57 protein-coding genes (1 of these 57 running past the window's edge) are annotated in these 56326 nt (G+C 68.8%); 29 read left to right on the top strand and 28 right to left on the bottom strand.

Annotation, left to right across the window (positions count from 1 at the left end; translation table 11 throughout):
• A protein-coding gene (locus AC069I_RS01010) for a sigma-70 family RNA polymerase sigma factor (protein ID WP_478264601.1) crosses the window boundary here: on the bottom strand, positions 1–691 show its 5' portion. It extends 1550 nt beyond the left edge of the window; only the first 691 of its 2241 coding nucleotides appear in the window; it begins with the start codon at positions 689–691; its stop codon lies beyond the left edge, outside the window.
• Positions 692–1000: 309 nt separating this feature from the next.
• Between AC069I_RS01010 and AC069I_RS01005 the strand changes: the two genes are divergently transcribed.
• The 11 genes from AC069I_RS01005 (at position 1001) to AC069I_RS00955 (ending at position 9416) form a co-directional block, all read left to right on the top strand.
• Complete coding sequence (locus AC069I_RS01005) at positions 1001–1873, top strand: nucleotidyl cyclase domain-containing protein (RefSeq protein ID WP_007031897.1); 873 nt, start codon at positions 1001–1003, stop codon at positions 1871–1873.
• A gap of 81 nt (positions 1874–1954) precedes the next feature.
• Complete coding sequence (locus AC069I_RS01000; RefSeq protein ID WP_340684518.1) at positions 1955–3322, top strand: glycosyltransferase 87 family protein; 1368 nt, start codon at positions 1955–1957, stop codon at positions 3320–3322.
• Positions 3297–4502, top strand: coding sequence for a glycosyltransferase 87 family protein (locus tag AC069I_RS00995; protein WP_478264600.1), 1206 nt, complete (start codon positions 3297–3299; stop codon positions 4500–4502). Before AC069I_RS01000 ends, AC069I_RS00995 begins: the two co-directional genes overlap by 26 nt.
• 13 nt (positions 4503–4515) lie before the next feature.
• Positions 4516–5700 (top strand): 5-(carboxyamino)imidazole ribonucleotide synthase, encoded by a 1185-nt coding sequence (locus AC069I_RS00990; RefSeq protein WP_478225181.1) that lies wholly within the window; start codon positions 4516–4518, stop codon positions 5698–5700.
• Positions 5701–5709: 9 nt separating this feature from the next.
• Positions 5710–6207 carry a 5-(carboxyamino)imidazole ribonucleotide mutase gene (purE, locus tag AC069I_RS00985; protein WP_340684515.1) on the top strand — a complete coding sequence of 166 codons (498 nt, stop codon included), beginning with the start codon at positions 5710–5712 and terminating at the stop codon, positions 6205–6207.
• A 138-nt stretch (positions 6208–6345) separates the two neighbouring features.
• The gene (locus AC069I_RS00980) at positions 6346–6798 is read left to right on the top strand and encodes a YbaB/EbfC family nucleoid-associated protein (protein ID WP_478225182.1); all 453 of its coding nucleotides are present in this window, start codon (positions 6346–6348) and stop codon (positions 6796–6798) included.
• A complete protein-coding gene (locus tag AC069I_RS00975) occupies positions 6795–7103 on the top strand; it encodes a YbaB/EbfC family nucleoid-associated protein (RefSeq protein WP_478225183.1) in 309 nt (102 codons plus the stop codon). Before AC069I_RS00980 ends, AC069I_RS00975 begins: the two co-directional genes overlap by 4 nt.
• A complete protein-coding gene (locus AC069I_RS00970) occupies positions 7100–7456 on the top strand; it encodes a hypothetical protein (RefSeq protein WP_396560340.1) in 357 nt (118 codons plus the stop codon). Before AC069I_RS00975 ends, AC069I_RS00970 begins: the two co-directional genes overlap by 4 nt.
• Positions 7453–8160: a WXG100 family type VII secretion target gene (locus AC069I_RS00965; protein ID WP_478264599.1), complete on the top strand. Its 708-nt coding sequence runs from the start codon at positions 7453–7455 to the stop codon at positions 8158–8160. Before AC069I_RS00970 ends, AC069I_RS00965 begins: the two co-directional genes overlap by 4 nt.
• A 16-nt stretch (positions 8161–8176) precedes the next feature.
• Positions 8177–8764, top strand: a complete 588-nt coding sequence (locus tag AC069I_RS00960; protein WP_478225186.1) for a DUF3558 domain-containing protein — start codon at positions 8177–8179, stop codon at positions 8762–8764.
• Positions 8754–9416 carry a DUF3558 domain-containing protein gene (locus tag AC069I_RS00955; protein WP_478264598.1) on the top strand — a complete coding sequence of 221 codons (663 nt, stop codon included), beginning with the start codon at positions 8754–8756 and terminating at the stop codon, positions 9414–9416. The genes AC069I_RS00960 and AC069I_RS00955 overlap by 11 nt, the downstream gene beginning before the upstream one ends.
• 3 nt (positions 9417–9419) lie before the next feature.
• Here the strand turns inward: AC069I_RS00955 and AC069I_RS00950 are convergent, their stop codons facing one another.
• Positions 9420–11069, bottom strand: a complete 1650-nt coding sequence (locus tag AC069I_RS00950) for a class I adenylate-forming enzyme family protein (RefSeq protein WP_478264597.1) — start codon at positions 11067–11069, stop codon at positions 9420–9422.
• A 105-nt stretch (positions 11070–11174) separates the two neighbouring features.
• Between AC069I_RS00950 and AC069I_RS00945 the strand changes: the two genes are divergently transcribed.
• Complete coding sequence (locus AC069I_RS00945) at positions 11175–12347, top strand: acyl-CoA dehydrogenase family protein (protein WP_478225189.1); 1173 nt, start codon at positions 11175–11177, stop codon at positions 12345–12347.
• Between the two features lie 162 nt (positions 12348–12509).
• Complete coding sequence (locus AC069I_RS00940; RefSeq protein ID WP_478225190.1) at positions 12510–12938, top strand: hypothetical protein; 429 nt, start codon at positions 12510–12512, stop codon at positions 12936–12938.
• Here the strand turns inward: AC069I_RS00940 and AC069I_RS00935 are convergent.
• Positions 12886–13338, bottom strand: a complete 453-nt coding sequence (locus AC069I_RS00935; protein ID WP_478264596.1) for a hypothetical protein — start codon at positions 13336–13338, stop codon at positions 12886–12888. The two genes, AC069I_RS00940 and AC069I_RS00935, sit on opposite strands and share 53 nt — an antisense overlap.
• 148 nt (positions 13339–13486) lie before the next feature.
• On the opposite strand from AC069I_RS00935, the gene AC069I_RS00930 reads away from it, so the two are divergent.
• A complete protein-coding gene (locus tag AC069I_RS00930; protein WP_478225192.1) occupies positions 13487–13912 on the top strand; it encodes a DoxX family protein in 426 nt (141 codons plus the stop codon).
• A 64-nt stretch (positions 13913–13976) separates the two neighbouring features.
• Here AC069I_RS00930 and AC069I_RS00925 read toward each other — a convergent pair whose 3' ends face one another.
• The 3 genes from AC069I_RS00925 to AC069I_RS00915 form a co-directional block, all read right to left on the bottom strand.
• The gene (locus AC069I_RS00925; protein WP_478264595.1) at positions 13977–14684 is read right to left on the bottom strand and encodes a TIGR03089 family protein; all 708 of its coding nucleotides are present in this window, start codon (positions 14682–14684) and stop codon (positions 13977–13979) included.
• Between the two features lie 9 nt (positions 14685–14693).
• Positions 14694–16013: an LCP family protein gene (locus tag AC069I_RS00920; protein WP_478264594.1), complete on the bottom strand. Its 1320-nt coding sequence runs from the start codon at positions 16011–16013 to the stop codon at positions 14694–14696.
• An 88-nt stretch (positions 16014–16101) separates the two neighbouring features.
• On the bottom strand, positions 16102–17637 hold the full coding sequence (locus tag AC069I_RS00915) for an LCP family protein (RefSeq protein WP_478264593.1): 1536 nt from the start codon (positions 17635–17637) through the stop codon (positions 16102–16104).
• A 150-nt stretch (positions 17638–17787) separates the two neighbouring features.
• Here AC069I_RS00915 and rfbB point away from each other — a divergent pair, with 150 nt between their 5' ends.
• On the top strand, positions 17788–18771 hold the full coding sequence (rfbB, locus tag AC069I_RS00910; RefSeq protein ID WP_478264592.1) for a dTDP-glucose 4,6-dehydratase: 984 nt from the start codon (positions 17788–17790) through the stop codon (positions 18769–18771).
• A 4-nt stretch (positions 18772–18775) separates the two neighbouring features.
• A complete protein-coding gene (rfbD, locus tag AC069I_RS00905; protein WP_478225197.1) occupies positions 18776–19657 on the top strand; it encodes a dTDP-4-dehydrorhamnose reductase in 882 nt (293 codons plus the stop codon).
• 33 nt (positions 19658–19690) lie between these two features.
• Here rfbD and AC069I_RS00900 read toward each other — a convergent pair whose 3' ends face one another.
• Genes AC069I_RS00900 through AC069I_RS00890 form a run of 3 tightly spaced genes read right to left on the bottom strand, consistent with a single transcriptional unit; the run spans position 19691 to position 24229 of the window.
• The gene (locus AC069I_RS00900) at positions 19691–20779 is read right to left on the bottom strand and encodes a glycosyltransferase family 4 protein (RefSeq protein ID WP_478225198.1); all 1089 of its coding nucleotides are present in this window, start codon (positions 20777–20779) and stop codon (positions 19691–19693) included.
• Positions 20772–23285 carry a glycosyltransferase gene (locus AC069I_RS00895; protein WP_478264591.1) on the bottom strand — a complete coding sequence of 838 codons (2514 nt, stop codon included), beginning with the start codon at positions 23283–23285 and terminating at the stop codon, positions 20772–20774. The genes AC069I_RS00900 and AC069I_RS00895 overlap by 8 nt, the downstream gene beginning before the upstream one ends.
• Before the next feature lie 32 nt (positions 23286–23317).
• Entirely contained in the window at positions 23318–24229 is a 912-nt protein-coding gene (locus AC069I_RS00890; RefSeq protein ID WP_478264590.1) for a glycosyltransferase, read from the bottom strand.
• A 19-nt stretch (positions 24230–24248) separates the two neighbouring features.
• Between AC069I_RS00890 and AC069I_RS00885 the strand changes: the two genes are divergently transcribed.
• The 4 genes from AC069I_RS00885 (at position 24249) to AC069I_RS00870 (ending at position 28771) form a co-directional block, all read left to right on the top strand.
• Complete coding sequence (locus AC069I_RS00885) at positions 24249–25346, top strand: glycosyltransferase family 4 protein (RefSeq protein WP_478264589.1); 1098 nt, start codon at positions 24249–24251, stop codon at positions 25344–25346.
• Positions 25347–25383: 37 nt separating this feature from the next.
• A complete protein-coding gene (locus AC069I_RS00880) occupies positions 25384–26520 on the top strand; it encodes a glycosyltransferase family 4 protein (RefSeq protein WP_478265145.1) in 1137 nt (378 codons plus the stop codon).
• Positions 26521–26808: 288 nt separating this feature from the next.
• Positions 26809–27672, top strand: coding sequence for a glycosyltransferase family 2 protein (locus AC069I_RS00875; protein WP_478225202.1), 864 nt, complete (start codon positions 26809–26811; stop codon positions 27670–27672).
• 58 nt (positions 27673–27730) lie between these two features.
• Positions 27731–28771 carry a serine hydrolase domain-containing protein gene (locus tag AC069I_RS00870; protein ID WP_478225203.1) on the top strand — a complete coding sequence of 347 codons (1041 nt, stop codon included), beginning with the start codon at positions 27731–27733 and terminating at the stop codon, positions 28769–28771.
• An 81-nt stretch (positions 28772–28852) separates the two neighbouring features.
• Here the strand turns inward: AC069I_RS00870 and AC069I_RS00865 are convergent, their stop codons facing one another.
• Positions 28853–29353 (bottom strand): hypothetical protein, encoded by a 501-nt coding sequence (locus AC069I_RS00865; RefSeq protein ID WP_034304893.1) that lies wholly within the window; start codon positions 29351–29353, stop codon positions 28853–28855.
• Positions 29354–29478: 125 nt separating this feature from the next.
• Positions 29479–29931, bottom strand: coding sequence for an adenylyltransferase/cytidyltransferase family protein (locus AC069I_RS00860; protein ID WP_340684492.1), 453 nt, complete (start codon positions 29929–29931; stop codon positions 29479–29481).
• Between the two features lie 73 nt (positions 29932–30004).
• Here AC069I_RS00860 and AC069I_RS00855 point away from each other — a divergent pair, with 73 nt between their 5' ends.
• Complete coding sequence (locus tag AC069I_RS00855; protein WP_478264588.1) at positions 30005–30901, top strand: DNA-3-methyladenine glycosylase family protein; 897 nt, start codon at positions 30005–30007, stop codon at positions 30899–30901.
• Between the two features lie 38 nt (positions 30902–30939).
• Here AC069I_RS00855 and AC069I_RS00850 read toward each other — a convergent pair whose 3' ends face one another.
• The 7 genes from AC069I_RS00850 to AC069I_RS00820 form a co-directional block, all read right to left on the bottom strand.
• On the bottom strand, positions 30940–31155 hold the full coding sequence (locus tag AC069I_RS00850) for a hypothetical protein (RefSeq protein WP_478234457.1): 216 nt from the start codon (positions 31153–31155) through the stop codon (positions 30940–30942).
• A 51-nt stretch (positions 31156–31206) separates the two neighbouring features.
• On the bottom strand, positions 31207–31557 hold the full coding sequence (locus AC069I_RS00845) for a GntR family transcriptional regulator (protein ID WP_340684489.1): 351 nt from the start codon (positions 31555–31557) through the stop codon (positions 31207–31209).
• 84 nt (positions 31558–31641) lie between these two features.
• Positions 31642–32241, bottom strand: coding sequence for a hypothetical protein (locus AC069I_RS00840; protein WP_478264587.1), 600 nt, complete (start codon positions 32239–32241; stop codon positions 31642–31644).
• 30 nt (positions 32242–32271) lie between these two features.
• Positions 32272–32817, bottom strand: a complete 546-nt coding sequence (locus AC069I_RS00835; RefSeq protein WP_478225208.1) for an NUDIX hydrolase — start codon at positions 32815–32817, stop codon at positions 32272–32274.
• Entirely contained in the window at positions 32814–34151 is a 1338-nt protein-coding gene (locus tag AC069I_RS00830; protein ID WP_478264586.1) for a coenzyme F420-0:L-glutamate ligase, read from the bottom strand. Before AC069I_RS00830 ends, AC069I_RS00835 begins: the two co-directional genes overlap by 4 nt.
• Positions 34144–35139, bottom strand: a complete 996-nt coding sequence (gene cofD / locus AC069I_RS00825) for a 2-phospho-L-lactate transferase (protein ID WP_478225210.1) — start codon at positions 35137–35139, stop codon at positions 34144–34146. The genes AC069I_RS00830 and cofD overlap by 8 nt, the downstream gene beginning before the upstream one ends.
• Complete coding sequence (locus AC069I_RS00820; protein ID WP_478234583.1) at positions 35136–35870, bottom strand: GNAT family N-acetyltransferase; 735 nt, start codon at positions 35868–35870, stop codon at positions 35136–35138. Before AC069I_RS00820 ends, cofD begins: the two co-directional genes overlap by 4 nt.
• Positions 35871–35923: 53 nt before the next feature.
• Between AC069I_RS00820 and AC069I_RS00815 the strand changes: the two genes are divergently transcribed.
• The 3 genes from AC069I_RS00815 (at position 35924) to dapC (ending at position 37634) form a co-directional block, all read left to right on the top strand.
• The gene (locus AC069I_RS00815; RefSeq protein ID WP_478225211.1) at positions 35924–36115 is read left to right on the top strand and encodes a hypothetical protein; all 192 of its coding nucleotides are present in this window, start codon (positions 35924–35926) and stop codon (positions 36113–36115) included.
• A 110-nt stretch (positions 36116–36225) separates the two neighbouring features.
• Positions 36226–36546: a ferredoxin gene (gene fdxA / locus AC069I_RS00810; RefSeq protein WP_016331413.1), complete on the top strand. Its 321-nt coding sequence runs from the start codon at positions 36226–36228 to the stop codon at positions 36544–36546.
• Complete coding sequence (gene dapC / locus AC069I_RS00805; RefSeq protein ID WP_478234461.1) at positions 36543–37634, top strand: succinyldiaminopimelate transaminase; 1092 nt, start codon at positions 36543–36545, stop codon at positions 37632–37634. Before fdxA ends, dapC begins: the two co-directional genes overlap by 4 nt.
• Here dapC and AC069I_RS00800 read toward each other — a convergent pair whose 3' ends face one another.
• Positions 37635–38243: a TetR/AcrR family transcriptional regulator gene (locus AC069I_RS00800; RefSeq protein ID WP_478225213.1), complete on the bottom strand. Its 609-nt coding sequence runs from the start codon at positions 38241–38243 to the stop codon at positions 37635–37637.
• Positions 38244–38323: 80 nt separating this feature from the next.
• Between AC069I_RS00800 and AC069I_RS00795 the strand changes: the two genes are divergently transcribed.
• Positions 38324–39727, top strand: a complete 1404-nt coding sequence (locus tag AC069I_RS00795) for an FAD-dependent monooxygenase (RefSeq protein ID WP_478264585.1) — start codon at positions 38324–38326, stop codon at positions 39725–39727.
• On the opposite strand, the gene AC069I_RS00790 is transcribed toward AC069I_RS00795, so the two are convergent.
• The 3 genes from AC069I_RS00790 to AC069I_RS00780 all read right to left on the bottom strand — a co-directional run bounded on the left by AC069I_RS00790 (position 39703) and on the right by AC069I_RS00780 (position 42470).
• Positions 39703–40674 carry a CHAD domain-containing protein gene (locus tag AC069I_RS00790; protein ID WP_478225215.1) on the bottom strand — a complete coding sequence of 324 codons (972 nt, stop codon included), beginning with the start codon at positions 40672–40674 and terminating at the stop codon, positions 39703–39705. The genes AC069I_RS00795 and AC069I_RS00790 overlap by 25 nt on opposite strands.
• A 391-nt stretch (positions 40675–41065) precedes the next feature.
• Positions 41066–42052 carry a 2,3,4,5-tetrahydropyridine-2,6-dicarboxylate N-succinyltransferase gene (gene dapD, locus AC069I_RS00785; RefSeq protein WP_478234465.1) on the bottom strand — a complete coding sequence of 329 codons (987 nt, stop codon included), beginning with the start codon at positions 42050–42052 and terminating at the stop codon, positions 41066–41068.
• Positions 42053–42080: 28 nt separating this feature from the next.
• On the bottom strand, positions 42081–42470 hold the full coding sequence (locus tag AC069I_RS00780; RefSeq protein ID WP_478225216.1) for a hypothetical protein: 390 nt from the start codon (positions 42468–42470) through the stop codon (positions 42081–42083).
• Positions 42471–42518: 48 nt separating this feature from the next.
• Here AC069I_RS00780 and dapE point away from each other — a divergent pair, with 48 nt between their 5' ends.
• Entirely contained in the window at positions 42519–43592 is a 1074-nt protein-coding gene (gene dapE, locus AC069I_RS00775) for a succinyl-diaminopimelate desuccinylase (RefSeq protein WP_340684477.1), read from the top strand.
• Here dapE and AC069I_RS00770 read toward each other — a convergent pair.
• From AC069I_RS00770 to AC069I_RS00745, 6 genes are all read right to left on the bottom strand, one after another.
• Positions 43585–44472, bottom strand: coding sequence for an aminoglycoside phosphotransferase family protein (locus tag AC069I_RS00770; RefSeq protein WP_478264584.1), 888 nt, complete (start codon positions 44470–44472; stop codon positions 43585–43587). The two genes, dapE and AC069I_RS00770, sit on opposite strands and share 8 nt — an antisense overlap.
• On the bottom strand, positions 44469–45722 hold the full coding sequence (locus tag AC069I_RS00765; RefSeq protein WP_478225218.1) for a helix-turn-helix domain-containing protein: 1254 nt from the start codon (positions 45720–45722) through the stop codon (positions 44469–44471). The genes AC069I_RS00770 and AC069I_RS00765 overlap by 4 nt, the downstream gene beginning before the upstream one ends.
• Positions 45723–45868: 146 nt before the next feature.
• Positions 45869–46924 carry a chitinase gene (locus tag AC069I_RS00760; RefSeq protein ID WP_192746609.1) on the bottom strand — a complete coding sequence of 352 codons (1056 nt, stop codon included), beginning with the start codon at positions 46922–46924 and terminating at the stop codon, positions 45869–45871.
• 203 nt (positions 46925–47127) lie between these two features.
• Positions 47128–48714 carry a M28 family peptidase gene (locus tag AC069I_RS00755; RefSeq protein WP_478264583.1) on the bottom strand — a complete coding sequence of 529 codons (1587 nt, stop codon included), beginning with the start codon at positions 48712–48714 and terminating at the stop codon, positions 47128–47130.
• A gap of 86 nt (positions 48715–48800) precedes the next feature.
• The gene (locus AC069I_RS00750; RefSeq protein WP_478225220.1) at positions 48801–51068 is read right to left on the bottom strand and encodes a M4 family metallopeptidase; all 2268 of its coding nucleotides are present in this window, start codon (positions 51066–51068) and stop codon (positions 48801–48803) included.
• 276 nt (positions 51069–51344) lie between these two features.
• Positions 51345–52658: a helix-turn-helix domain-containing protein gene (locus AC069I_RS00745; RefSeq protein WP_478225221.1), complete on the bottom strand. Its 1314-nt coding sequence runs from the start codon at positions 52656–52658 to the stop codon at positions 51345–51347.
• Between the two features lie 183 nt (positions 52659–52841).
• On the opposite strand from AC069I_RS00745, the gene AC069I_RS00740 reads away from it, so the two are divergent.
• From AC069I_RS00740 to AC069I_RS00730, 3 genes are all read left to right on the top strand, one after another.
• On the top strand, positions 52842–54704 hold the full coding sequence (locus AC069I_RS00740; RefSeq protein ID WP_478225241.1) for a glycoside hydrolase family 9 protein: 1863 nt from the start codon (positions 52842–52844) through the stop codon (positions 54702–54704).
• A gap of 112 nt (positions 54705–54816) precedes the next feature.
• A complete protein-coding gene (locus AC069I_RS00735; RefSeq protein WP_478264582.1) occupies positions 54817–55602 on the top strand; it encodes an LOG family protein in 786 nt (261 codons plus the stop codon).
• Complete coding sequence (locus AC069I_RS00730; protein WP_125680437.1) at positions 55602–56180, top strand: LOG family protein; 579 nt, start codon at positions 55602–55604, stop codon at positions 56178–56180. The genes AC069I_RS00735 and AC069I_RS00730 overlap by 1 nt, the downstream gene beginning before the upstream one ends.
• The last annotated feature ends 146 nt before the right edge of the window (positions 56181–56326 follow it).

Below are 56326 nucleotides of genomic sequence, written 5' to 3'. Positions count from 1 at the left end.
ATTCGTCCAGGTGGTTCTCCACCTGGGTCCGTTCGCGTTTGGACAACCCGTCCCGGGTCCACGCGCCGAGCTTGTCCGCGCTCGCGCGGCAGCGTTCGGCGGAGTTCTCGGCCAGGTGGACCTGCAGATACGCCTGCCGCAGTCCTTCACGGGCGCGGTAGGCGAGCGCGGAGACACCGTTCGCGGTCAGGCCCAGCAGCGGCGCGACCTCGGCGGGCGTCTGCCCCTCGATCTCGGTGTGCCACAGCACCGCCTGCCACCGCTCGGGTAGCCGGGCGAACGCCTTCGCGGCGAGCGTGCGCTCGAGCCCGGCGACGGCGGTGTCGGAGAAAGGGACAGTCAGCGCTTCGCCGATGGCGCCGCCGACGTCGGACATGTCCTCGTTCAGGTCGACGCGCTTGTCCTTGCGCGTCTTGTCATAGGCGGTGTGCCGGAGCGCGGTCAGCAGGTACGCGCGGAACGCGGCGTCGGGGCCTTTGCCGCCGCGCAGCGTGTCCAGCACCTTCGCGAAGGCTTCCGAAACGAGGTCGTCGGCCTCGGAACTCGAGCGGGCGAGCTGGCGGGCGAGGTTGTGCGCCGCGCCGGCGTGGCGCTCGTAAAGGGTTCCGTAAGACGCGATCTTCCCGTCACGCACCTCGGCGATCAGCTCGGCGTCACTCTTACCGGAGAGATCGGCGGGAACGGTGGACACGGGGCTCCTTCATCTGCTGGTTCGGCGGGTCTACTGTCTTAAACGCCCGAACCCGCTCAGTGTGACGGACTGGGCGACGCACGTCACCTCGCGGCCCCGTCGATGACCCGGAGAGCGCAACACCTTCACCCGCCCCGGGTTGATTTCGAGCCGCGCGCGCAGCGCGTCCGTTGAGGGCGGTGGCGGGGGCATGGATGGAGAGTTCGGAAAGATCCTTGAAAAACGCCGTCACGCGCGGCGTGGACGGGCGTCCCCACCGTGAAGCGATCGCAAGATCGAAAAGATCGGAACGGAAAGGGGCGGTGGGCAGTGGACGTACCGGCCACCGGTGCGCCGTCCGGGGGATCCGACGGGCAAGCCGCCTGGAACCGGTTCGAACGAGATCGCACGCTCCGCGCACTGCGGGCCCGCTGGCGGACGGCCAGCCTGGCCGCGGGCTGGCGTTTCCCCAGCGACTGGGGCCTGCCCGAGGTCGACGCCGTCTGCGCGGCGGTGATCAAGAACGGCCGGGTCGCTCCCGCGGAAGTGGCGGAGACCGCACTCGCGGGGCTGGGCCGGGCACGGGCCGCAGCGGGCGCGGGACTGGCCGAGACGCTCGCGGACCTCGCGGCGTTGCACGCCGTGCTCGCCGACCCGGACGCGGTGGACGGTTTCCTCGCGCCGGACGTCGACTCCACACCGTCCCGGTTGCTCCGGGTGACGGCGCTCGCCTGGGCGGACGTCGCGACCGACCAGCTGGTGAACACCGAGGTCACCGAACCCCTCACCGGCCTGCCCACCGCCGCGTACCTGAGGACCCGGTTGAGTGAGCTGTACCGCCAGGCCCGCCGTGACGAGCGGCCGGTCGCGGAGGCGCACACGCTGCTCGTGGTCTCGATGGACTTCAGCTCGGTCGCGGGCTGGCCCCGGCTGACCGGGATGATCCTGGTCGCGGACGCGTTGAAGCAGGTTTTCGACGGCGGGGAGAGCGTCGCCTCGATCGGGCCGTCCGTCGCGGGCGCTCTCGTACCGAAGGACGTGCGGCTCGCTTCGTCCGGCGTCGCGCTGCGAAGGGCGCTCAACGAGCGGCTTTCCGTGGACGCCCAGTTGCGTGACACCGGCCGCCCGCAGATTTCGGCGGTCCGCCTCCCGGCGACCTACGACCTCGCGTGCGATCTCCTCGGCACCCTCGCGCGTTCCTGACGTGGGGTAGCGTAAGACGTTCTCCAGGTCACGGCCGACCCTGTCGACCAGGGACGACCCGGTTCATGATTTCCTGTTCGCGTGACCCGGACTGTTCCCGCCGACGCCAACGGCGACGTTTCGGCGAGCCGCCCGCAGCATCGACTGTCGCTGCGGAAGTCGCTCGCCCGCTTGTCCGTCCGGCCGAGATCGATCCTGATCCTGTCCGTGATCCCGCTGGTCGCGATCGGTTTCGGTATCTGGGGCTGGCAGCACGAATGGGTGCTGGGCGTGGACAGCGCGGTCTACCGCGCCGGTGCCGAGACGCTGTTGAACGGCGACCCGCTGTACGACGCGAACACCCTTCCGGTGGAACCGTGGTGGGCGCTGCTGCCGTTCACCTACCCGCCGACCGCCGCGCTGCTGTTCATCCCGCTCGCGATCGTCCCGACGCAGGTCGCCTGGGGGCTCCTGACCGCGGTCTCGCTGCTCGCGCTGGCGCTGTGCGTCCGGATCGCCATCGGCGCGCTGCCGAAGCCCTCGACCGACGGCCCCCGCTGGTGGGCCTCGCCCGCCCGGTCGACGATCGCGTTCTTCCTGGTCTTCCTCGGCCTCGAGCCGGTGTGGCGCACGATCTTCCTCGGCCAGATCAACATCATCCTGATGGCGCTGGTGATGCTCGACATCCTGGTCATCGGGGCAAGGGGCAGCCGCTGGGGCGGCGTGCTCGTCGGCGTCGCGGCCGCGGTCAAGCTCACCCCGATCGTGTTCCTGGGGCATCTGTTCATCACCGGCCGCCGGATGGACGCCGTCCGCGGGCTCGTCACCTTCGTCGTGATGCAGGGCCTGATGTTCCTGATCATCCCGCACGACGCGGCGCGGTACTGGACCTACACCCTGCCCGACACCGGCCGCATCGGCCCGGTGCACTGGGCCGGCAACCAGTCGCTGAACGCGCTGATGAACCGCTTCACCGAGCTCGCGCCCTGGGCGTCGAAAGCGGCGATGGGGATCGGCGCGCTGCTCGCGATCCCGGCGATCTGGCTGGTGCTGCGCTTCCATCGCAAGGGCCAGGCGCTCGCGGCGATGCTGGTGACGGCGTTCTGGATCCTGCTGATCTCGCCGATCTCCTGGACCCATCACTGGGTGTGGGTGGCGCCGCTGGTCGTCCTCCTGGTCTCGCGGCTGCCGAAGACCACGCCCGCCACCGCGTGGAAACGCTGGCTCGGCACCTTCGCGGTGTTCTTCGTCTTCATCAGCTGTGTCCTGCTGATCCTGCCGAACGGCCGTAACGTCGAGCTCCACTGGCAGGTGTGGCAGAACATCCTCGGCAGCGCGTACATCTTCATGCCGCTGGTGCTGGCGCTCGCACTCGCCGGACGCTGGTGGTACCTGCGCCGGAAGCAGGGCACGGGGCACACCGCTGTGGGGATTAACGACGAGCATGCTGAAGTCACGTCCGGCGGCTGAGGCCAGGCTTGTCGGGATCACGCTGGCGGGTGCGCTCGCACTGGCGATGCTCGCGCTGGGCGTGGTCGCGTGGCTCGGCGAATGGCACCTCGGCGCGGACAGCGCCGTCTACCGGGCCGGCGCTCTCACGCTGCTGAAGGGCGAACCGCTCTACACCCGGGAGGCGCTGACGACGCTGCCTCCGTGGGTGCTGCTGCCGTTCACCTACACCCCGGCCGCGGCGCCGCTGTTCCTGCCGCTCGCGATCGTCCCGGACGGGCTGACCTGGGGCGTCATCGGCGCGCTTTCCCTGGTCTGCCTGAGCGTCGTGATCTCCGTGGTCGCCCGCGCCTGCGGCGCCCCCATCACCCGGTGGTGGGTGTTGCCGCTGGCCACGGCCGGCGCGCTGGCACTGGAGCCGGTCTGGAAGACGATCTTCCTCGGCCAGATCAACCTCATCCTGATGGCACTGATCGTCGTCGACATCCTCGTGCTTTCGGCGCGCGGTTCGCGCTGGGCCGGGGTGCTGATCGGGATCTCGGCCGCGATCAAGCTGACGCCGTTGATCTTCGTGCCGCATCTGCTGTTCACCGGCCGCTGGAAGGACGCGCTGCGGGCGCTCGGCACGTTCGTCGCGCTCGAAGCCGTGATGTTCGCGGTGATCCCCGGTGACGCCGTCCGGTTCTGGACCGAATCGGCGACCGACCCCAGCCGGGTCGGCTCCGTGCACTGGATCTTCAACCAGTCGCTCAACGGCCTGGTGAACCGGGCTTCGGAACTCGCGCCGTGGTCGTTGACGGTGGCCATCGCGATCGCCGCCGTCTTGGCCGGACCCGCCGTCTGGCTGGTCGTGCGCCTGCACCGCCGCGGCGACCCGGTCGGCGCGCTGCTGGTGACCGCGTTCTACGGGCTGTTGCTTTCGCCGGTGTCCTGGTCACACCACTGGGTGTGGACGGTGCCGTTGCTCGTCCTGCTCGTGCTCCGCCGATCGTGGGTGCCGGCCGCGGGTGTCGCGGTGCTGTTCGCGAGCGGCTTGATCATGTTCGTGCCCAATGGCGGGGAGACCGAGTTCGGCTGGGGCCTCGGCTGGTCGCTGCTCGGGAACGTCTACGTCCTCACGGCTGCGATCGCCATCACAGGCCTGGCGGTGCGGGAGCTGCGACGCGGGTCCGCCCAGGTCGTGGCGGTGGCGGCCAAGTAATCTCTCCGTCGTTATGGACAAACGAACCGGTCTTCCGATCGTGGGCATGGTGGGCGGCGGACAGCTGGCCAGGATGACCCACCAGGCGGCGATCTCCCTCGGCCAGTCCCTGCGCGTGCTGGCCGCCGGGGAGAACGAATCCGCCGGCCTCGTCGCGGGTGAGGTCGTGCACGGGCACCACACCGACCTCGAAGCGCTGCGCTCGTTCGCCGCCGGGGTCGACGTGCTCACCTTCGACCACGAGCACGTCCCCGGCGAGCACCTGCTGACGCTCGCGATGGAAGGCGTCACCATCCGGCCCGACCCGGCCGCGTTGTCGATGGCGCAGAACAAGCTCGTCATGCGCGAGATGATGGCCGGGCTCGAGATCCCCGGACCCGCCTTCGCCGAAGTGTCCTCTGTGGACGATGTGATCACCTTCGGTGACAAGCACTCGTGGCCGGTGGTGCTCAAGGCGGCGCAAGGCGGCTACGACGGTCGCGGCGTCTGGATGCTCGACACCGCGCAGCACGCCCGCGAGACCGTCCCCGAACTGCTCGACGCCGGAACCCCCTTGCTGGTCGAGGAAAAGGTCGTCATGCGGCGCGAACTGTCCGCGCTCGTGGCCCGGTCGCCGTTCGGACAGGGGGCGGCGTGGCCGGTGGTGGAGACCGTGCAGTCCGGCGGGATCAACACCGAGGTGCTCGCGCCGGCGCCGGGGCTGAGCGTCGAGCGCACGCAGGAAGCGCAGGACCTGGCGCTGCGGATCGCCGCGACGCTGAACGTGACCGGCCTGCTCGCCGTCGAGCTGTTCGAGACCGGCGAAGGCCTGCTGGTCAACGAACTCGCCATGCGCCCGCACAACTCGGGACACTGGACCCAGGACGGTTCGAAGACCTCACAGTTCGAGCAGCACCTGCGTGCCGTGCTCGACTACCCGCTCGGCGTGACCGACCTGATCGCCCCCGCCTGTGTGATGGCGAACGTCCTCGGCGCCCCCGAGGCTCCGGAGATGGGCCCGGACGAACGGCTGCACCACCTGTTCGCGCGGTACCCGGACATCCGCGTGCACCTGTACGGCAAGGGCGAGCGTCCCGGCCGCAAACTCGGCCACGTCAACCTCGTCGGCGACCGCATGGAGGAGCTGCGCGACCGCGCGCTGCTCGCCGCGCACTGGCTTTCCCACGCCGTCTGGCTCGACGGCTACGAAATTCACTAGGAGTAGGAAATGGCGCCGCAGGTTGGCCTGATCATGGGCAGCGATTCGGACTGGCCGACGATGGAAGCGGCCGGGCAGGCGCTGGCCGAGTTCGGCGTCGAATACGAGGTCGGGGTCTACTCGGCGCACCGCACTCCGCAGCGGATGCTCGACTACGCGGCTTCGGCCGCTTCGCGCGGTGTGCGCGTGATCATCGCGGGCGCCGGCGGTGCCGCGCATCTGCCGGGCATGGTCGCGTCGGCGACGGTGCTGCCGGTGATCGGCGTGCCGGTCCCGCTGAAGTACCTCGACGGCATGGATTCGCTGCTCTCGATCGTGCAGATGCCCGCGGGCGTCCCGGTCGCGACGGTCTCCGTCGGCGGGGCGCGCAATGCGGGCCTGCTCGCGGTGCGCATCCTCGCCGCGTCCGACGAGGAGCTTCAGGCGAAGATGGCGCGGTTCCAGGCGGATCTGGAACAGCTGGTGCTCGACAAGGACGCCGCACTGCGTAAACGCGTCGAAGGCTGAATCTGCTCCATTTCCTCCGGTTCTTTGGAACCTGCTTGCGGGCACCCGTCGTCACAGTAAGGTGTCAGGCGGGCACTGCCGGTCAGAACGGTCCGGTGGTGGAGGAGGGAGCACGATGCTTTGCTTTGTGATGCCGTCATGACGGCGCCGCAGGATCCGCGAGTGTTTCGCGATCGGGTGCGGGCCATGGAAGCCCGACTCACGGGGACCGTGCACATCGGACGGTCCGCGGATCAGGCGGTGGCCGCGACGGTGACCGGACGCGGCGAACTCGTCGATCTGCGGATCTCGGACCACGCACTGGACCGCGCACACCCTCAGCTGCTCGGAAACAGCATCGTGCAGGCCGTCCAGGCCGCGCGTGGCGTCGCGCACTCGGCTGCGGCACCAGAGCTGGCGGCCCTGCTCGGAAACAAGCCGGCGTCGGCATACCTGCCTGCTGACCGGGCGATACCGGGTTCAGCCCAGCCGGCGCCCGCTGGACCTCGGCGTTCTCGGAGCGTGCGAGACGAAGCGCCTTACGAAGAGAGTTTCGATCAGGTCGACTTTCTCTCCGATGACGATCCCGACGATCAGGGCGGACACCGGTGAACACTCACGACAGGTTGTATCACCTGGCCAAGGAGATCGATGCCAGAGTAATCGCGATCGAGGAGGCCGCGGAAACAGGCCGGACGGCGATGCTGACTTGGCGTATCGCAGCGGGACTCGGAACGGTCACGGTGGACGGAAAGGGGACGTTGACCTCAGTCGACTTGGACCCCGATGCCGTCGAGACGCAGACAGAGGCAAGCCTGGCCCGGCACGTCCTTCGGGCGATCAATGACGCGGAGAGTGAAGTGCGCACGAGGCGTGACTCGGTGATCGAGGAAGCGGCAAGGGGGCGGCTTCGATGAGTGGTCCGTTCGATCCACTCGACTCCGGAGGCTCGGGGTATGAGGTCTACCCGGAAGCCCTTCGGAGGGCGACCGAGGATGTTTTTCATGCCGCGGGTCGCCTTCGTGATTTCGCCGATGTCGATATCGACGGACTGCGGCTTGGCGTTCACGACGTCGGCCTGCTCGGTGAGCAATCAGGCATCATCGAAGCCTTCAACGGGATGATCGCCGAATTGCAGGAGAAGAGCACTCGCGGCTTTGAACGTTTGTTCAAAGTGGGCGATGCCATGGACAAGGCCGCCGACTATTACGACGCACAGGACGAGGAATACTACAAGCGCCTCCGTGACCTCGAGAAGGATGGGGGATGATCGTGGGTGAATTGCCGCCGTACCCGGTCGCCGCAGATCAGAAGATCCGTGATTTCGCCGGACTTCCGGTTGTCGGTCGTTCTGATGTATTCTTGATGCTCGACGACATTCGGACAAGGCTTCTCGGAAACGCCGTAGGTGTCCAGGAGATCGCTTCCCGGTTCGCGAGAAACACCACCATTCAGGATGCACACGACGACATCGGTGCCGCTGTCCAGTCCTTGGCCGGAACCTGGACCGGCCGGGCCGCCGATCAGTTCGTCGCGCACGCCGCCAACGTCACCAATGCGCTCAAGGCGGAGCAAGAGGCGGTGGCCAGTGTTTCCGGAGTGATGACTGATATCGCGAACAAGGTGATAGAAACCTATGCGGCGGCCATCGGATTCTTGGGTGAGTGTGCAGGAGAGCTGGCAAAGATTGATTTGAAGGCGCTTGTCGCCGCTCTTGCCTCTGTCATTCCAGTGGTGAATCTGATCGGCTTCGCCGATGTCATCGATTCGGTCATCGAGGCACTCGGGAATCTCGTGACGAGAATCGTCGCCTTGTTCACCGAAGCGGTCAAGGTGATCAATGGTTTCAAGGGGAGCGCCGTCGGTCTCGAGCAGATCAAAGCGAATTTCGTCGAGGTTCCGGACCTGCGTGCGGGTTCCGGAGTTGACGAGCAGAAGCAATGGAAGGTTGAGCCGGATGCGTTCCCGGAATAGCATGAGGCCGGCGTTCATGGTCTTGTTCGCGGTGGCCGTGCTGGTCGCCGGTTGCGATCTGGGCCAGCCGGACCCACTCCTCGATGGTCCGCCCGTACCGGCTCGGGTGGGAGGTGCGATCCCGCTCGCTCCTGTGAAGGATCCTGTGGATCTTACGTCTTTTCGAGCGGATCCTTGTGGCTCGTTGAAGCGTGAGGATGTCGCGGCTCTGATCATTGATCCGCCGGATCAGGTCAATCCCAGTCGAGCCGATTCGGCTCCGACAGGATGTTCGTGGTACGTCTGGCGTGGGCCATTGCTGAGCGTGCGCCTTCCCGCTGGGAAAGAAAAGACCCTCGTTGAGCTGGCGGCGCTCAGTGAGCGAGACCCTGGCCTCTACCCCGGGTGGCAAGAATTGTCGATCGGCGGCCTGCCCGCAGCCCAGTACCGCTTATCCGGCGACATGAAGTCTTGTGATCTGGTGGTCGGTATGGCGGATGACGCAGCGCTCACGTTCGGCTACCGAGTCGGCGGTGAAGACAGTTCTCAGTATTGGGGTGCTGATCGGTGTGCGGCCGTGTTCAAGGCGGCAGAGCTCGTGATCGGCAATCTGCGTGGCCGTTGACCTGCGGCGAGTGACGGAAGGGCGGCGTTTGCGACCTTTGTGCTTGGGCGGCTGCATCCTGTTGACCTTGCTGGTTGCCGGTTGTGGCAGCGGGAGAATTCTCGAGAACGGACCTTCGCCTGCCCTGACGGGGCCTGCGATTCCGGTCGTGCCGGTACAAGATCCGTTGCCGCTGGATTCCTTCACCGTGGACCCTTGCGGCGTTCTCGGTCGTGCTGAAGTCGCCGCGCTGATCGCTGATCCGCCGGACAAGGTGAAAGCGGAGCGGTACTCCGTCGGATATGACCGCGCCTGCAAGTGGGACCAGTTCCGCGCGGGCTCGTTGACAGTGGGGATCCCCCGGGCGGCCACGGGCGGTCTTGACGAGCGGGTGGACCAGCACAAGCGAGATCCATCGAAGTTCTCACGGTGGCGCGAGTTGTCGATCCACGGTCTTCCCGCGGTCGAACAGGTCGGGAACCCGTCGGTCTTCGAGTACAACGGCTCCACCCTCAGTGCCTGCACCGTCGAGGTCGGAGCAACGGACACCGAGCTGCTGGGGTTCAGCTACTCCCAGGTCAACGACGGCAAGTCCGAGTACTGGGGCGATGATCGGTGCGCGGCGGCGCTCAAGGCCGCGGAGCTGGTGATCGGCAACCTCCGCGGCCGCTGAGCGTCAGTCGGCGAGTTGCTTCCGCAGTTCCCGTTTGAGCACCTTCCCGGCGGCCGACACCGGGATCTGGTCGACGAAGTGGATCGCCCGCAGCCGCTTGTACGGCAGGACGCGGGCGCCGACGGCCTCCAGGAGTTGCTCGGCGGTGACGTTCTCGTCGCTGCGCACCACGAACGCGACCGGTAGCTCGCCGACTTCGGTGTCCGGTTTGCCGACGACGGCCGCCGCGGCGACGCCGGGCAGGGTGATCAGCAGCTCTTCGAGTTCGCGTGGGAAGACGTTGTATCCCTTGTACAGCAGCATGTCCTTCTTGCGGTCCACAATGGACAAATAGCCGTCCTCGTCGAGGATGCCGATGTCGCCGGTGTGCAGCCAGCCGTCGACGAGCGCGGCCGCGGTCTCCTCGGGGCGGTTGCGATAGCCGGTCATCACCTGCGGGCCGCGCAGGCACACCTCACCGCTTTCCCCGGCGGGCAACGGATCTTCGCCGCCTTCGGCCGGGACGATCTTGATCTCGGTGTCGGGCAGCGGAAGGCCGACCGAGCCCACCTTCCGGGTGGCGGAGCGATACGACGGCGCGATGACGGCGCCCATGGTGACCTCGGTGAGGCCGTAGCCCTCGGTGATGATCACTCCGGGGAAGCGTTTCTGCAGGGCGCGGATCATCTCGTGGTTCATCGGCGCCGCGCCGGAACCGATGGTCAGTACCGAAGACAGGTCGGCTGTGTGAAACTCGGGGCAGGCGAGCAAGGCGGCGAACAGCGCCGGTGCTCCGCCGATCGTGGTGACCCGCAGCAGTTCGGCGTCGGCCACATACGCCGCCGGGTCGAAGCGGTCTTGCAGGACGACGGTGCCGCCGTCGAGCAGCGGGACGTTGAGCGCGGCGATGGTGCCCATGGCGTGGAACCACGGCGTCAGGTTGAGGGCGACGCCGGTGCCGATCCGGGACGGCCATTGGTCCGGACCGCCGAGCTGCTCGACGATCACCTCTCCTGACGCGTCGAGGGCCGGGACCGCGCCCAGCCGCCAGCAAGAGCTCTGAAGGCTGTTGACCACGACGTTCCGGTGCGGCAGGCACACGCCCTTCGAGCGTCCGGTGGTGCCGCCGGTGTACGCCAGATGGGCGAGATCGCGGTAGATGTCGATCTCGACGTCCGGCCGCTCGTCGGAGTGAGCGGAGGAGAACTCGGTGAACTCCACCTCTCCCTGCCCCAATGCCTCGGGCGGGTGAACGACGATGCTCAGCCGGACCGATGTCCGGTCACGGAGCGAAGCGAGTACCCGCGCGACGGGGCCGACGGTGACGGCGGCGACCGCCCCGGCGTCGGCCAGCTGGAAGGCGAGGTCGTCCGGCGGGAGCAGCGGGTTCGCCGGGCTGAAGGTGGCCCCGGCGAGCAGTATCCCGTAGTACGCGACCGGGTACGCCAGGCAGTTCGGCAGGTGGAGCGCGACGACGTCGCCTCGCCCGACGCCCTCGGCGCGCAGGGCGTTCGCGAAGCGGCAGGCCGCGCTGTACGTCTCGGCGAAGGTGAGGCTCTGGCCTCTGTGGGCGAAGGCCGTGCGGGTGCCCCAGCGGGCAGCGGCGCCGGCGAGCACCGAGCCGACCGGGACCTCGGGATAGTCGAGCGACCGGGGGAACGGGGTGAGCTCCATCACTCGAACGTACGGACTTTGCGGTCAAAGACACAAGCGCTCGCGATGTCGCACAATGTGAACGAGCGCTAACATCGGTCAAACTCCCAAACGCGGTTAGAAGAGGTGACGAAGGTGTCTGACGGCCCGGGTCTGTACCAGCTTGCCGAAGAGCACGAGGAGCTGCGGGCCGCGGTGCGTGCCCTCGCGGAGAAGGAGATCGAGCCGTACGCGGCCGAGGTCGACGAGGACGAGCGCTACCCGATCGAGGCGTACAACGCGCTGGTCAAGTCGGGTTTCAACGCCGTCCACATCGGTGAGGCCTACGACGGTCAGGGCGCGGACGCCATCGCCGCCTGCATCGTGATCGAGGAGGTCGCGCGTGTCGACGCGTCGGCGTCGTTGATCCCGGCGGTGAACAAGCTGGGCACGGTGCCGATCATTCTTTCGGCGTCGGAAGACCTCAAGAAGCTGGTGCTGCCGTCGATCGCCTCCGGTGAAGCGTCGGCGTCGTACGCGCTTTCGGAGCGCGAAGCCGGCTCGGACACCGCGTCGATGCGCACCCGCGCGAAGCTCGACGGCGACCACTGGGTGCTGAACGGCACCAAGTGCTGGATCACCAACGCGGGTGAATCGTCCTGGTACACCGTGATGGCGGTGACCGACCCGAACGCCGAAAAGAAGGCCAACGGCATCTCCGCGTTCGTCGTGCACAAGGACGACCCCGGCTTCACCGTCGGCTCGAAGGAGCGGAAGCTCGGCATCAAGGGCTCGCCGACCCGCGAAATCCACTTCGAGAACTGCACCATCCCGGCCGACCGCATCATCGGCGAGCCCGGCACCGGCCTGAAGACCGCGCTGCGCACCCTCGACCACACCCGCCCGACCATCGGCGCGCAGGCGCTGGGCATCGCGCAGGGCGCGCTCGACGCGTCGATCGCGTACGTCAAGGAGCGCAAGCAGTTCGGCAAGTCGATCTCGGAGTTCCAGGGCGTCCAGTTCATGCTGGCCGACATGGGCATCAAGATCGAAGCCGCCCGGAACCTCGTCTACGCCTCCGCCGCGGCGACCGAGCGTGGCGACAAGCGCGGCGGCTACATGGCCGCGGCCGCGAAGGCGTACGCGTCGGACATCGCGATGTCGGTGACGACGGACGCCGTGCAGCTCTTCGGTGGCGCGGGCTACACGCGTGACTTCCCGGTGGAGCGCATGATGCGCGACGCGAAGATCACCCAGATCTACGAAGGCACCAACCAGATCCAGCGCATGGTCATGGCCCGCGCCCTGCTCAAGGGCTGATTCGTTCCCGCGTGAAGGCCCCCTTCCTCGGCTCAGCCGAGGGGGCCTTCACGCGCTTCGGGGCTCGCATTCAGGTGACGAAATGCGCAGGTGAGATCGCCCCTCGGTGAGATGCTTCACGGAAGTACGGCGATCATGGACCGCCGATGTCACTCTCGAAAGATGTTCTGGTTCGCACCGGTGTCGTGGACACCGCACGACGAGGCCGAGCTGATCGCCGGCTGGCGGTTGTGGCTCGAACTCGGGGATCGCATGTGGCCGTCGGCCGCGTGGGACGGGACGGCGGCCGACGTCGTCAGGCCGTTGCGTGAGCTGGTCGCGGCCTGCGACGAGATCGAGACGGGCTACCGCGAGGCTGTCGACGAGCCGTCGGAGGGGTTCATCCGGATCATCCAGTTCCTCGTGTGGACCGTCAGCACGGTGATCGAACTGTGGGCCGACGACGAGGTTCCGCTCGACGCCGAGCGGATAGCGTTGCTGCACGCCGATCTGGCCGGATTCGCGGAGCAGGCCGAGCGGGTGCTCGAGGTGCTGGCCGTCAGTGGGGGCTGGACGGGTCTGGCCGCGGAGCATCGGCGGACGGGTCGCTGAGCGACCGCGGTTTCTCGACCCACGCGAACTGCGAACCCGCCAGGTGCTCGATCAGCGGACGGTCCAGTGAGAGCAGGGTCACGGGGGTGCCGAACGGGTCTTGGCCAGGCGCGATTTCGTACCCCAGCTCGATGACGGACTCCTCCTTCTCGTCGGACTCGACGTCGTGACGGGTGACACCGTTGTCGATCGACCACGTGCCCTCGAGGGTGCGATGGAACTTCAAGACCAGGTCGCCCGCGCTCGCCCAGGTGAAGCGGGACACCGCGAACTCGGTGCTCCAGCTCGACCAGTAGAGCCATCCGGAGCCGTCGCGGCGGAACACCAGGTCCACGGACTCGACGCTGCCGGGATGCAGGATTTCATCCGACCACAGGCCGGCCAGCCGTTCGTCCGTCACGGACGAGAGTCTGCCGTACCGGAAACGACCGGGTCCGCTTCCTGTCGGGTACCTGTCGATCACGCTCCGGAGGTGCCATCGGAGCCGCCCGGTGCCTTACCGTGATCCGAGTAAGTTGAATATTCACCGACCAGAAAGCTGATACCCGATGTTCGCTCGTTTCAAGGATGTCGCCCTCCTGCTCGGCCGGATCGGGGTCGGTGTGGTCTTCCTCGCACACGGCCTGCAGAAGTGGGAAAACGGGATCGACGGCACCGCGAAGTTCTTCGAGCAGACCGGAATCCCGCTGCCGACGCTCGCGGCGATCTTCGCGATCGCGGTGGAGATCGTGGGCGGGATCTTGTTCATCGTCGGTTTCCTGACGCCGCTGGTGGGCCTCGGCTTCGTCGTGGTCTCCGTCGGTGCTCTGCTCTCGGTGCACCTCGACAACGGCCTCACCGGTCAGGGCGGTTACGAACTTGTCCTCGTCCTGGCGGTCGCCGGGCTCGCGCTCGGTTTCAACGCCGGCAAGCTGTCGCTCGACCACGCGCTTTTCGGGCGCAAGCGTGAGGCGAAGCAGCTCCAGGACGCCTGACTCCGGATGCTATGAAGGGACCTTTCCTTGCAAATTTCGCAAGGAAAGGTCCCTTCATGGCATTTCAGGAGGGTAGATCCGCCGTCGTCCGCTCGGCTTCGCGCCGGGAAGCGAGTTTGGCCGGATCCGCGTCGGTGACCTGGACCAGATGCGCACCCGCGGCCAACGGCGTGAGAAAGCCCGCGAGAATCCCTTCCTCGCCTTCCCACTCCACAGTGGACAGAACGCGATCCTCGGCGGACAGGCCCGCAGCGGAAGCGCGAGAGCGGGCTTCGGCGAGCACTTCGTCCACAGTGGACGAACCCAGTGCCGGAGTGTCGCCGGGCACGGGGAACAGCGGGCTGAACTGGTCACCCGAAAGCCGGGCTTCGGTCAGGTAGTCCAGCGCGCCGTCCGGTACGGAACCGGCGGGCAGCCCGAGACCCATCGGGTGCAGCGAGACGACGGCCGTGGCGGCCGCGTCGGACGCCCCGCCCGGCGCGACGAACGCCACCCGTGCGCCCGCGGTCTCCGTCACCACCCTGGCGCCGCACCACCACGCGCCCAGCAGGACACCGGCGGTCTGCCAATGCGACGGCAGTACCACGGCGACCTCGTCCCCGGGTTCGACGTCGAACTCGTCGACCAGCCAGTTCGCCGTCTTGGCCGCCCAGTTCACCGTGGTCGCCACGGACAGTTCGACCCGGCTGCCCTGCTTGTCGTCGTAGTGCGTGATCAGCGGTTTCGCGGGCGACCCGAGTACGGGCCGCAGCAGCAATTCGGTGAGGCTCACGCCACGACGTTAGTTCACGCAGGGAACGCTCGACGCGGCGAGCACCGGAGCCGCGCCGGGAGCGCCGCCACCGCCGCCCCTGCCCGCCAGACCGGAGACGAAGCTCCGCACGGCGGCTGGGTCGATCTCGACGATGCTCTGGCCGTCCGCACTGCGGCCGTTGATGTTCACCACCGGGATGGTCGTGAACGTCAGGTCGCCCGACGCGATCCCCTTCGCCTGCTGCGCGAACTCCAGCAGGTCCAGTCCTTCGTCCAGGACGATCGAGCGGCGCACGACGTCCATCAGTCCCGCCATCGTCGAAGGGCTGGTCAGCGTCCCCGCCGAAAGCACCTGATTCAGCGCCGAGGACAGGAACGTCTGCTGCCGCACGATGCGGTCGAGGTCGCCGCGCGGCAGGTTCTTCCGCTGCCGCACGAAGGAAAGCGCCTCGCCGCCCGACACGGTCTGTTCGCCGCGCCGGAAGTTCGCGCCGGAGTCCTTGTCCTCGGTCGCGTGATTCAGGCAGACCTTGACGCCGCCCAGCGCCTCGGTCAGGAGGTAGAACCCGAGCAGGTTGACCTCGGCGTAGTGGTCGATGCGGATCTGCGTCAGTTCCTGAACGGTCTGGACCAGTGCCTTGCGGCCTTCCTGGTCGGAATCACGTTCGAGTTTCGCCTGATCGATTTCACCCCGATGGGCGTTCGCGTAGTTGTTCTTCGCGACGCCGTACGCCGAATTGATCTTGTTCGGACCGCGACCGGGGATCTCGGTCCAGGTATCGCGCGGGATCGAGACGCCGGACGGTTTCCCGCCGTTCTTCGGAATGCGGAGGATGATGATGGTGTCGGTGTTGACGCCGGCCTTGTCCTCGGTGCGCAGCTGCTTGAGCATGCGGAGAGGCAGCGGGTTGCCCTGTGCGTCGGTCCGCGCGTCGCTGCCGACCAGGAGGATGTCGGTCGCGCCGTCGTCGGCGGGCGGTGCGGCGGGATCGTCGGCCTTGCTCAGGGCGTTCGTCGTGGGGACGTTGTTCTGCAACTGGTCCTTGGTGACGTACGCGTAGCCCGTCGTGCCGAGGGCGAGAAGGGACACGAGGCCGACCGCGATCCGCCGGGTGATCCGGCCGGCGCGGCGCAGCGGGCGCTCGGGCACGTCGAGCACACCCGCACTCGGTTCGTCTTCGTCCTCTGCGGGGGCCGACGGCTGAGGGAGCGGCGGATTCCGCGGGTACGGCGTCGGGACGGGCTTTTCGTCACTCTCGGTGTCCGAATTGCCGTCCTCTTCGGACTTCGGCTCTTCGGCGTCCAAGTGCTCAGAACGTTCGTTGACGCTCTTGTCCTCGTCGCTCATCCCTGATCACCTCCCCTGGCGCTGCAGCTGGTCCGATCGTAGGAGAAGGCTAAGCCACCGTGAGGGCGGCCACGCTGAGTACCCGGAATTAATTGACGCAGGGCACATTGCCCGCGACGATCGGCTTCGAGGTGGGCGCCGCCGGAGCGCTGGAGGGCGGCTGAGCCGGCTTCGAGGGCGCCGACGTCTTCGCCGGCGGCGTGGCCGCGCCGGTGGACGCGCCCTTGAAGTCCTTGCCGAGCAGTACCCGCACCTTGCCGGGCGCGACGTCACGGTCCGCCTCGGCCTGCACCGCGGTGCCGAAGACCTGCTTGATCAGGTCCAGCGCGGCGTCGTCACCCGGCGCGTGCCGGATGACCGTCGAGTTCCGGGTGCTGAGCTTGGTGTCGGCAGCGAGTTTGAAACCCTTGCCCTGCAACAGAGTCCGGGTCTCGGTGGCCACCGTGGGCGAGCCTGTCCCGTCGAAGAGCTCGACGGTCACCGCTTCCGCGCCCGGCAGGGTGGCCGGGGTCTCGGACGGCGCCGCCTCCCCATCAGCGGTCAGGCGGGCGACCTCGGCCTGCACCTGAGCCGGGTCCACGCGGAGCACGGCGGCCCCGCCGATGGTCGCGTCGCCCTGGGTCGGGATCGTGTGGAACTCGACGTTGCCGCTGGTCAGCCCGCGCATCTGCGCGGCGAACTCCGGCAGATCCCAGCCCGCCGACAGCACGACCGACTTCTTCACCGCGCCGATCAGGTCCGAGATCTTCGCCGGGTTGAGCAGGACGTCCGAGGAGAGGACCTTGTTCGCCAGCCCGGACAGGAAGGCCTGCTGCCGCGCGATCCGGTCGAGGTCACCGTTCTGCAGGTCGTACCGCTGACGGACGAACGCGAGCGCCTGGACCCCTTCGACGGTCGACTTCCCGGCGGGCAGGTCCACGCCGGACTTCTTCTCCTTGACCGCGTTGTTGAGGCAGACCTCGACGCCGCCGATCGCCTTGGTGATCTCGTAGAAGCTCGACAGGTTCACCTCGGCGTACCGGTCGATCATCTTCGGCTTGCCGATGAACTTCTCCAGCGTCGCGATCAGGTTCTTGCGACCGGCGTCCTTGGCCTTGGCGTCGACGTCCTTGAGGTCGGTGTTGCCCTGCTGCTGCAGCGTCTTCGACGTGTCGTTGTAGGCGTACACGTACGCGCTGTTGAGCTTGTGCTTGCCGAAACCGCCGGTGATCTCGACCCACGAGTCGCGGGGGAAGGAGATCGCGACCGCCTTCTTGCCGTTCTGGGGGATGTGCACCAGGATCATCGTGTCTGTCTGGCGCTCGCCGTCCGAAACACCGGCGTGCAGCATGTCGAGGACCTCTCGCGGCAGCGGGTTACCCTGCGCGTCGGTGCGGCTGTCCTGGCCGACGAGCAGGATGTCGATCGCGCCGTCCAGCGGTTTCGCCGGCGGGTGACCGTCGTCCTCGAAGATGTTCGTGGTCGCGAAGCCCTGCGACAGGTCGCCGATGGACTGCCAGCCCCACCAGGTCAGCGTCAGGATCGTGATCGAGACCAGGCTGAACACGACCTTCACGCCACGGCGAGCGAACACCACGACGCCGCCACGGCGCGCCGGAATGGGTGGCCCGGGCCACTCGGTCACGTGCGGTCCTCCACGAATCTCCCCAGGGCACACGCGTGCCTCGTCCATAACTCTACTGATCCTCGTGTTAGACGCCCGTAGGCTGGTGAAAGGTTGCCCCGGTCGTGACACACTCGGCCGGTCGGGATGAAGCAGAGGGAGGATCGCGGCATGCGAGTGCTGGTCACCGGTGGCGCCGGGTTCATCGGTTCGCATTACGTCCGGCAGGTGCTGACGGGTGCGTACCCGAGCATGGCCGGCGCCGAGCTAATCGTGCTCGACAAGCTTACCTACGCGGGCAACGAAGCGAACCTGGAGCCCGTGCGCGACAACCCGCGCTACCGGTTCGAAAAGGGCGACATCTGTGACGCCGCCCTGGTCGGTGAGCTGATGCGGGGTATCGACCTGGTCGTGCACTTCGCCGCCGAGTCCCATGTGGACCGTTCGATCGCCGGCGCGGCCGACTTCGTGCTGACGAACGTGCTCGGTACCCAGACCCTGTTGCAGGCCGCGCTCGAGGCGCAGGTCGGGAAGTTCGTCCACGTGTCCACCGACGAGGTCTACGGCTCGATCGACAACGGATCCTGGGGCGAGGACCACGCGCTGGAGCCGAATTCGCCGTACTCGGCGTCGAAGGCGTCCTCGGATCTGCTGGCCCGTTCGTTCTTCCGTACGCACGGATTGCCCGTCTGTGTCACGAGGTGCTCGAACAACTACGGTCCGTACCAATTCCCCGAAAAGGTCATCCCGCTCTTCGTGACCAACCTGCTCGACGGCAAGAAGGTCCCGCTCTACGGCGACGGGCTCAACGTGCGTGACTGGCTGCACGTGGACGATCACTGCAACGGCATCCAGCTCGTCGCCGACGGCGGCAGGCCGGGCGAGGTCTACAACATCGGCGGCGGCACCGAACTGACCAACCGCGAGCTGACCGAGCGGCTCCTGGCCGCCGTCGGCGCCGGCTGGGACAGCGTCGAGCCGGTCGAGGACCGCAAGGGACACGACCGCCGGTACTCCGTCGACATCACCAAGATCTCGCGGGAGCTCGGTTACGCGCCGCGGAAGTCCTTTGAGGACGGTCTGGCCGACACTGTCGCCTGGTACAACGAGAATCGGTCTTGGTGGGAGCCGCTGAAGAAGCGCGCGGGGGAGTGAAGAAGTGCTGAGCATTCTCGTACCGGGCGGATCCGGGCAGCTGGGGCGGGACCTCGCGGCACTGGCTGTGGACTCCATCGACGCCACGACCCCGTCGTCGTCTGAGCTGGACGTGCGCGACACCGGTCAGGTCGTCGCCGCGGTGACCGAGCTGGCCGGCCGGGCGCGGGCGGCGGGAACGTCGCCGGTGGTGATCAACGCGGCGGCGTACACCGCGGTCGACGCGGCGGAAACCGATGAGGAGCGGGCGTTCGCGGTGAACGCCGACGGTCCCCGGGTACTCGCCGCGGCGTGCTCGTCGCGCGGGGTGCCGCTCATCCACGTGTCGACGGATTACGTGTTCGCGGGCGACGCGACTTCGCCGTACGAGACCGATGATCTGCTGGGCCCGCTCAACGCCTACGGCCGGACGAAGGCGGCAGGGGAGGACGCACTGCTCGGTTCGGGTGCCCGTTCGTGGATCGTGCGGACGTCCTGGGTGTACGGCAAGGCCGGGTCGAACTTCGTGGAAACCATGGCACGGCTGGAAAAGGAGCGCGACGAACTGTCCGTAGTGGACGATCAGACCGGTTCGCCGACCTGGTCCCGTGACCTCGCCGCGGGCCTGCTGGAGCTGGCGGGCCGGGTCGCCGCCGGTGCTGGGCCGTCGCAGCGGGTACTGCACTGCACGGGTGGCGGGTCGACGACGTGGTGCGGGTTCGCGAAGGCGATCTTCGCGGAGCTGGGCGCGGATCCGGCGCGCGTGAAGCCTTGCACGACGGCGGAGTTCCCGCGTCCGGCGGCGCGCCCGGCATATGGGGTGCTGTCGAACGCGTCGTGGCGCGAGGCGGGTCTTACGCCGCTTCGGGGTTGGCCTGACGCACTGAAGGCCTACTTCGCTTCCTGACCCCGCTCGCATTCAGAGGACGAAATACGGAGGTCAGTGCTTCGTGCTCGCCTGGCGGTACGCGGCGACGGTGAGTTCGGCGCACGCGCGCCAGGTGAAGTTCGCGACGTGCGCGCGGCGCGCGGCCGAAGTGGCCACGGCGTGCGGGTCGCTGACGGCGATCCGCAGCGCCTCCACGAGCCCGTCGACGTCCTCGTAGGGGACCAGGCTCGCGCAGTTCCCCGCGACCTCGCGCAGCGCCGGGATGTCCGTGCACACCACGGGGACGTCCGACGCCAGCGCTTCCAGCACCGGGAGCCCGAAGCCTTCGTCGCGCGACGGCAGCACCAGTGCGCTGGCCCCGGCGACGACCCGCCGGAGGTTCACGTCCGACAGGTAGCCGACGTGCCGCGAACGAGAGCCCACCGCGAACGAACCGGGACCGACGAACACCAGGTCCGGCAGATCCGGCGCGGCCTCGTGCGCCTGCCGAAGCCAGTGCAGGCCCTTCCTGGGCCCGGGGGCGCCGGCGAAGAGCAGGTACTTGTCCGGGAGCCCGAGTTCCTTGCGGCGTTCCGGGTCCGGCGGGCGGGCGGTGAACCAGGCCGGGTTCACGCCTAGCGGGGTGACGATGATCTTGCCGCGGTCCACGTCGAGCCGTTCGGCGACCTGGTCGGCGACGGCGTTGGTGGGCGTGCAGATCGCGTCGGCGAGCCGGGCGCCGCGCCGCACCAGCCGCGGCAGCTCGTGATCGCTCGGCGCGAGCTCCTCGGGAGCGTCCAAAAAGGCCAGATCGTGGATGGTCACCACACCCGCGGCGCGGAACCGGCCGGGCAGCACGAAATTGGTGCCGTGCACGACATCCGTCGGCCCGGCGAACAGCTCCACCGGCGGCAGTTGCGAACGCAGCCACGCCTTGCGCAGGAGCCGCGCCGCCACCGGCATGCCGCGCGCCCGGACGCCGTGCGGGAGCACGTGCCGCAGCCGTCGCCAGCCGCGCAACGTGAACGCGACCGCACGAGTGTCCACTTCGGACATCGAGGCGAGCTCTTCGGACAGCGCGACGGTGTACCGGCCGATACCCGTCCTGGCACCGAGAAGCGGGGTCCCGTCGAGCAGGACGCGCAAGGGGCGGTCAGCCACGGCCGAGCCTCTGCTTGGCGACCTTGACCACGCGGCCGCCGACGCGCCGCGCGAGCTCCTTCGGGCCGCCGTCGGCGAGGTACTCGCGGATCAGGCCGACGTCGCGGCGCAGCATTTCCTTGCCGCGCACCGGTTCGGCGACCACGAGGTCGCCGGAGCCGGGTAGCCGGTCGGCGGCGGGCCGCGGGTTCCGGCAGAACTCCACCAGCGGTTTCAGGGCCTCCGGCCAGGCATAACGCCGGGCGACCGCGGTCATTCGCTCGACACAGCCCGCGGCGAACTCCTCGTCGTACAACGCCTTTTCGAGCGCGTCGGCCAGCGCGTCCACGTCTTCGGCCGGGACGACGACGCCGAGCCGTTCCTCGCGGACCAGGTCGGCGAACGAGTCACCGTCGGTGGTGACGATCGGGAGCCCGGCCCACAGGTAGTCCAGCACCCGCGTCCGGAACGCGAACGTCGTCTCGACGTGCTCGTAATGCGTGGTGACGCCGCAGTTCGCGTCGAGCAGCCAGTTCTGGCGCTCCTCGTACGGCACCCACTGCTGGTTGAAGAACACGTGCTTGCCGGTGAGCCCGAGCGTGTCGGACAGCAGCATCGTGCGCGCGCCGATGTCCATCTCGGTGACCTCGGGGTTGGGATGCTTCATCCCGAGGAACACCAGGCGGACGTCGCCGCGGCGCTGTCGCAGCTGTTCGATCGCCCGGACCAGGGTCAGCGGGTCGAACCAGCTGTAGACGCCGCCCGCCCACAGCACGACGTGGTCGGTCTCGCCGATACCGTCCAAAGTGGACCGGAGGCCGGGGCCGGTGCGCACCGGTGCCTGCGGCGGCAGGCCGAACGGGACGATCGACAGCAGCGACTGGGTGGTCGGGTCGGCATCGTACAGCCGCGGCGACAGCCTGCCCATCGCGGCGAGATGGCCCAGCCAGAAGTGCCGCTGACGCTCCGAGGCGCACAGGAAGAAGTCGCCGCGTTCCAGCTGCGCGTCGAGGACCTTGGTGACCCCGATGAGGTCCAGTGCCCGCTTGTCGTCGGGAACGCCCTTGCCCTGTTCGAGCAGTTCGAGGTGCATCGGGTCGTACAGATCCGCGACCACGATCTTGTGCGCGTACTGATTCTTCAGCGAGGGCGCGAGTTCCAGCACGTGGCCCTGCAGGACGATGATGTCGGCCCAGGCGATCGGCGTCTCCAGATCGCGCCGGGTGGCCGCGCTGACCCGGAACGCCGCGGGTGGCGGATCGGCGAGCGGATTGACCGTCACCAGGTGGACGTCGTGTTCGGTGGCCAGCGTCGTGGCCATGTTCCACGCGCGGATCGCCGGGCCCGCCATCCGTTCGGTGATCGCGTCGCCGGTGATCACCAGTACCTTCCGGCGCTGCCCGAAGAGCGCGTCGATGCCGAACGTCTCGACCAGGACGTCGTGCGCGGCGAGATAGCGCGGCAGCGGATACGCGGGCTCCAACGCCTTGCGCAGCAAGGGAAGCAGATCGGCGTCGGTGCGGACGCGGGCGGCCTGTTCGGTGGCGCGGGACTCGGTGAGCGAGGGCAGCAGTTCGACGAACCGGTCGATCGCCAGCACGCCGGCCAGCGTCGTCCTCGGCACCTCGACCGGGCCGGTTTCGGCCGGGCCGACACCCTGGGCGAGATCGAACCGGGTGGCGTCGAGGTCCCCGCGCGCCGTCGCCCGGCGGACGGCCAGCGCCAGCGCGGCGGGCAGCGCGCGCGCCAGCGTTTCGTCGGAAAGGTTCTTGTACAGCGCCGCCAAGGCGTTGCGTTCCAGCAGGAACGTCTCGCGTCCGGAGTCCGGTGCGTCCACTGTGGACATCGTGGCGTGGTGCCGGTGGTAGGTCAGCGACTCCGGCACGTAGCGCACGCGCCAGCCGCGCAGGTTCAGGCGCCAACCGAGGTCGACGTCCTCGTAGAACATGAAGAACCGCTCGTCGAAGCCGCCGAGTTCGGCGAACACCCCGGCGCGGACGAACATCGCCGAACCCGTCGCGAACAGGACGTCCTTGGCGATCTCGTGTTCGGCGGCGGGGACGTCGGCCAGGGGGCTGCCCGCGTGGCGCTTGTAGCCCATGCCGAACCAGGTGAGGCCCGCGTCGACGAAGTCGGTGCCGGTGCCGTCCCAGTCGAGGACCTTGCTGGCCACCGCGGCGACCGTCGGCTGCGCGCGCAGCTCGGCCACTGCCGCGCCGACCCAGCCAGGAGCCGGGCGGGCGTCGTTGTTGAGGAAGGCGAGGACGGTGCCGGTGGCGTGCCGCGCGCCGAGGTTGCAGCCTCCCGCGAAGCCGGAGTTCACCGGGGATTCGACGAGCTTGACGCCCGGGGCCGCGGCTCTGATCTCGGCCACGTCGGTGCCGCCGGAGGCGTTGTCGACGCAGATGACCTCGAGGTTCGGGTAGTCGTGTTCGGCGAGAGCGCGCAGGCAGGTGACGGTGTCGGCCGCTCCCCGGTAGTTCACCACGATCACCGAGACGACCGGTTGCGTTTCCCCCTGCGCCAAAGCCGTACTCCCTGCTCTCGATTGGGGCAAGCTTAATTGCCCGCCCACGCGTCCCAGACCGCGCCTCGGCCCAGTGTCGCCCGCCGCCCGATGGCCCGCCGCTCGAGCAGCGTGCGCGGCAGGCGGGCGGCGACCGCGCCCAGTACCCGGCACCGGAGGCTCAGACGGAAGTTCGGCGCGTCCGGTTTCCCTCGAAGGGGGAGTACCGCGGTCAGGACCGCGAACTTCACCAGCTGGCGGATCGCCACCGCGCGGGGAGCGCACCGCAGGAGGGTCAGCAGGCGGTTGCGTTCATTCCACAGATGGAACGGGACCGAACCCGGCCGGGTGCTCGCGCCATGCCGATGGGTGACCTCGGCCTCGGCCCCCACGACGTCCCAGCCCGCCAGCCGCAGCCGCCACGCGGTGTCGGTGTCCTCGTAGTAACAGAAGTAGGACGCCGGGACGCCGCCGACGGAACGGAGTGCCTCGACGTTCAGCACGGCCGCGCCTCCGCAGAAACCGAAGACCTCGTCCGCGGGTTCCGGCAGGTCGGCACCGTGGCCGTCGGCGGTCAGGCGGACGCCGGTCGACTGGACGGTCCCGTCGGCCAGCGTCAGCCGGGCGCTCACAGCGGCGGCGAGCGGAGCTTTGGCGAGAGTGTCTTCGCAGGTCGCGAGCCACTCCGAGGTCGGCGTGGCGTCGTCGTTCAGCCAGGCCATCAGCGGAGTGTCCACTTTGTCGAGTGCGGCGGCCATGGCGCCCGCGTAACCGGTGTTGCGCCGCAGCCGGAGCACCGCGGGCTTCGAGGGATGGGCGGCGAGGAGGGCGGCCGTCCCGTCGTTGGAGGCGTTGTCGACGACCAGCGTCTGATGCGGGCGGGATTGTGCGGCGAGGGCGTCGAGGCAGGCGGTGATGTGCGCGGCGCCGCGCCAGGTGACCACGACGACGGTGGTGCTGGTCATTCCAGAGAGAATAGAGACCATGCCCGAACTGGTCGTGCTCGCCGAGCAGCTGCTGGCGCCGGTCCCCGGCGGGACCGGCCGCTACACCGGTGAACTGCTGCGGGCGCTCGCCGAGACCGCGCCGCCGGGATGGACGGTGTCGAGCGTGGTAGCCCGGCATGCCGGTGTCGACGCTGTCGGGGCCGCGGTCGTCGAAGGTGTCGAAGGCCCGCGCGTGCTGCCGATCCCGCCACGGGCGCTGATCGCCGCTTGGCAGCTGGGCCTGCCGTGGTGGCCTGGTGGCGACGCGGTCCACGCGCCGACGCCGCTGGCGCCCGCCCGGGTGCCGAAGGGGCGGACGCTGTCGGTCGCGGTGCACGACACCGTGCCCTGGACGCATCCCGAGACGCTGACCCCGCGCGGCGTCGCGTGGCACAAGGCGGTGATCGCGAGGGCAGCGGCGCGGGCGACCGCGCTGACCGTGCCGACGCAAGCGATTGCGGACGAGCTCACCGCGCTGGTGCCGGTGTCGGTGCCGCTGCGCGTGATCCCGCACGGTGTGCGGCCGCCCGCCGGGTTCGCCGAGGTTCCGCTGCCGGAGCGGTACGTGCTCGCGATCGGGACGATCGAGCCGCGCAAGGGCATCGACGTGCTGATCGACGCCGTCGGCCGGATCGGGGTGCCGTTGGTGCTGGCAGGCCAGCCGGGCTGGGGTGGCATCGACCCGGTGGCGCTGGCACGCGAGCACGGCGCCGACGTCCGGGCGCTGGGGAAGGTGAGCGACGCGGAACTGGCGTTCACGTTGCGGGGCGCGTCGGTGCTGGCGATGCCGAGCCGGGCGGAGGGTTTCGGGTTGCCGCTGATCGAGGCGATGGCGGCCGGGGTGCCGGTGGTGCACTCGGACGTCCCGGCCCTGGTCGAGGTGGCCGGGGGAGCGGGCGTGGCGGTGCCTGCCGGCGAGGCGCAAGCGCTTGCGGACGCCCTTCGTGACGTACTCGACCATTCGGAGCATGCGGCTGCGCTGCGTGACCGTGGTCTCAGCCGTTCGAGTGAGTTCACCTGGCAGCGCGCCGCTTCGGCTGTTTGGGGTCTCCACCAGCGCGATCAGTTTGTCGGTTCCTCACCGCGGAGCCGGTGAGCCGCCGTACCCTCCTAGGGTGACCGATGACCCTCGCGTGCTGATCGACGCGACCGCCGTCCCAGCGGACCGGGGTGGCGTCGGACGTTACGTGGATTCGCTGGTCGCGGCGCTGGACGAGGACGGCGCGCGGATCACCGTCGTCTGCCAGCCGCGGGACGCGGTGCTGTACGACCGGCTGGCGCCCGGCGCGCGGATCGTGCCCACCTCGCCGTCGACCTCGACCAGGACGGCCAGGCTGACCTGGGAGCAGGCGACCCTGCCCCGGCTGGTCCGGCGGCTCGCCGCCGACGTCGTCCACTCACCGCACTACACGATGCCGCTGGCCAGCCCGGCCGCTTCGGTGGTGACACTGCACGACGCGACCTTCTTCACCGACGCGGTGCTGCACTCTTCCGTCAAAGCGCGTTTCTTCCGCGCCTGGACCGCGACGGCGCTTCGCCGCGCGACGCTGTGCGTCGTGCCGAGCATCGCGACGGCAGCCGAACTGGAGCGCGTCGGCCAGGTGCGTACCACGGAATTGGAGATCATCCATCACGGCGTCGAACCGGACCGGTTCCATCCGCCCTCGCCCGCCGAGATCGAGGCCGCGCGGCAGGCCGTCGGACTCGGGAAGACCCCGTACGTCGCCTTCCTCGGCGCGCTGGAACCGCGCAAGAACGTGCCCGCGCTGATCCGCGGCTTCGCGCACGCCGTGATCGGCAGGCCGAACCCGCCGGCGCTGGTGCTGGCGGGGCAGCCGGGCTGGGATTCGCAGGTCGAACGCGCACTCGACGCCGTACCTCACCGGCTGCGCGTGATCCGGGCCGGATACCTGCCGTTCGACACGCTCGCCGGCTTCCTCGGCGGCTCCGAACTGGTCGCGTACCCGAGCCTCGGCGAGGGATTCGGGCTGCCGGTGCTGGAGGCGATGGCGTGCGGCGCGGCCGTGCTCACGACCCGGCGGCTTTCGCTGCCGGAGGTCGGCGGGGACGCCGTCGCCTACTGCGGGGTCGGCGCCGGAGACGTCGCGGCGGCCATCTCGGAGCTGCTCGATGCCCCGGCGAGGCGGGCCGAGCTGGCCGAAGCCGCGCTTCGGCGGGCGAAGGAGTTCTCGTGGGCGATGACCGCGGAGCGGCATCGGGAGGCTTACGCGAAGGCTTGGTACCGGCACGCGCAGCGGCGGGCCGGCTGAGTCTCACTCCTGGCCTCGTGAGTGGTAAGGACGGTTCTAGCCGTCCTTTCCACTCACGAGGGACCTGGGCCAGCCTTAACGTGCCGTTGCCGGCGTTCTGGTGTCCGTGAAGGCCTCCTTCCCTACCTTGAGCGTAGGGAAGGAGGCCTTCACGGACCCGCGATCGACCGGCAGCCACCTCCGGTAGGTACGCAAGACACCGTTGGCTCTAACCGTCCTTACCACTCACGACGTGGGTTGGGGTGGGTGCGGCGTGGTCGCGTTCGGTGACGGGTGGACAATGGCCGCGTGACTGAGCACCCCAGCTACGGCGACGGGCTCGCCGTCGTGACCGTGACGTACTTCCCCGGCGAAACCCTGGAGAAGTTCCTCGACACGCTCGAGAAGGCGACGGACCGGGACGTCCAGGTCGTCGTCGCCGACAACGACTCCACGGACGACGCGCTCGACAAGGCCGCCCGCCGGGACAACGTCGAGCTGCTCAGGATCGGCGAGAACGTCGGTTACGGCACGGCCGCCAACCGGGGTGTCGCGGAACTCGACAACAGTTACGGCTGGGTCGCCGTGGTGAACCCGGACGTCGAATGGGAACCCGGTTCGCTCGACGCGTTGCTCGAGGCGGCCGAGCGCTGGCCGCGCGGTGGCGCGTTCGGTCCGCTCATCCACGACCTCGACGGCACCGTCTACCCGTCGGCCCGGCTGCTGCCGTCGTTCGGCCGCGGGATCGGGCACGCGGCGTTCGGCAAGATCTGGCCGGGCAACCCGTGGACGCGGCAGTACCGGCAGGAGACCGGCACCCCGGTCGAGCGCACGGCGGGCTGGCTTTCCGGATCCTGTCAGCTGTTCCGCCGCGAGGCCTTCGACTCGGTCGACGGGTTCGACACGCGCTACTTCATGTACTTCGAGGACGTCGACCTCGGTGACCGGCTGACCCGCGCGGGCTGGCTGAACGTGTACGCGCCTTCTGCCAGCGTCATACACATCGGCGGGCACTCGACTTCGCAGGCTTCGGAGAAGATGCTGCGCGTGCACCACGAAAGTGCGTACCGCTACCTCGCGGACCGTCACCGCGGACTCCTGTGGAAGCCGGTCATGCTCGCGGTGAAGGCCGGTCTCGCGCTGCGGCTCAAGCTCGAAACGCGCCGGAAGTAGCGGTTCCGACCACCGGAATTCGCGCGACTCTGCTCCCTGCCGTCGTTACCGTCGGTGCATGGACTTCGTCGCACTGGACACCTGGCTGACGGAACGCGCCGGGGAGGACGGCTTCTCCGGGGTCGTGCTGATCCGGCGCGGAGACGGGACACTGTTCGAACACGGGTATGGCCTGGCCAGCCGCCGCTGGTCGGTGCCGAACGCGCCGGACATCCGGTACGACACCGCGTCGATCACGAAGGTCGTCACCGCGATCGCCGCGTTACGCCTCGCCGACGAGGGGCGGCTGGACCTCGATCGCCCGATCGGCGAGATCATCGACCTCGATGGCACTGCGATCGCGCCCGGGGCGACGACGCGGCAGCTGCTCACGCATACGTCCGGGATCGCCGACGACGCCGACGAGGAAGCGGGCGAGAGTTACGAGGCGTTGTGGGTCGACAAGCCGGTGTACTCGGTGGTCGACACGCGGGACCATCTGCCCAATTTCGCTTACCGGGTACCGAATTTCGCGCCGGGCGCGGGCTGCCGGTACTGCAATTCGGGCTACGTCCTCGCCGGGCTGGTGATCGAGGAGATCACCGGTAGGCCGTATCGCGACCACGTCCGGGAGATCGTGCTCGACCGTGCGGGGATGACCGATTCGGGTTTCTTCGACCGACGCGATCCGGAGCCGAGAGTCGCCGAGGGCTGGGATCCCCTCCTGGACGGTGAGCGGGTCACCGGCTGGAAGCAGAACATCTTCAGCTACCCGCCGATCGGGTCACCCGATGGTGGCATGTACTGCACCGTCGGCGACCTCGTCCGGCTGCTGCGGGCGATCCGCGAAGAACGACTCCTGAGCCCTGCGCGCACGAAGGAGTTCCTCACGCCACAGGTGCTTCACAGCAGCGGCGTCTGGTACGGCTTCGGCCTCGAATTCGTCCTGGCGCCGGACGGCTCGGTGCGGCACTACTACAAGGACGGCGGGAACGTCGGCGTCTGCTCGCTGATGCGGCACTATCCGGCCGAAGGGCTGGACGTCGCGATGCTGTCCAACGCCACGTACGGCGGGGGAGCGGCGATCAAGGAGATCGACCGGGTGATCCAAACCGGCTGAGGTGGGTGCCCCGGATGCTATGAAAGGTCCTTTCCTTGCAAAATTTGCAAGGAAAGGACCTTTCATAGCGCATGAAGGGGGCTAGATGCCGTCCAGGCGGCGCGAGAGGTTCGACCGGCCCGAGGGGTTCTGCTTCACCGTCGGCACCAGGCCGCCGACCTCGTTCTCGACCGTCTCCGGCTCCGGCTGCTCGATCAGGGGACTCTGCACCGGCGCGGCGGGCGGCCGCCGGGTGAGCGGCGTCGTCGCCTGCGGCAGAGGCCTGGTCTGCTGGGGAGCGCCGGGACGGCGGGGGTACGGCTGCGGCTGAGTCGAGCCTTCGCCCCGCGCCGGCGGCAGGTCCAGCCGCGTCGTCGGTTCGGCTCCCGCGAGCGGGTGATCGTTCTCGGCGATCAACGAAGCCGGTAGCTGAGTGGTCGTATCCGGGTCCGAGGAACGGTCGATCTCGGCGACCACCGATCGGGGGATCTGCTGAGTGTTCGCGGAGTCCATCGGAGACGTCGCGTTGTCCGGTGTCACGACGAAGGCTCCACGCGCGCTTGCGCGTGCGAGCAAGGCGTCCGCCCGAGCACGGGGGTCCATTCCCCTAGGCCTCCCGACTGACCTGGGGCCCTCTGGGTTCAGGGCCGACTGTGTGTTGTCTAGGGTAGGCCCTAGGTGCGGCTGCCGTCAGCAGACCCGCAAACGTCTTCCGACAAATGTCGGTGTCAGGCTTCCATGTCCGAGAGGATCCGCGTGCTGGAGTCGGCCTTATCCGTGCCGCCGATGCCGTAGACCATCGTGATGTTGTTCCGCGCCCCGGCTTCGATTTCGTCGGCAGGGAGCTCTTCGATGCTGCGCCTGTCGCCACCGTTGCAGAACTCGAGCTCCGTGTCGGGGTACGCCGCGCGGATCTGGTCGAACGATTCGTCGATGCCCGGCCCCTGCTCGACGGCGATGTACACGTCGTCGACGATGCGCAGCGCGCGGACGATCCGGGCCCGGACGTCCTCGGTCTGGATCACCCTGCCCTTCTTGAGGACTTGCTGGTGATCGTTGTTGACGATGACGATCAGGTAGCCGGACCGCGCCTGCGCGGACTCGAACAGGTCGAGATGGCCCTGGTGGAGCGGGTTGAAGTACCCACTGACGATCGAGGCCTTCGCCGGTCGCTCGGTCATCGTCCAGTCCTCCATAGGCTTACGGTTTCAGGTGGCCCGCTCACCCTAGCCGAGTGCCGGGTAGTTTCACCGTGTGCTGTTCCGTCCTGGGTTCTCGCTTGATCTGGACGCGGTCCTGGGGCCGCTGAGCCGGGGATCGCGTTCGCCCAACGTCGTCCGCACCGAGGGCGGGGTCACCTGGCTGGCCGCCAACACCGCGGACGGCGCGGGCACACTCGCGCTGCTGCGGCGCACGGACGGCGAGATCGAGGCGGAGGCCTGGGGACCCGGCGCGGACAGGCTGCTCGAAGGCGTTCCGGCGATGCTGGGCGCGCACGACGACGACTCCGAATTCGTCGCGCACCACGACGTCATCGCGACGGCGCGCCGCCGCAACCCGGGGCTGCGCCTCGGCTCGACCGGCCGGGTGTGGGACGCGCTGGTGCTCGCCGTGCTGGAACAGAAGGTGACCAGTGCCGAGGCGCTGCGGTCGTGGGGCGAGCTGTGCTGCTGGTTCGGGGAGCAGGCGCCAGGGCCTGGACCGGCACGGCTGCGCGTGCCGCCGACGCCCGTCGCCATCCGATCCATTGTGGACTGGAAATGGCATCGCGCCGGGGTGGACCTGAAACGGCGGACGACGCTGATCGCGGCGGCCCGCGTCGCGCCCCGGCTGGAGAAGGCCGTCGAACTGAAGGGTGTCGAAGGCCGGGCTTGGCTGCGGAAAGTGCCGGGCATCGGAGTGTGGACCGCGGCGGAGATCGCGCAGCGCGCCTGGGGCGACCCGGACGCGGTGAGCTTCGGTGACTACAACATCCCGTCGATGGTCGGGCACGCGCTGGTCGGCACGAAACTCGACGACGCCGGGATGTCCGAGGTGCTGGCGCCGTACTCACCGCAGCGGCAGCGCGCGGTTCGCTACCTGTCGACGGCCGGCTTCCGCCGCCCGAGGTTCGGGCCGAAGATCGAACTCCGCGACTACCGCGCGATGTGATCGCGCTACCGCCGCATTTGGTCCTCTGAATGCGGGAGTCAGTTGCCCCAGCCCTGCGGCGGGTAGGGCTGCTGGCTCGGGTACTGCGGCGGCTGCTGAGGATGCTGCTGGTGCGGGACGTGGGGCGGGTACTGCTGCGGCGGGTACATCGGGGGCTTGGGCTTGCTGAGCGCTTTCACCAGGAAGAAGATGCCGACGCCGACACCGGCGAGGACCAGGAAGATGATCAGCAGCATCAACACGGAGACTCCCATGCGGTGAGGTTAGCCGGTGGATGATCGCCGTGAGCGGTCGCGAGGGGTGGATCAGCCCAGCGCGGCGTCGATGATCGCCTTGGCCTCGTCGCGGCCGAGACCCAGCTTCCTGGTCAGCGCGGCGTAGTCGGCGGCCGCCTGCCTCGCCCGTTCGCGGGACTCGTCACCGACGGCGCTCACGAACGTCCCGGCCCTGCCACGGGTCTCGATCAGGCCCGCTTCTTCGAGCTCTCGGTAGGCCTTGGCGACCGTGTTCGGGGCGATGCCGAGGTCTTCGGCGAGTTTCCGCACAGTCGGGAGTTTCGCCCCGACGGGCAGCGTGCCGTCGTTGATCCGCTCCGCGTAGGCGGTGCGGACCTGTTCGAAAGGTGGGACCGGAGAGTTCGGGTCGACCCTGACCATGCGGTTTTCTCCCTGCTGGAAATGCCGTGAAGGCCTCCTTGCCTACCTTGAGGGTAGGGAAGGAGGCCTTCACGGACAGTCGGACTACTGGCGGGGCGGGACGACCTGCGTCCGGTCGGCGCTCGCGGGGGAGACCACCTGGGTGCGGTCGGCGCCGGCATCCGCTTGCTGCTGCGGGGACACGACCTGGGTACGGTCCGCGCTGCCGTCGATCGGCGGCCCCGGCTGCGGGGGAGGCGGCGGGAAACCGGGCTGAGCCATGCCGGGCGCGCCGAACGGATTGGGTGCCGGGGCGCCCGGAGGTGGCGCGAAACCCGCGGGGGCGCCGGGCGGGGGCGGGAACCCCGCCGGGCCCGGAGGCGGCGGGAAACCGGGCGCCTGGCCGTAACCGGGCTGAGGCGGCGGGAAACCGGGCTGCTGCTGCCAGTTGCCCTGAGGGGCGGGGCCACCGGCGGGCGGGGGAGGCGGCGGGAAGCCGGGGGCCGGGCCGCCACCGCCGAAGTTCGGGTTCTGCGGGAAGGTCATCGGCGGCTTCTTGGCCTGGTTGACCTTCACGATGATCACCACGATCACGATGATGATGACGATGATCGCCAAGATCAGCAGAAACCAGCCGAAGCCGTCACCGTCACCGCTGCTGTGGACCCGGACCCGGTCCAGGTATGGCGTCAGCGTCGTCAGCATCATTCCCCCTTAAGAACGTCAGCCGACACCCTAACGGCCGGACGCCGCGGGCACGGCGGCTTCCAGCAGTTCGGCGAGATCTTCCGACCCTTCCGGCAGGGAATCCACCGGCCACCAACGAAGATCGTCCGATTCGTCGCTTTGGACCGGTTGCGCTCCCCGTGGCGCGCGCACCACGAAACGCACGTCGAAATGCCGGGTCGGCACGCCGAGCGAGCACGTGATCGGGTGGACGTCGAGATGCACCGGGGCCGGGTCGATCACGAGGTCCTCGATACCGGATTCCTCTCGTGCCTCACGAAGCGCGGCGTCCGCGAGCGTCGCGTCGCCTGGTTCGCAATGCCCGCCGAGCTGCAACCAGCGCCCGACTCGCGGATGCAGGGTGAGCAGCACGTTTTCCGCGTCGGCGTCGAGAAGGACGGCCGACGCGGTGATATGCCCGGCCGCGCATTCGCGGCGGCAGACGTCGTCGCGGGCGGCGAGGAAGCCGAGATAGGCCTGGCGCAAGGATTCCTGGGCCGCGTCCCCCGGTCGCCAACCGGACAAAGTGGACACAACGTCGTCGTGCAGGGTCACAGTTCGAGAAGTCCTTCACCGGGTTCGACGGGACCGCGCGCGGGCGGGAGGACGGCGGGATGCCCGATCGCGACGGCGCCGAGCGGTTCCCAGCGCTCGTCCAGGCCGAGGACGTCACGCACGATGTCCGCCGCGAAGATGGTCGACCCGATCCAGCACGAGCCGAGGTCTTCGGCGGCGAGCGCGACCAGCAGGCCCTGCACGGCGGCGCCACCGGCGACGGTGAACATCGTGTGCTCACAAGCGTTCCGCCGGTCGTCGCGGTAGGTGTGCGCGCCCTCGGCGACGAGGAACGGCACCACGACTTCGGGCGCGTTGTACAGGATGTCGCCGCGGCTGAGGCGCTTCGCGACCTGTTCGGCGGTGAAATCGTCGCCTTCGAGATCGGCCTGCCACGACACCTTCATCGCGTCGAGAAGCTTGCGGCGCAAGCCTTCCTCGCGCAGCCACACGAACCGGACCGGCTTCGTGTGATGCGGAGCGGGAGCCGTGAGCGCCGTCCCGACCGCGCGGCGCAGCACCTCGGGATCGACCGGTTCGTCGGTGAACGACCGGATCGAACGCCGCGCGAGCACGGCTTCCCGGCGGCCCTGGGCGATGGATTCGTTGGTACCGAGGCGGAACAGGTCTTCTTCGACCGGGCGGAGCAGTTTGCGGGCGGTCGAACCGTCGTCGGTCAGCCGGAGGCCGCGCACGACGGCGACCGGGGTCCCGCCGAGCTTGCCCTTGACCAGATCCGCCGCGGCGGCGAGTTCGTCGGCGATCGCCACCTCGGTGACCGCGAGTTCGTTGCCCTGGCTGTCGACCTCACCCGCGTACGAGTGCAGCACCCGCAGGCCGGACGCACCGATCGCGGCGTCGGTCTGCCCGACCCGCCACGCACGGCCCATCGTGTCGGTGACGACGACGGCGACCTCGACACCGAGCCGTTCACGCAGCCCGTTCCGCAGCGCGAGCGCGGAAGCGTCGGGATCGGACGGCAGCAGCGCGACCTCGCCGGAGGCCACGTTCGACGCGTCCACACCGGACGCGGCCTGCACGATGCCGAGCTTGTTCTCGGTGATCACCGTCCGGTTGATCCGCGCGATCACGCGGACGGACTCCTCTTCGACGAGCTTGCGCCGGGCGGCGTCGCGCTCCTCCGGATCGGACGGGACCCGGATCAGCATGCCTTCGACCTTGGAGACGATCTTGCTCGTCACGACCAGGACGTCGCCCGACCGCAGCCAGGGGGCCGCCTCGACGATCGCCCCGGTCAGGTCGTCGCCGGGGCGGAACTCCGGCAGGCCCTCGACCGGCAGGATCTCGATCTTCGCGGAAGCGTGGTCACTCAACGGAAACTCCCGCCAGATCGAAAGCGGCGCGCACCATGGCCGCCGTAGCGTCCACATCGGACATCAGCAGGGGTACGTCGCGGACGGCGACTCCCGGCACGTCGACGGTCTCCCCCTCGGAGACCAGCCAGCCGTCGAGCACGCCGTCGGATTGCTCGCGGGATCCGTAATGCCGTCCGACGGCCTCGGCCGAGGTCTCCACGCCGATCGCGCTCAGGCACGCGTCGGCCATACCGCGCAACGGCTTACCGCCGATGATCGGCGAGACACCGACGACCTTGGCACGCGTCTTCCGCAGTGCGTCGCGGATTCCCGGGACACCGAGCGTCGTGCCCACCGAGACCACCGGGTTGGACGGTGCGAACAGCACGATGTCGGCGGCCGCGATCGCGTCGAGCACGCCGGGCGCCGGCTTGGCCTCGTCGGCGCCGACGGCGATGATCGAATGCGCCTTCGGCTCCGCGCGGTAGCGCACCCACCACTCCTGGAAGTGGATCGCCTTGCGCTGGTCCGGATCCTCGGGGTCGTCGATCACGACATGCGTCTCGACGCGGTCGTCCGACATCGGCAGCAGGCGTACGCCCGGCTGCCAGCGATCGCACAGCGCCTCGGTGACCTGCGACAGCGGATAGCCCGCGCGCAGCATCCGCGAACGGATCAGATGCGTCGCGATGTCCTTGTCGCCCAGGCCGAACCAGGTCGGCTCGGCACCATAGGCGGCGAGCTCCTCCTTGACCGTCCAGGTCTCCCCGGAGTGACCCCAGCCGCGCTCCTCGTCGATCCCCCCGCCGAGGGTGTACATGCAGGTGTCCAGGTCCGGGCAGATGCGCAGACCGTGCATCCACACGTCGTCCCCGGTGTTCACCAGCGCGGTCACCTCATGCGGCGATTCCGGCGCGGAACCGGTCGCGGGCAGACCCAGTGCTTGTTTGACCCCCAGCAGGAAGCGGGCCCCGCCCACTCCGCCGACCAAAATGACGACCTTCACGACGGGCGATCCTCGCACGCCCCCGGAGCCGGGGCCCAGTAGCGGTACCTGTGGTGCTCCGTACAGCCCAGGCTTTCGTACAGCTTCAGCGCGCCGGAGTTCGCCACCGCGACCTGCAGCACCATCCCGGTCGCGCCCTGAGCGGCGCCCCAGGCGCCCACGGCGTTCATCAGCCCGCGTGCGAGCCCTCGCCGCCGGAACTCCGGCCGTACCTCCAAACGGGCGATGTGCAGCCACTCGCCGACGACCGCTCCGCGCACCGCGCCCGCCGTGACGCCGTCGATTTCGACCACCCCGAAGCCGACCTTGCCGGTGCCGAGGACGTGCCTTGGCGCCTCCGCCGGATCCGCACCGCCCGCCGTCATCTCCCACCATCCGGACGTCGGTTCGTCCAGAATCACCGTTCCCGCCGAGGTCCCGTGCGAGAGCGGCCCGGTCAGCACGCGGACCTCGTGCGCGGGGCGGTGTTCCACATAGTGGACCCAGCCGCGGGCGGCGATGGCGTCTTCGAGAGACGTGTTCTGGATCACCTGAACGACGGGCGGGATGGCATGATCATGGGCGAAGTCACAGACCGTCCGCAGGGCGTCTGGCAGCGGTTTTCCCGGGTCACCGATCGCCAGGGCACTGTTGGCCCGCGCGGTGAACCCGTCCGCCCAGCGGAGCCTCCAGTCACCGATCCGGCTCTCGAGCAGGGGAGTCCAAGCCTGGCTACAGGTGAGCTCGAGCATTTCCGCACTGTTCACGGTTAGATTGTGCCAAGGAAGGCAGTGGAGGGACCCCGATGAGCATCGCGCGCAAGGACGACAGGCACAACGAAGACCTCGTCCGCGAGATCTCGGACGGCTTCAACCGGGCATTGGGCGCGGAAAAGGCCGTCGAGAAGGACGCGGAAGCGGCGAAGCCCGCCGCGCCGAAGTTCGTCATCACTGGGGACAGCAGGGCCACTCCGCCGCCTCGCCGGAAAGACCGCTGAACGCCCATCCCCGTAGTGCCGATAAGGGTGGCCTAAGCGGGCCGGTCGCGCCCGTGGGCGCGTAATGTCCGTTGCAGACTGGTGAAGCAGAGATAAAGCAGGAGTGCGCAGTGACCTACGTGATCGCCGAGCCCTGCGTCGACGTGCTCGACAAGGCGTGTATCGACGAGTGCCCCGTGGATTGCATCTACGAGGGTGACCGCATGCTGTACATCCACCCGGACGAATGCGTCGACTGCGGTGCCTGCGAGCCGGTCTGCCCTGTCGAGGCGATCTACTACGAGGACGACGTCCCCGACGAGTGGAACGACTACACCAAGGCCAACGTCGACTTCTTCGACGAGCTCGGCTCGCCCGGTGGCGCCTCCAAGGTCGGCAAGACCAGTCACGACCCCGCCTTCATCAAGGCTCTTCCCCCGCAGGGCGAATGAGCCGGGTCGCTCTTCCCGATTTCCCCTGGGACTCCCTGGCCGAGGCGAAGGCGAAAGCCCAGGCGCATCCCGGCGGCCTCGTCGACCTGTCGATCGGCACGCCGGTGGACCCGGTCCCCGAGAGCATTCGCGCGGCGCTCGCGTCCGTGTCGGAGATCCCGGGGTACCCGACCACGCACGGGATCCCCGAGCTCAGGGCCGCCGCGATCGACGCGCTTTCGCGGCGGCACGGCATCGAGGGTGTTCCCGAGGCGGCCGTGCTGCCGACGATCGGTTCGAAGGAGCTGGTCGCTTCGCTGCCGCGGCAGCTGGGGTTCGGCCCCGGCGATCTCATCGTGATCCCCGAGGTGGCGTACCCGACCTACGAGGTCGGAGTGCTGCTGGCGGGTGCTTCCCTGCTGCGCGCGGACAGCACCTTCGCGGTCGGTCCGCAGCGGCCGTCCATGCTGTGGATCAACTCGCCGTCCAACCCGACCGGGCGCGTGCTCGGCGTCGACCACCTGCGCAAGGTCGTCGAATGGGCGCGGGAACGCGATGTCGTCGTGGTCTCCGACGAGTGTTATCTGGCGCTGGGCTGGGAAAGCGAGCCCGTGTCGATCCTGCACCCGTCCGTGCACGGCGGCTCCCTCGACGGCCTGCTGGCCGTCCACTCGCTGTCGAAGTCCGCGAACCTCGCCAGCTACCGCGCCGGATTCGTCACCGGTGATCCGAAGCTCGTCGCCGGGCTGCTGGAGATCCGCAAACACTCCGGGCTGATCGTGCCGCGGCCGGTGCAGGAGGCCATGGTCGCCGCGCTGAAGGACGACGAAGCGCTTGCCGCGCAACGGGAACGCTACGCGCGCCGTCGGCTGGTGCTGCGTAAGGCGTTGCTGGACAGCGGTTTCGAGATCTCGCATTCCGAGGCCGGGCTGTATCTCTGGTCCACGCGCGGGGAATCCGCGCTCGACACGGTCGATTGGCTGGCCGATCGCGGCATCCTCGCCGCTCCGGGCACCTTCTACGGGCCGACCGGTGGACGGCACGTCCGGATCGCCCTGACGGCGACGGACGAGCGGATCGACGCGGCCGTGGAGCGGCTCGCTTCCTGACTAGGGCACGTCGCGGCCGGTGAAACCCCGGTAGACGAACCGCGTCAGCGCCTCGACGGCTTCTTCTTCGGAGATCGCTGACGGGTCGAGCAGCCACGTGTGCGCGAAACCGTTGACCAGTTCGGCCATCATCGCGAGCGTGACCCGCTCCGACGCCGGGAGTTCCATGCCCGCCGCGGTGATGTACCCGAGGTGGTCGAGGATGTCCGCCGCCTGAGCGGCGCCGAAGCGCGCATAGGTGCGTGCGAACTCGTCGCTGACCATCGCGGCCTGGCGCAGCGCGAGCATCGTCGCGGCGTTGTCGCGGTGGAAGTTCCAGTACTCGCAGACGTGCCAGCGCACGGCTTGCGGGTCGGTGAAGTCGGGTATGTGCTCCGGTGAGGCCGCGTTGACGTCGCTCGCCGCCGCGAGGTCCTCGAGGAGCGCTTCGAGCAGCTCTTCCTTGCTCGCGAAGTGGTTGTAGAACGAGCCCGCCGCGCGTCCGGCCTCCGCCGTGATGTCGGTGATCTTGGTGTTCAGGTACCCCTTCGCCGCGAAAACGCGCTTCGCCGCCTCCTTGAGCGCGGCCTCGGTCTCCGCCGCCTTCTCCTTGCGGCTCATCGCCGTCATCGGCACCTCCTTGACACGGAAGGCTAGCAACGAGCATAGTGAATTCTAATTCACTGAATCTCAATTCACCGGAGGCGGAGATGACCGAGGTACTGATCGCGGGAGCCGGACCGACCGGCCTCACGCTGGCCATCGATCTCGCGCGCCGCGGCGTCGCCGTGCGGATCGTGGAGAAGGCCGAGACGTTCTTCGAAGGCTCGCGCGGCGATGGCCTGCAACCGCGCACGCTCGAGGTCTTCGAGGATCTCGGGGTACTGGACGCGGTCCTGGCCGCCGGGCAGCCGCCGGTGGCGGTGAAGATCCATCTGGGTGGCGAGGTCGTCGGCGAGCGGAGGATGGCCGAACTCGCCGAGCCGACCCCGGACGTGCCATACCCGAACGGCCACTTCCTCGGCCAGTCGCGGACCGAGGGGATCCTTCGTGAGCGGCTCGCCGAATTCGGCGTCCAGGTCGAGCTCGGCACGCCACTGCTCGGCTTCGAGCAGGACGCCGACGGGGTGACCGCCGAACTGCCGGGCGAGCGCGTCCGGGTCGGCCACCTCGTCGGCGCGGACGGGGGGAAGAGCTTCGTGCGCAAGGCGCTCGGGATCGCGTTCGAGGGCACCACCGACGAATCGGTCCGCATGCTGCTGGGGGACGTCCAGGCCGAGGGACTCGATCGCGCGTACGGGCATTGGTTCGCGAAGCCCGAGGACCCGATGTCGGGGATCGTGCTCACGCCGCTGCCGGGGGTGCCGCATTTCCAGTTCGCCGCGCCACTGGGTGAGGAGGAGGTCGAGGCGTCGCTCGGCACCTTGCAGTCCCGGCTCGACGAACTGTCCGGCGGCGGGGTCCGGCTGCACGACCTCGCCTGGTCGACGGTGTGGCGGCCCAATATCCGGCTCGCCGAGCGGTTCCGTGACGGTCGCGTGTTCCTCGCCGGCGACGCGGCGCACGTCCACCCGCCGACCGGTGGGCAGGGCCTCAACACCGGTGTCCAGGACGCGTACAACCTGGGCTGGAAACTCGCCGACGGTTCACCGGAGCTGCTCGACAGCTACGAGCCCGAACGGCGCGGGGTCGCCGCGCGGGTGCTGAAGATCAGCACTGAAATCCTCGAGAAGTACAAGGAAGGCGCGGAAGACGCGCACGAGCGCGGGGAGAACACGCGTCAGCTCGACATCGGGTATCGCGGCGGGCCGCTCGCGCCCGCGGCGACCGGCCGGATCCGGCCCGGCGACCGCGCGCCGGACGCGCCGCTGAGGGACGCGAACGGCAAGACCGTCCGGCTGTTCGAGGTGCTGCGCGGCCCGCGGGCGACGGTGCTGGTGTTCGGCGACGGCCCGGCGCCCGAAGGCGCGCGGCGGATCCTGCCCGCGGGCAGCGCGCTGTCCGACACGGACTTCGAGGACTTCGGCGGGCACGCCTTCGCCGCGTATGAAGCCGAGAACGGGCGGCAGGTGCTGGTTCGCCCGGACGGCTATATCCGCGGGCTCACCGCCTGAGCGGCTTCGTCGACTTCGGCCCAGACGTCGCGCCACACGGCACGGACCTCGGCGCGGCGCAGCAGTTCCTTCTCCGCGATCCGGCCGGCGATGAAGGCGACCTCGGAGTCGACGGAGGCTGCGACGCCGCGCATCCGATCGGCGGCGACGCAGGCGTCCTGGTGGTCCCCGAGGACGGTCTGGAAGTTCTTCGTGGCCTTGATCAGCCGCTGGATCCGCTCCGCCTGCTTCTTCTTCGCGGCGGGCTTGGCCATCTCGGCGGCGTAGCGGAGTTTCTTGCCGTAGATGCGAAGCGCGTGAAGGTCGTCGTCCGGAGGATCGGCGGGAAGAGCCTTCACGGCCTTCGCGAGCTTTCGATGCGGCTTCGCGAGACCGGCGACGAGATCGGCCGAGGTGGGGGCGGCCTCGGCAGTGGGTTCTTCGGCGGCGGGCTGCCGGGCGAGGCGGCCGATATCCTGCAGCATCGAGGCGTACCGGGGGCTGGCGAGCGCGCGGGTGAGCCGCCGCTTCGCGACGCCGCGCTCGGTGACGAACTTCGACACCAGACGGCGCGCGGCCGGCTGGTCGCGCACCTCGAACTCGGCGACGACCTCACGGAGATGCCCGATCAGGACGTCGTAATCGCGGACGTCGCCGAGGGACTGGCCGAGCCAGCCGAGCTCGGCGCGCACCGGCTCGGCGTCCGGGCCGACGAGGCGACCGGAGAGCTTGAGGACGCTTCGCATGCGGCGTAGCGCGACCCGCATCTGGTGCAGATCTTCGGGGTCGGCGCCGGATTTGGTGCCCGGCTCGTGCGCGAGGAGCGCGCGGATCTCGACGTCGAGTTTGACCCGGACATGGGTGGCCGCCGGATCGCCGGGCCCGGCTTTCGCGGGACGGTCGCCGAGCCCGAGCGCGGCCGGAGTGGTCGAAGGGGCGTTCTTGCGCGGCAGGGTCTCGGCTGTCACAAGATGAATTCTAGGTGAACCGGCAAGGTGGTCCAGGCCGTGAGAGAAGCAAGGGACCTTTGCTCCCGCCCTCCGGGGAGAGTGGTAGCAAAGGTCCCTTGCTCTCCTTTCGTGCTGCCGAGGGTGTCGCGAAAGTGGCCTTCGCGGCGCCCGAGAGACTCAGGCGGTAGCAAAGGTCCCTTGCTCCCCGCGCGCGCAGCGGCCCCGGGCGCCTCAGATGACTGTGTGGGTTTCGGGACATCTAACGTCCCAAAACCCACACGGTCGGTCAGTGTCGCTACGCGGGGTGAGGGGTGTGTGGAAATAGGGACACTCAACGTCCCTATTCCCACACACCCTCCCGCCCTCCGGGGAGAGTGGTAGCAAAGGTCCCTTGCTCTCTTTCCGCAGGTCAGTTCGCGTGCAGGGCCGCGTTCAGCTCGATGCCGACGCCGGTGCGCGCGACGACCTCGACGGCGCCGGTCCCCGAGTTCCGCCGGAACACCGCGCCCGAGATGCCGGACAGTTCCAGCGCCTTCACGACCTTGCCCTCGAAGGTCACCTTCGTGCCGGCCGTGACGTACAGGCCCGCTTCGACGACCGAGTCGTCGCCGAGCGAGATGCCGACGCCGCCGTTCGCGCCGATCAGGCAGCGCTCGCCGATCGAGATCGTTTCCTTGCCACCACCGGACAGCGTGCCCATGATCGACGCGCCGCCGCCGACGTCGGAGCCGTCGCCGACCACGACGCCCGCCGAGATCCGGCCTTCGACCATGGAGGCGCCGAGCGTGCCGGCGTTGAAGTTGACGAAGCCCTCGTGCATGACCGTGGTGCCGTTGGCGAGGTGCGCGCCGAGGCGGGCGCGGTCGGCGTCGGCGATGCGGACTCCGGTCGGCACGACGTAGTCCACCATCCGCGGGAACTTGTCCACGCTGTAGACGGTGACGTTGCCGCGCGCCCGCAGCCGCAGCCGGGTCGCCTCGAAGCCCTCGACGGGGCACGGTCCGTGGTTGGTCCACACGACGTTCGCCAGCAGGCCGAAGATGCCGTCGAGGCTCGCGCCGTGCGGCCGGACCAGACGGTGCGACAGCAGGTGAAGACGCAGGTAGACGTCGTGCGTGTCGCCGGGGGCGTCGGACAGCCGGGCGATGGTCGTGCGGACCGCGACGACCTCGACACCGCGATCGGTGTCCGGGCCGAGCTGGGCGGCCGCGGCCTCGCCGAGGGCTTCGGAGGCCTCTTCGGCGGTCAGCCGCACCGTGCCGGCCTTGCTGTCGGAGCCGTCGGTCAGCTTGGGCAGCGGGAACCAGGTGTCCAGTACCGTGCCGTCGGTCGTGACGGTGGCCAGTCCGACGCCGGTGGCGCCGGTCGTTTCGGGGTCAGGGGTCTGCTCGCTCACGACCTGAACGGTAACCCAGTGACGCTCCTCAGCCGCCGACGAGGCTCTTCACACTGGTCAGCGCCGTCGCCATATCGGTGAGCGCCTGGCCGCACGGTCCCCCGGGAGCCGCCTGGGCCTGGCAGTTCGCGGCGCGGAAGGCGGCGATCGGGCGATCGAGGACGTCGGCGTGCGACGACAGGTCCGGGCGGCGCTTGCGGACGGTGCCCGCGGCGCTCGAGAGCTCGGTGACGTACTTCTGGCAGCCCTTGGGCGATTCGGTCCCCGGCGCCAGATAGCACTGATCGGTGGTCAGCGCCTTGAGCTTGATCGGCAGCACGTCCGGGCCGGTGCTCTGGGTCGGCCGGACCTTCACCGGGACTTCGCTCGATCCGCACCCGCTGAGCACCAGGAGGAGGGCGACCAAGATCGTTCGCATGCGCACTCCTTCACGGTAGCCCCGGGCCCCCGGCGGTACGGTGCGGGCATGCCTTCGCTCGACTTGCACGCCGATCCCGTCGCCCTCACCGCCGCGCTGGTGGACATCTTCAGCGTCTCGGAGCAGGAGAAGGTGATAGCGGACACCGTGCAGGCCGCGCTCCAGGCGCAGGCGCCGCATCTCGAGGTGATCCGCAACGGCGACGCGGTCCTCGCCCGCACGAACCTCGGCCGCCCTTCGCGGGTGCTGCTGGCCGGGCATCTCGACACCGTTCCGGTCAACGAGAACCTGCCCGTGCGCCGCGAGGGGACCGGTGACGACGAGATCCTGCACGGTCTCGGCACCGTCGACATGAAGAGCGGTGACGCCGTCTTCCTGCACCTCGCCGCCGCGCTCCGGGAGCCGAGGCACGACATCACCTTCGTGTTCTACGACTGCGAAGAGATCGAAGCGACGAAAAACGGTCTCGGGCGCATCGAGCGTGAGTTGCCCGAGTGGCTGCGAGCCGACCTCGCGATCCTCGGCGAGCCGTCGAACGGCGGGATCGAAGGCGGTTGCCAGGGCACGATGCGGATCGAGATCCGCGTCGACGGCGTCCGGGCGCACACCGCGCGCGGCTGGATGGGCGTCAACGCGATCCACGGTCTCGCCGAACCGCTGCGCAGGCTGGCCGAGTACACGCCGCGGGTGGTCGACATCGACGGCCTGACCTACCGGGAAGGGTTGCAGGCCACGAAGATCGGCGGCGGCGTCGCGGGCAACGTCGTCCCGGACGAAGCCGTGCTCACGATCAACCACCGCTTCGCTCCCGACCGCTCCCCGGAGGATGCCGAGGCGCACCTTCGCGAGGTCTTCGAGGGCTACGACGTCAAGATCGTCGACTTGTCGCCAGGGGCATTGCCCGGCCTGAGCGCTCCCGCGGCGGCCGAGCTGGTAGCCGCGGCCGGGGGCAAAGCGGTCGCGAAGCTGGGCTGGACCGACGTCGCGCGCTTCGCGGCACTCGGGATCCCGGCGGTGAACTTCGGTCCGGGCGACCCGACGCTGGCGCACACCCGCCAGGAGAACGTCCGAGCGGGCGAGATCCGGCAAGTGGCCGCGGTGCTGCGCGAATTCCTCAGCTAGTCAGGGCGAGCAACTCGTCGAGCGCCTGCTCCGGGCCGCCATAGGTCAGGTGCGAGATGGCGAACATGGGGGCGACCACCCGGCTCCAGGTGTACAACCTGTCCCCGTCGAGCCCGCAGGCGTTCGCCACCGTATGGCAACGGGCCTCGACGCCTTCGTGCCCGGCGCCGCTCACCACGTAGTCGACGGCGTCGAAGCACGGATCACCCACGCACGCCTTCGGGTCGATCGCGATCAGGCCGCGCGAGCCGCCGTCCAAGGCGTTGCCGAGATGCAGATCGCCGTGGAGCAACACGACGCCGGCCTGGGTGTCCAGCAACTTCTCGCAGCGCTCGATCGCCAGGCGCCAGTTTTCCGGGCCGATCCTGGCGGCGATGGCCGGTTCGGTGATCCGCTTGCCGATCCGGTCGAAGGATTCCTCGAACCGGCCGCGCAGGCTCCACGGCCAGTCCGCCGGCGGGGCGACGGAATGCAGCGCGCTGAGCAGGTCTCCCCAACGTTCCGGCAGGGTCGGCAGCGGCAGGTCCTCGGCCGGGGTGCCCGGCTGGATCTCTTCCAGCACCATCGCACCGGCGTCCGCGTCGGCGGCGAGGACGGCGGGCACCCGGCCCGACGGCGCGAACACCCGCAGCATTTCGAGCTGTTTGGTCAGCAGCGCCCCGTCCGGGCTGAGTTTGAGCACCGACGGCATCCCATCGGACCAACGGCAGCGCAGGACGACGGACGAGGCGCCGCTCTCGAACAGCTCGCCGAGCTCGAAGTCCCATCGAGAGGCCAGCCTCGCGGCGAGTGCGGGGACCCCGGCGAGCCATCCGTCGGCGTCGGCGCCGAATCGGCTCACCAAACGAGCTCTGATGTCTTCCAAGTCCACTTCGGTCACTGGGAAACGTCCTCCTCGGCTCCGAGAAGGAGCAGTCCATGCCGCAGTAGGTCCGCGGCCTCTTCGAAACGCCCCTGATCGCGCAGTAGCTCTCCAGCTTTGTCGATTGAAGCGGCCAAGACGCCGCGGGTGTCGTGGAGGGCGGCTACGTCGATGGCATGCGCGAAGCCTGCTTCGGCTGCTTCGAGGTCTCCACGGGCCAGGGCCAGTGAGCCCTGCTGGAACGTGAGTGAAGCTGACAGCGGCGAGTCCTCAGGGATGGCTTCGGTTGCTTCGGAGAGTAGCGCGGAGGCGTCGCCGAGACGACCGAGTTCGCGGCAGACGTCGGCGAGTTCCAGCGTGACGGTGTGATCGGGTGCGGCCGCGCGTGACGCGCGAAGGTCCGCCAGAGCGCCTTCGAGATCGTCGGCACGCCGGTTCAGGGCTCGCGCGAACAGGCACCGGGCCAGCACCGGCCGCAGGGCGCGTTCGTGGAGCAGATCGTGCAGCGCCGACACGGCGGCGACGGCGTCGGCCAGCCGTCCTTCGCCGAGATAGGACTCGGCCAGCCGTCGCTGGTTCCCGGCGAGTTCGGCCAGAATCTCCTCGCTGCCGCGAGCGAGCCGAAGTGCCTCTCCCGCGTGATGCGCGGCCTGGGCGTTCTCGCCGAGGCGGAGCTGCCCGTCGGCGAGGTACGCGTGCAGGGTCAGCAGGAGCACCGGATGCGGATGGCGGACGAGGCTCGCGTCGAGCGCCGTCCGGAGCAGGTGCATCGCGTGATGCGGCTCGCCCCGGCCGATCAGGACGTTCGCCCGCAGCGCGGCGGCCAGTTCGCGATACGGCGGGATGTCGTCGGCGAGCGCGGCTTCGGCGGCGGCCACCGGCCGTGCCCTGGCGTCGCCCTCGGTGAACCGCGCGAGCCACATCCAGGCGAGTCCGGCCTGGCGGTGACGGCCGATCTTCTCGGCCCGCCGGGCCAGGCGCCGCATCTTCGGCGCCGAACCGGTCCCCGCCAGGAAATCCGCCGCGGCCGCCGCGATGTCCAGATCGAGCCGGACGTCGTCGCGGGGCGACGTCACGCCGAGGAGTTCGCCGGTGTCCACGCCGAGTCGCGCGGCGAAATGGCGCATCGCGTCACCGGAGGGTGTCCGCGCGCCCGTCTCGACGGACGAGACGTACGCGGCGGTGTAGTGCGGTTCGGCGAGTTCGCGCTGGGTGAGGCCGCGTTCGGCGCGGAGCCGCCGTAGCCGTCCGCCGACCTCCTCGTCCATGACCGAGAACGATACGGGCGAACCCGCCGATGACGTGAGTTCGCCGTTCGATCACGCGAGTTCGCCCCCTGATCACGCGAGTTCGCCGGTTCCGCACAGCAAGCTCGCGTGATCATAGGCGGGACTCGCGTGATCAGACGGACGACTCAGCGGCCCTGCAGGGATTTCACGTTCTGCCCGAATGTCCAGTTCCGTGAACCGTCCCAGTTGATCGACCAGGTCATCAGGCCCTTCAGCGCCGGAATGCTGCGGTACGCCTGGGAAACCAGGCTCGGCGACATGTAGCCACCGCCGGCGCCGGCCTGCGCGGGCAAGCCCGGAGCCTGCTTGTCGTAGGGCACGCGGATCGTCTGGCCCTGGATCACCAGGCCCTTGTCGAGGCAGTTGGTCTGCGCGACGAAGCCCTGGACCGTCCCGGCCTGGTACGAATCACCGGAGCAGCCGTACATGCTTCCGTTGTAGTACTGCATGTTCAGCCACCACAGCCTGCCGTTGTCCGCGTACTTCTTGATGATCGGCAGGTACGCGCCCCAGATCGAGCCGTAGACGACGCTGCCGCCGGTGACGTACGCCGTCTCGGGCGCCATGGTGAGCCCGAAGTTCGGCGGCATTGCGGCGAGAACGCCGTCGATGATGCGGATGAGGTTCTTCTGCGAAGCGGAAAGCGTGTTGATGTTCCCGCTGCCGGTGAGGCCGGTTTCGATGTCGATGTCGATCCCGTCGAAGTTGTACTTCTTCAGGATCGGCACGATGGTCGCGACGAATTTGTCCGCCACGGTGGCCGAATTCAGGTCGATCCCCGCGGTGGCGCCGCCGATGGACATCAGGATGGTCGCGCCGGCGTCCTTCGCGGCGCACATTTCGGAGGGGGTCGCGACCTTCACAGTCGCGTCCATCCCATCCTCCCATTTTGCCGTTCCGTCGGACAGGATGACCGGAAAGGCCGCGTTGATCACGTTGTACCCATTGGCCTTGATCCGGGCGTCGGTGATCGGGATCCAGCCCATCGGCGGATGGACGCCGTTCGAGGCGCCGTCCCAGTTCTCCCAATAGCCCTGCAGGACCTTGCCCGCGGGCTTCGATTTGACCGCGCAGACCTCGGCGTCGGGAGACGCCTGCGCCGAGCCCAAGGCGACGAGTGTGGTGACGGCGAGTACCGCCGCGCCGGTGATTGCGAGCAGCCGTGAGACGCGACCGAACATACCCAGCTCCCATCTCGAAAGCGGTTTGAACGAACAGGAAGCGGCCGTTCGGCTCAACATAGGTCGCCGCGCATGAGTGGCGCTACCGACGATCGGGTGGTCTAGACCAGATATCCAAGAGTTGCCCGAAAATCTCCCTCACGCGCGAAGGCCATCTCACGAGGCCGGGTGTCCTCGTGAGATGGCCTTCGTCATTCGGATGGTCAGACGGTGATGGTCCAGCTGTCGAGCGTGCCGGTGTCCTGCGCGTAGGCGTCGTAGAGCACGAGCGTCCAAGTGCCGGAAGCGGCCTCGTTGGTCACGGGGACCGAGTACGTCCTGGTGCCGAGATCCGTGCAGGGCAGGGAACCGGTGGGTTTGACCGAGTACGTGCTGCCGTCGGGGGCCTTCAGGCTGATGCGGAGGTCCTCGGAGCAGGTGTGCGTCCCGGTGATCGACACCTTCACCGGCGAGGTCGCCGTGCCTGTCGCGGTGGACGTGATCGGGCTGTTGACCGTCGCGTAGTCGTTCAGCGCGTAGTCGGTGCCGTTGGTGAACGTGCGCACGCTGACGTCGCCGACGGTGAGCGTGTACTGCGCCGTGCGGTCCACCGAGGTCCCGTCACCGGTCACCGTGATCGTGCTGGTGCCGTTGGGGGTGCTCGCCGACGTCGCGATGGTGAGCGTCGAGGAGCCGCCGGACTGCACCGAAGCGGGGTTGAACGTCGCGGTCGCCCCGGCGGGAAGACCGCTGGCACTCAGCGAAACCGCTTGTGCCGCACCGGAAGTCGTCGTGGTGTTGACCGTGACGGTCGCTGACTGTCCCGCTTGGACGGTGCCGGAGGACGGTGAGAGACCGAGCGAGAAGTCGGGCCCCGTCGACGTGCCGACGGCGAGCTTCCAGAGCGCGTACGCGATCGCGTCGCTGTTCTTCTCCAGTGGGGTGTCCGGGATGTTCGACAGCGTGTCGCACGCGCGGTGGTAGCAGCTGTCGAACGCCCTTCCGGCGGTGCCGCCCCATTTCTGTTGCTGCGCCGCGCTCTTCGTGTACCCGGCACCGGTCGCGAGACCGCCGACCGGGATGCCCGCGCTCTTGAACGACGCGTGGTCCGAACGGCCGTCGCCTTCGGTATCGCCCTCGGTCTGGATGCCGATCGTCCGGAAGTACTCGTCGAACACGGCCTTGACCGAAGCGACGTCGTCGTAGACGAAGTAGCCCCAGTTGTCGGAGCCGATCATGTCGAAGTTCAGGTAGGTCTTGATCTTCGTGCGCTCGGTCTGCGGCAGGCTGTTGACGTAGAACCTGGACCCGCGCAGACCGGACTCCTCGTCGGCCCACCAGCCGAAGCGGACCCGCTTCGCCATCGCCGGGTTCTCGCGGGCCAGAGTCAGCGCGACTTCGAGGATCGAGGCCGAACCCGAGCCGTTGTCGTTGATGCCGGGGCCGGCGCTGACGCTGTCGAGGTGCGCGCCGAGCATGATGACCTGGTTGGCGTCACCCTGCGGCCATTCCGCGATCACGTTCTGGTTCGAACCCGCGCAGCTCGTGCAGGACTGCAACGTGACGTTGTAGCCGGCGTCGCGCAGTTTCTGTGCCACATAGGACACCGACGCCGGGTAGCCCGGCCGTCCGGCGGCGCGGTTGCCGCCGTTCTGGTTGGCGATGGTCTGCAACGCGCTCAAGTGCGCCTTGACGTTGGCGAGCGAGATGTCCGGTGCGGCGGCCGTGACCGCCTGCGCGGGCGCCGTGACGACACCCAGTACGGCGGCCATGCCGACGACGGCCGCTCCTATTCGCTTTCCCCACTTCATGCTGGGGTTTCCTTTCTGGGTAATGGTCCGTGAAGGCCTCCTTCCCTACGCTGAAGGTAGGGAAGGAGGCCTTCACGGAACGGGAATCAAACGGTGATCGACCAGCTGTCGAGCGTGCCGGTGTCCTGCGCGTAGGCGTCGTAGACCACGAGGGTCCACGTGCCCGCCGCGACTTCGTTGGTCACGTTCACCGAGTAGTTCCGGGTGCCCAGATCGGTGCAGGGCAGGGAACCGGTGGGTTTGACCGAGTACGTGCTGCCGTCGGGGGCCTTCAGGCTGATCCGGAGGTCCTCGGAGCAGGTGTGCGTCCCGGTCACCGTCACCTTCACCGGCGAAACCGCGTTGCCGGTGGCGGTCGAGGTGATCGGGCTGTTCACCGTGCCGTAGTCGTTCAGCGCGTAGTCGGTGTCGTTGCTGTAGGTGCGCACGTCGCCGCCGGTGCCGACGGTCAGCTTGTACTGAGCGGTGTGCGTGCCGCTCGCCGCGGTGCCGGTCACCGTGATCGTGCTGGTGCCGTCAGGGGTGCTCGCCGACGTCGCGATGGTGAGCGTCGAGGAACCGCCCGACTGCACCGAAGCGGGGTTGAACGACGCGGTCGCCCCGGTGGGAAGACCGCTGGCGCTCAACGAAACCGTCTGTGCCGCACCGTTGGTGGTCGCGGTGTTCACCGTGACCGTGGCCGACTCGCCCGGCTTGACGGAACCAGCCGCCGGGGTGACGCCGACCGAGAAGTCGTCACCCTGCGGGGTACACGAGGCCGGTTCACCGGTCGCCGCGGGAACGCTGATGGCGTTCCATGCCGCCTTGGTGGTGTTGAACTCGGTGCAGGAACCCGGGTACAGCGCGAGCGCCGCTTCCAGGGTGGCCTTGCGGGCCGCGCGGTGGTTCCAGCTGGAGGTCTTCTTCAGCAGGCCGTTGTAGAAGATCTTCGCGGCCTTCTGGATGCCGATCCCGGTGATCGAGGTGTTGTTGCAGGTCGGGCTGGCCGGTTTGCCGACCGGCGCGGTGCCCTCGGCGAGCAGGTAGAACCAGTGGTTCTGCGGGCCCGCGGCGGCGTGCACCTCGGTGTTCGGGATGGACGACGAGTAGCAGTCGGGGTTGCCGGAGATCCTGCTCGGCTGGTTCATGTAGCGGATCGGGCCGCGGCCGACCAGGTTCACGCCCTCGCCGACGTCGTAGTCGGGGACGTCCTTGGCGTTGTTGGCGTAGTGCTCGGTGACGGCACCGAAGATGTCGCCGGTGGACTCGTTGAGGCCGCCGTTCTCGTTGCCGCTGCCCGCGCCGCCCGGCGTGGTCTGGAAGATGGCGTGGCCGTACTCGTGCGCGACGACGTCCATCGGGGTGGCCTGGCGCTGGCCGTCCTGCGAGCGGCCGTAGGTGGTCGAGGAGCCGTTCCAGTAGGCGTTGGCCTGGTTGAGGCCGACGTAGGCGGGGAAGCCGCCGCCGCTGCCGTTGATGCCGTTGCGGCCGAGCCATTCGCCCAGCATCTTCCACTCGGTCTGGACGCCGAAGAGCGCGTCGACGCAGGCGGTTTCCAGGTCGGTGCCGGAACCGTTGCCCCAGTTGTCGTCCGGTCCGCTGTAGGGCGAGCCGTTCTGGCGGGCGCAGCTGATGTTGGTGCGCTGCGGGTCGCGCATCGTGTACGTGCCGCCGGAGTTCGTCGTGTCGATGGTGACGTTGCCGACGTAGTAGCTGTTCCCGGCGCCCAGCGTGCTGACGTCGTTCGACGTCGCCTTCGGCGCGGCGGCCGGGAAGTTGGACATCTTGACGTCGTCACGGGTTTCGAGCACCGCGCCGGTGACGCCGTCCACGAAGACGTGCAGGTTGCTCGGGTTCGCCGCCTTGGTACCGGCGACGACGACCTCGTAGGCGAGCTTGGGGGAGTTCCCCGCCAGTACGACGAGCTTCGGCGCGGCGACACTGTCCACTTTGGATAGCTGGCCGCGCGCGACCTCGGTCGCCTTCGCCGCGGAGATCTTGGCCTTCGTGTCCACCGAGATCGCCGCGGTCTCCGCGGCGCTGGTGCCGCGGACGCGCCCGGCGCCGTCGGCGACCACCACCGCGTCCCCGCCGACGACCGGCAGGCCACGGTAGGTTCGTTCGTAAGCGGCGTAGAAGAGTCCTCCGCCACCGGGGGTCAGCCCGACGCGGCGGAAGTCTTCCTGCGCCCCCTTCCGCAGCTGGTCTACACCGGTCGCGGCGGCCCGGTCGGCCGCGCTCGCGGCCACGGCGTCAGGGCTCGCGGGCTGGATGGTGGCGGTGGTCGCGTTCGCCGGGGTCACCGGAAACGTCATGCTCAGGGCAAGGCCGGCGACGGCCGCCAACCCTGTTCTGAGCCCTCGCTGAACGGTCATGTGAACCTTCCATGGGCAGGACCGTGTACCCGTCCGGCTAGAGGCGCGGCGGGGAATTCGACCTGGCGGGCGCACGGCGGGGGACGGGGAGCGTGCCCATTCGGATAACTGGAGTTATCCCGATGGACACGTCCGAGTAAAGGAGCCGGTCACAAGGTGCGTCAATGGGCCGGATGGCCTAGCGGAGCGGGTGAAGATCGACATGCAGGGAATGAAATGCCTGTGTAGTAAGAGTTTTCCCGCCATGTGCGATATATGGCGACTTTCGTATGGTTTTCAGCCGGTCGGCCCGAAATCGGACATAGCGGCCGCGCGTACACCGCGCCGATAGGCCTCCGCGGCCTTTTCGATTAATCCGCGGGCGCGCAACGTGTCGCCCAGATGCAGTGAGGTGGCGACGAGCGCGCCGCGCAGTTCGGACTTTTCCTGTGCGGTGGCGGCTTCTTCGAGTAGCGCGGTCGCCTCGGACAGGTCGCCGCGCGCGCGGGCGATGAGTCCCAGTAACCGGAGAACCTCGGCCCTGGCCTCGATATCGGGGGATCGATCCAGAAGCGGGCGGATCCCTTCGGCGAGTTCGGCGGCCTCGTCGAGCTTCCCTTGGCGGCGGCGGACATCGGCGAGTTCGATGGTCGCGCCGAGCACACCTTCCCGCGATCCCGCCTTGGCAAGGAGATCGCGCGCGAGCCGCAGTTCGGCGTGCGCCTCGTCGAGTTTGCCCAGTCGCCGCCAAAGGAAGCCGCGCGCCCAGCGGCACCGGGCGGCGTCGCGGTCGTAGCCGAGGGAGGTGAACAGGCGCAGTGCCCGCGAAAGGTCCTTCTCCGCGCGGTCGACCAGGCCGATCGCCTGCCACAGTTGCGCGGCCTGCCGGTGATAGCGCGCGGCGATGTCCGCACGGTGAGCGGAAGGGAGGACGCGCCGGCCTTCATCGGCGGCACGACGGGCGCGGCGGAGCGCGCCCATTTCGATCAGCGGATGGATCAACGCGGTCACCAACGCCAGCTCGGCGTCGGGATCGCTCGTGCCGGGGGCGCGGAGATCGGCGAGCGCGTTTTCCACGAGCGCGACCGAAGCGCCCAGATCACCCGAAAGCGCGCGGCAGGCGGCGAGGCGGTTGACGATCATCGCGCGCAGCCGGGGCGACGCCGCGTCGGCGAGTTCCATGGCGTGCGCGAATCCCTTGTCCGCCAACGGGATGTCGTAGCGCTGCCACTGGACTTCGCCGAGATGGAAGCGCGCGTGGCATTGGACGTCCGGCAGCCGGTACTCCGCCGCTCGGTGTTCCACCCGGGTGAACTCGCGTTCGGCGGCCTCGAGTCCGCCTTGCTGCAACTCGCGGTACGCGGTCTCGAGCGCCTCGGTGAGTTCCTCGGCGGCGCCCGGTGGCCGGTCGAAGCGGAGTTCGTCCGCGGTGAGGCCGAGCCGTCGCGCGAGGTGGGAGAGCACGTCGTCCGAGGGCAGACGGCGGCCCGACTCGACCTTGGCGAGGAAACCGCGGTCGTAGCGCGGCTCGGCGAGCTCACGCTGAGTCAGCCCGCGTGCCCGGCGCAACCGCCGGATCCGCGCGCCGAGTGGTTCTGCCCTGGACGGCACCGATCCACGGTAGACGATTTCCCGGCGGGTATCCGGCTGAGCTGGGCGGATACCCGCCAACAACGGCCGGATCCGGTGACTTCCGACCGGCGAAACGGACATATTGACTGGTGGCGTCCCGGGCGCTAGCGTCTTGCGCCATAAAAAGGAAACTTTCTTAACTAATCCATGAGCGGGGCGCCGATGATGGTGAGTTCCTGGTCCCGGACGGTGGCCGCGGTTTCGGCACTGGTCCTCGGGGGTTTGACGGTTCCGGCGGTTTCGGCCGCGGCGGCGGTCCAAGGTGAGGTGCGGGTCGATCAGGTCGGCTACGGCATCACCGAGACCAAGTACGCCTATCTCCTGTCCAGCGCGCCGGGTGCGTTCTCGGTGATCGACGAACGCGGCCGGACCGTCCATCGTGGACGGACCGGGCAGTCGCTCGGCGCGTGGAACGCGAAGTACTCGGCGGTGTACCAGCTGGACCTGTCGAAGGTCTGGCTGCCGGGCAAGTACCGGATCGAGGTCACCGGCGAGACCAAGGCGACGTCGCCGACGTTCCGGGTGGACACCAAGGACCGGCTCTTCACGCCGCTCGTCCGTGCCACCAACGAGTTCTTCCAGGCGCAGCGCGACGGTGACGACATCATCCCCGGCCGTCTCGACCGCAAACCCTCGCACCTGGCCGACAAGCAGGCCACGGTCTACGAATGGCCCGCGTTCGGCGGTGAATTCGGCGACGAGATCACCGAACCGCTGAAGCCGGCGGGCGGGCCGGTCGACGTCGAGGGTGGCTGGGTCGACGCGGGCGACTTCGTCAAGTTCACGTCGAACACGGCGTACTCGCTGGCGGAGCTGGGTTACGTGCTCCGCGAGGACTACGATCGGGTGCTGGCCAAGGAGGTCAAGCTCGGCCTCGACTGGCTCGACAAGATGTGGGACGAGAAGAGCAAGACGCTCTACGCCCAGGTCGGGATCGGGACGGGCAGCGACAAGTTCGGGTTCCTCGGCGACCACGACGTCTGGCGGAATCCGCACGACGACGACCCGCTCGACGTGAAACCCGGTGACCCCAAGTACTTCGTGAAGCACCGGCCGGTCTTCCCCGCGAACCCCGGCGGATCCGCGCTCAGCCCGAACCTCGCCGGCCGCGTCGCCGCCGCGTTCGCGCTCGGCGCCCAGGTCGAGGCGAAGCGGAATCCCGCGCTGGCAAAGGAATACCTCGCCGAGGCCTCGTCGGTCTTCGCGCAGGCCAAGACCGAGAACGTCGGCGAACTGGTCACCGCGTTCCCGCACGCGTACTACCCGGAATCATCCTGGCGGGACGACATGGAACTCGGTGCGACGCAGCTGGCCCTGGCGGCCAAGGCCTTGCGTGACCCGCGGTCCGCCGAGTGGACGCGGCAGGCGGCGCACTGGGCGAAGGCCTACATCGACGTCGAAGAGAAGAGCACGCTCAACCTGTACGACACCAGCGCGCTGGCGCACGCCGATCTGGCGAAGCTCCTGCGGCACGGCGTCCCGGGTGCCGCGCTCGGTCCGAAGGAACTGATCGGCGACCTCCGCCGTCAGCTCGACGAAGGGGTCGCGAGCGCGGCTCAGAGTCCTTTCCGGACCGCCGTCTCGGTGAAGGAATTCGACGCGGCCAGCAAGAGCTTCGGGTTCGCCGCGACCGAGCGGCTGTACGCGGACCTGACCGGTGACCGCCGGTACGCGGCGTTCGGTTCGCAGCAGCGGAACTTCACCCTCGGCGCGAACGCCTGGGGCATCTCGCTGGTCGTCGGCGTCGGCACCACGTACCCGCGGTGCCCGCATCACCAGGCGGCGAACCTCGCCGGAGAGGAGAAACTGCTCTACGGCGCCGTCGTGAACGGACCCAACGGAGCGGAGAACTTCGAGCACATGGAGCTCCCGCCCGGTTCGAAGGACTGCAGGAAGCCCTTCGAAGCCTTCGACACCCCCGAGGCCCGCTACGCCGACGACCTCGCGTCGTGGCCGAGCAACGAGCCCGCCATCGACTTCACCTCGACGGCCATGCTCGCGTTCGCGCTGACCGGACGTTCCTGAGGCGTGATCGCGGGGCCCGCTCACCGGCGGGTCCCGCGTTCGCGTATCCGACAACTCCTGTTCGCGGCGATGCTGCCGCTCCGGACGGTGACGACGTCGTAGGCTTGGCGGGGTGAGCGAGACAAGCGAGTTCCCCGACGGCCAGTACCCGGAACGTCCCCTCGAACGGCACAAGGGTCCGGTCGTGCTGCGGCGGGATCGCCGTGACCAGGACAGCACCACCGACCAGCGCCTGCTGGACTCGCGGGGTCCGAGCGACTGGGTGCACACCGACCCGTGGCGCGTGCTGCGGATCCAGGCGGAGTTCGTCGAGGGCTTCGGTGCGCTGGCCGAGGTGCCGCGCGCGGTGACGGTGTTCGGTTCGGCGCGGACCAAGCGGGACCACCCGGAGTACGAACTCGGCCGCAAGATCGGCGGCGCGCTCGCGAACGCGGGTTTCGCGGTGATGACCGGCGGCGGCCCCGGCGCGATGGAAGCGGTGAACCGCGGCGCCAACGAGGCGGGCGGGTTCTCGGTCGGCCTCGGCATCGAGCTGCCGTTCGAGCAGGGCCTGAACCCGTGGGTCGACCTCGGCGTCAACTTCCGGTATTTCTTCGCGCGCAAGACCATGTTCATCAAGTACTCGCAGGCGTTCATCTGCCTGCCCGGCGGTTTCGGCACGCTCGACGAGTTGTTCGAGGCGCTCACGCTGGTGCAGACGAAGAAGGTCACGAAGTTCCCGGTCGTGCTGTTCGGCAGCAAGTACTGGGGCGGCCTGTACGACTGGATCGCCAGTTCGCTGCTCGCCGAGGGCAAGATCGGTCAGAAGGACCTCGAGCTTCTGCACGTGACCGACGACATCGAAGACGCCGTACGCGTCGTGCAGGATTCGTACAAGGCTTGGGAGGACACCCACTGATGGCGGCTCCGCGCCGGGTCTGTGTCTTCTGCGGCTCTTCGATGGGCTTCGACCCGCGGTACGCCGACGAAGCTCGCGCCCTGGGCACGCTGCTGGCCTCGCGGGGCATCGGGCTGGTCTACGGCGGGGCTTCGGTCGGGACCATGGGCGTCGTCGCGGACGCCGCGCTGGCCGCGGGCGGCGAGGTGATCGGCGTGATCCCGGAGGCGCTGGGCAGCGTCGAGATCGCGCACGCCGGCCTGACCGAACTGCACGTCGTCGCCGACATGCACCAGCGGAAGGCGAAGATGGCCGCGCTGTCCGACGGCTTCCTCGCGCTGCCCGGCGGCGCGGGGACGCTGGAGGAGCTGTTCGAGGTGTGGACGTGGGCGCAGCTCGGGCTGCACGAGAAGCCGATCGGGCTGGTCGACGTCGGCGGGTACTACGCGCCGCTGCTGAAGTTCGCCGACCACATGGTGTCGGAGGGCTTCCTGTCGGCTGGGTACCGGGACATGCTCTCGATCGACTCGGACGCTTCGGTGCTCCTGGACGGCTTCGCGGACTACGTGCCTCCGCCTCGGCCTAAGTGGGCTAAGTAGGGCTTGGTCGCGTGGGTCGTGGGGGGGGGTTTTGGGTTTCCCCCCCAAAACCCCCCCCCACCCCCCCCCCCCTCCCCCCCCCCCCCAAAAGAAATTCCTTCTTCTAAAAGAACTCCCTTTTGGGACCCCCGAAGGCGATCGCCCCC

This window comes from Amycolatopsis sp. NPDC043885 (assembly GCF_056435685.1).
The sequence above is the reverse complement of the archived record's forward strand: the minus strand, read 5'-3'. Positions and strand labels throughout refer to the sequence as shown.

Bases quoted from the DNA above. Each gene is read 5' to 3' on its own strand.
- AC069I_RS00995 (WP_478264600.1), top strand. From the start codon at position 3,297: ATGCTGAAGTCACGTCCGGCGGCTGAGGCCAGGCTTGTCGGGATCACG.
- AC069I_RS00990 (WP_478225181.1), top strand. From the start codon at position 4,516: ATGGACAAACGAACCGGTCTTCCGATCGTGGGCATGGTGGGCGGCGGA.
- purE (WP_340684515.1), top strand. From the start codon at position 5,710: ATGGCGCCGCAGGTTGGCCTGATCATGGGCAGCGATTCGGACTGGCCG.
- AC069I_RS00980 (WP_478225182.1), top strand. From the start codon at position 6,346: ATGACGGCGCCGCAGGATCCGCGAGTGTTTCGCGATCGGGTGCGGGCC.
- AC069I_RS00970 (WP_396560340.1), top strand. From the start codon at position 7,100: ATGAGTGGTCCGTTCGATCCACTCGACTCCGGAGGCTCGGGGTATGAG.
- AC069I_RS00965 (WP_478264599.1), top strand. From the start codon at position 7,453: ATGATCGTGGGTGAATTGCCGCCGTACCCGGTCGCCGCAGATCAGAAG.
- AC069I_RS00960 (WP_478225186.1), top strand. From the start codon at position 8,177: ATGGTCTTGTTCGCGGTGGCCGTGCTGGTCGCCGGTTGCGATCTGGGC.
- AC069I_RS00950 (WP_478264597.1), bottom strand. From the start codon at position 11,069: ATGGAGCTCACCCCGTTCCCCCGGTCGCTCGACTATCCCGAGGTCCCG.
- AC069I_RS00940 (WP_478225190.1), top strand. From the start codon at position 12,510: ATGTTCTGGTTCGCACCGGTGTCGTGGACACCGCACGACGAGGCCGAG.
- AC069I_RS00930 (WP_478225192.1), top strand. From the start codon at position 13,487: ATGTTCGCTCGTTTCAAGGATGTCGCCCTCCTGCTCGGCCGGATCGGG.
- AC069I_RS00920 (WP_478264594.1), bottom strand. From the start codon at position 16,013: ATGAGCGACGAGGACAAGAGCGTCAACGAACGTTCTGAGCACTTGGAC.
- rfbB (WP_478264592.1), top strand. From the start codon at position 17,788: ATGCGAGTGCTGGTCACCGGTGGCGCCGGGTTCATCGGTTCGCATTAC.
- AC069I_RS00890 (WP_478264590.1), bottom strand. From the start codon at position 24,229: ATGACCAGCACCACCGTCGTCGTGGTCACCTGGCGCGGCGCCGCGCAC.
- AC069I_RS00885 (WP_478264589.1), top strand. From the start codon at position 24,249: ATGCCCGAACTGGTCGTGCTCGCCGAGCAGCTGCTGGCGCCGGTCCCC.
- AC069I_RS00870 (WP_478225203.1), top strand. From the start codon at position 27,731: ATGGACTTCGTCGCACTGGACACCTGGCTGACGGAACGCGCCGGGGAG.
- AC069I_RS00865 (WP_034304893.1), bottom strand. From the start codon at position 29,353: ATGGACCCCCGTGCTCGGGCGGACGCCTTGCTCGCACGCGCAAGCGCG.
- AC069I_RS00860 (WP_340684492.1), bottom strand. From the start codon at position 29,931: ATGACCGAGCGACCGGCGAAGGCCTCGATCGTCAGTGGGTACTTCAAC.
- AC069I_RS00850 (WP_478234457.1), bottom strand. From the start codon at position 31,155: ATGGGAGTCTCCGTGTTGATGCTGCTGATCATCTTCCTGGTCCTCGCC.
- AC069I_RS00845 (WP_340684489.1), bottom strand. From the start codon at position 31,557: ATGGTCAGGGTCGACCCGAACTCTCCGGTCCCACCTTTCGAACAGGTC.
- AC069I_RS00840 (WP_478264587.1), bottom strand. From the start codon at position 32,241: ATGCTGACGACGCTGACGCCATACCTGGACCGGGTCCGGGTCCACAGC.
- AC069I_RS00820 (WP_478234583.1), bottom strand. From the start codon at position 35,870: ATGCTCGAGCTCACCTGTAGCCAGGCTTGGACTCCCCTGCTCGAGAGC.
- AC069I_RS00815 (WP_478225211.1), top strand. From the start codon at position 35,924: ATGAGCATCGCGCGCAAGGACGACAGGCACAACGAAGACCTCGTCCGC.
- dapC (WP_478234461.1), top strand. From the start codon at position 36,543: ATGAGCCGGGTCGCTCTTCCCGATTTCCCCTGGGACTCCCTGGCCGAG.
- AC069I_RS00800 (WP_478225213.1), bottom strand. From the start codon at position 38,243: ATGACGGCGATGAGCCGCAAGGAGAAGGCGGCGGAGACCGAGGCCGCG.
- AC069I_RS00795 (WP_478264585.1), top strand. From the start codon at position 38,324: ATGACCGAGGTACTGATCGCGGGAGCCGGACCGACCGGCCTCACGCTG.
- AC069I_RS00780 (WP_478225216.1), bottom strand. From the start codon at position 42,470: ATGCGAACGATCTTGGTCGCCCTCCTCCTGGTGCTCAGCGGGTGCGGA.
- dapE (WP_340684477.1), top strand. From the start codon at position 42,519: ATGCCTTCGCTCGACTTGCACGCCGATCCCGTCGCCCTCACCGCCGCG.
- AC069I_RS00765 (WP_478225218.1), bottom strand. From the start codon at position 45,722: ATGGACGAGGAGGTCGGCGGACGGCTACGGCGGCTCCGCGCCGAACGC.
- AC069I_RS00760 (WP_192746609.1), bottom strand. From the start codon at position 46,924: ATGTTCGGTCGCGTCTCACGGCTGCTCGCAATCACCGGCGCGGCGGTA.
- AC069I_RS00755 (WP_478264583.1), bottom strand. From the start codon at position 48,714: ATGAAGTGGGGAAAGCGAATAGGAGCGGCCGTCGTCGGCATGGCCGCC.
- AC069I_RS00750 (WP_478225220.1), bottom strand. From the start codon at position 51,068: ATGACCGTTCAGCGAGGGCTCAGAACAGGGTTGGCGGCCGTCGCCGGC.
- AC069I_RS00740 (WP_478225241.1), top strand. From the start codon at position 52,842: ATGATGGTGAGTTCCTGGTCCCGGACGGTGGCCGCGGTTTCGGCACTG.
- AC069I_RS00730 (WP_125680437.1), top strand. From the start codon at position 55,602: ATGGCGGCTCCGCGCCGGGTCTGTGTCTTCTGCGGCTCTTCGATGGGC.